33 protein-coding genes, 1 tRNA gene, 1 rRNA gene and 1 pseudogene (1 of these 36 only partly in view) are annotated in these 42,582 nt (G+C 72.4%); 22 read left to right on the top strand and 14 right to left on the bottom strand.

The genetic code is table 11. The features are described 5' to 3' along the window. Positions 1–93: ribosomal RNA gene (gene rrf / locus AB0G79_RS24335) — 5S ribosomal RNA — on the top strand; the annotation flags it as partial. Positions 94–98: 5 nt separating this feature from the next. Then, a tRNA-Thr gene (locus tag AB0G79_RS24330) sits at positions 99–174 on the top strand. Positions 175–257: 83 nt separating this feature from the next. Here AB0G79_RS24330 and AB0G79_RS24325 read toward each other — a convergent pair. Then, on the bottom strand, positions 258–2,891 hold the full coding sequence (locus AB0G79_RS24325; RefSeq protein WP_360809790.1) for a SpoIIE family protein phosphatase: 2,634 nt from the start codon (positions 2,889–2,891) through the stop codon (positions 258–260). A 266-nt stretch (positions 2,892–3,157) separates the two neighbouring features. Here AB0G79_RS24325 and AB0G79_RS24320 point away from each other — a divergent pair, with 266 nt between their 5' ends. The 10 genes and pseudogenes from AB0G79_RS24320 to AB0G79_RS24275 all read left to right on the top strand — a co-directional run. Further along, complete coding sequence (locus tag AB0G79_RS24320; RefSeq protein ID WP_360809788.1) at positions 3,158–8,671, top strand: HAMP domain-containing protein; 5,514 nt, start codon at positions 3,158–3,160, stop codon at positions 8,669–8,671. 249 nt (positions 8,672–8,920) lie between these two features. Continuing rightward, positions 8,921–9,595, top strand: a complete 675-nt coding sequence (locus tag AB0G79_RS24315; RefSeq protein WP_093873786.1) for a response regulator — start codon at positions 8,921–8,923, stop codon at positions 9,593–9,595. 120 nt (positions 9,596–9,715) lie between these two features. Next, the gene (locus tag AB0G79_RS24310; protein ID WP_360809786.1) at positions 9,716–12,568 is read left to right on the top strand and encodes a DNA translocase FtsK; all 2,853 of its coding nucleotides are present in this window, start codon (positions 9,716–9,718) and stop codon (positions 12,566–12,568) included. Between the two features lie 247 nt (positions 12,569–12,815). After that, positions 12,816–13,643 carry a RodZ domain-containing protein gene (locus tag AB0G79_RS24305; protein WP_360809784.1) on the top strand — a complete coding sequence of 276 codons (828 nt, stop codon included), beginning with the start codon at positions 12,816–12,818 and terminating at the stop codon, positions 13,641–13,643. Positions 13,644–13,736: 93 nt separating this feature from the next. Further along, the gene (rimO, locus tag AB0G79_RS24300) at positions 13,737–15,239 is read left to right on the top strand and encodes a 30S ribosomal protein S12 methylthiotransferase RimO (protein ID WP_360809782.1); all 1,503 of its coding nucleotides are present in this window, start codon (positions 13,737–13,739) and stop codon (positions 15,237–15,239) included. Beyond that, a complete protein-coding gene (pgsA, locus tag AB0G79_RS24295) occupies positions 15,236–15,910 on the top strand; it encodes a CDP-diacylglycerol--glycerol-3-phosphate 3-phosphatidyltransferase (RefSeq protein WP_360809780.1) in 675 nt (224 codons plus the stop codon). Before rimO ends, pgsA begins: the two co-directional genes overlap by 4 nt. After that, a complete protein-coding gene (locus AB0G79_RS24290) occupies positions 15,907–16,428 on the top strand; it encodes a CinA family protein (RefSeq protein WP_360809778.1) in 522 nt (173 codons plus the stop codon). The genes pgsA and AB0G79_RS24290 overlap by 4 nt, the downstream gene beginning before the upstream one ends. A 109-nt stretch (positions 16,429–16,537) precedes the next feature. Next, positions 16,538–16,921, top strand: a complete 384-nt coding sequence (locus AB0G79_RS24285) for a helix-turn-helix transcriptional regulator (protein ID WP_360809776.1) — start codon at positions 16,538–16,540, stop codon at positions 16,919–16,921. 174 nt (positions 16,922–17,095) lie between these two features. Continuing rightward, a complete protein-coding gene (locus AB0G79_RS24280) occupies positions 17,096–17,566 on the top strand; it encodes a DNA starvation/stationary phase protection protein (RefSeq protein ID WP_360809774.1) in 471 nt (156 codons plus the stop codon). A 104-nt stretch (positions 17,567–17,670) separates the two neighbouring features. Then, positions 17,671–17,856 (top strand): annotated as a pseudogene (locus AB0G79_RS24275) (hypothetical protein); the annotation flags it as partial. Positions 17,857–18,055: 199 nt separating this feature from the next. Here AB0G79_RS24275 and AB0G79_RS24270 read toward each other — a convergent pair. The 5 genes from AB0G79_RS24270 to AB0G79_RS24250 all read right to left on the bottom strand — a co-directional run bounded on the left by AB0G79_RS24270 (position 18,056) and on the right by AB0G79_RS24250 (position 26,466). Then, a complete protein-coding gene (locus tag AB0G79_RS24270) occupies positions 18,056–18,823 on the bottom strand; it encodes an SDR family NAD(P)-dependent oxidoreductase (RefSeq protein ID WP_360809772.1) in 768 nt (255 codons plus the stop codon). Positions 18,824–18,855: 32 nt separating this feature from the next. Next, a complete protein-coding gene (locus AB0G79_RS24265) occupies positions 18,856–19,674 on the bottom strand; it encodes a DNA-formamidopyrimidine glycosylase family protein (RefSeq protein WP_360809770.1) in 819 nt (272 codons plus the stop codon). A 620-nt stretch (positions 19,675–20,294) separates the two neighbouring features. Further along, positions 20,295–24,944, bottom strand: coding sequence for a DEAD/DEAH box helicase (locus AB0G79_RS24260; protein WP_360809768.1), 4,650 nt, complete (start codon positions 24,942–24,944; stop codon positions 20,295–20,297). Between the two features lie 67 nt (positions 24,945–25,011). Next, complete coding sequence (locus AB0G79_RS24255) at positions 25,012–25,341, bottom strand: hypothetical protein (protein ID WP_360809767.1); 330 nt, start codon at positions 25,339–25,341, stop codon at positions 25,012–25,014. Positions 25,342–25,548: 207 nt separating this feature from the next. Beyond that, on the bottom strand, positions 25,549–26,466 hold the full coding sequence (locus AB0G79_RS24250; RefSeq protein ID WP_360809766.1) for a hypothetical protein: 918 nt from the start codon (positions 26,464–26,466) through the stop codon (positions 25,549–25,551). Positions 26,467–26,545: 79 nt separating this feature from the next. Here AB0G79_RS24250 and AB0G79_RS24245 point away from each other — a divergent pair, with 79 nt between their 5' ends. The 8 genes from AB0G79_RS24245 (at position 26,546) to recX (ending at position 33,612) form a co-directional block, all read left to right on the top strand. Continuing rightward, positions 26,546–26,740 (top strand): DUF3046 domain-containing protein, encoded by a 195-nt coding sequence (locus tag AB0G79_RS24245; protein WP_360809765.1) that lies wholly within the window; start codon positions 26,546–26,548, stop codon positions 26,738–26,740. A gap of 370 nt (positions 26,741–27,110) precedes the next feature. Then, entirely contained in the window at positions 27,111–28,253 is a 1,143-nt protein-coding gene (locus tag AB0G79_RS24240; protein ID WP_360809804.1) for an AI-2E family transporter, read from the top strand. 72 nt (positions 28,254–28,325) lie between these two features. Continuing rightward, on the top strand, positions 28,326–29,006 hold the full coding sequence (locus tag AB0G79_RS24235; RefSeq protein WP_360809763.1) for a VanZ family protein: 681 nt from the start codon (positions 28,326–28,328) through the stop codon (positions 29,004–29,006). A 9-nt stretch (positions 29,007–29,015) separates the two neighbouring features. Next, positions 29,016–29,765: a response regulator transcription factor gene (locus AB0G79_RS24230; RefSeq protein ID WP_360809761.1), complete on the top strand. Its 750-nt coding sequence runs from the start codon at positions 29,016–29,018 to the stop codon at positions 29,763–29,765. Further along, positions 29,758–30,849, top strand: a complete 1,092-nt coding sequence (locus AB0G79_RS24225) for a HAMP domain-containing sensor histidine kinase (protein ID WP_360809759.1) — start codon at positions 29,758–29,760, stop codon at positions 30,847–30,849. The genes AB0G79_RS24230 and AB0G79_RS24225 overlap by 8 nt, the downstream gene beginning before the upstream one ends. 34 nt (positions 30,850–30,883) lie before the next feature. Beyond that, positions 30,884–31,696 carry an SGNH/GDSL hydrolase family protein gene (locus tag AB0G79_RS24220; RefSeq protein WP_360809758.1) on the top strand — a complete coding sequence of 271 codons (813 nt, stop codon included), beginning with the start codon at positions 30,884–30,886 and terminating at the stop codon, positions 31,694–31,696. Between the two features lie 208 nt (positions 31,697–31,904). Then, a complete protein-coding gene (recA, locus tag AB0G79_RS24215) occupies positions 31,905–33,041 on the top strand; it encodes a recombinase RecA (protein ID WP_360809756.1) in 1,137 nt (378 codons plus the stop codon). Positions 33,042–33,045: 4 nt separating this feature from the next. Next, positions 33,046–33,612: a recombination regulator RecX gene (recX, locus tag AB0G79_RS24210; RefSeq protein ID WP_360809754.1), complete on the top strand. Its 567-nt coding sequence runs from the start codon at positions 33,046–33,048 to the stop codon at positions 33,610–33,612. Positions 33,613–33,680: 68 nt separating this feature from the next. Here the strand turns inward: recX and AB0G79_RS24205 are convergent, their stop codons facing one another. From AB0G79_RS24205 to AB0G79_RS24170, 8 genes are all read right to left on the bottom strand, one after another. Continuing rightward, entirely contained in the window at positions 33,681–34,109 is a 429-nt protein-coding gene (locus AB0G79_RS24205) for a rhodanese-like domain-containing protein (RefSeq protein ID WP_360809802.1), read from the bottom strand. After that, positions 34,100–34,678: a cysteine dioxygenase gene (locus AB0G79_RS24200; protein ID WP_360809753.1), complete on the bottom strand. Its 579-nt coding sequence runs from the start codon at positions 34,676–34,678 to the stop codon at positions 34,100–34,102. Before AB0G79_RS24200 ends, AB0G79_RS24205 begins: the two co-directional genes overlap by 10 nt. A gap of 99 nt (positions 34,679–34,777) precedes the next feature. Further along, a complete protein-coding gene (locus AB0G79_RS24195; protein ID WP_317453359.1) occupies positions 34,778–34,849 on the bottom strand; it encodes a putative leader peptide in 72 nt (23 codons plus the stop codon). A 48-nt stretch (positions 34,850–34,897) separates the two neighbouring features. After that, complete coding sequence (locus AB0G79_RS24190) at positions 34,898–36,691, bottom strand: FAD-dependent monooxygenase (RefSeq protein WP_360809752.1); 1,794 nt, start codon at positions 36,689–36,691, stop codon at positions 34,898–34,900. A gap of 201 nt (positions 36,692–36,892) precedes the next feature. Continuing rightward, the gene (locus AB0G79_RS24185) at positions 36,893–37,804 is read right to left on the bottom strand and encodes an amino acid ABC transporter permease (protein ID WP_360809750.1); all 912 of its coding nucleotides are present in this window, start codon (positions 37,802–37,804) and stop codon (positions 36,893–36,895) included. Beyond that, entirely contained in the window at positions 37,801–38,475 is a 675-nt protein-coding gene (locus AB0G79_RS24180; RefSeq protein ID WP_360809748.1) for an ABC transporter permease subunit, read from the bottom strand. The genes AB0G79_RS24185 and AB0G79_RS24180 overlap by 4 nt, the downstream gene beginning before the upstream one ends. 153 nt (positions 38,476–38,628) lie before the next feature. Then, the gene (locus AB0G79_RS24175) at positions 38,629–39,450 is read right to left on the bottom strand and encodes a glutamate ABC transporter substrate-binding protein (protein ID WP_360809746.1); all 822 of its coding nucleotides are present in this window, start codon (positions 39,448–39,450) and stop codon (positions 38,629–38,631) included. Positions 39,451–39,525: 75 nt separating this feature from the next. After that, positions 39,526–40,311 (bottom strand): amino acid ABC transporter ATP-binding protein, encoded by a 786-nt coding sequence (locus AB0G79_RS24170; protein WP_360809744.1) that lies wholly within the window; start codon positions 40,309–40,311, stop codon positions 39,526–39,528. 291 nt (positions 40,312–40,602) lie between these two features. On the opposite strand from AB0G79_RS24170, the gene AB0G79_RS24165 reads away from it, so the two are divergent. Then, positions 40,603–41,316 carry a response regulator transcription factor gene (locus tag AB0G79_RS24165; protein ID WP_360809742.1) on the top strand — a complete coding sequence of 238 codons (714 nt, stop codon included), beginning with the start codon at positions 40,603–40,605 and terminating at the stop codon, positions 41,314–41,316. Positions 41,317–41,334: 18 nt separating this feature from the next. Further along, a protein-coding gene (locus tag AB0G79_RS24160; protein ID WP_360809740.1) for a HAMP domain-containing sensor histidine kinase crosses the window boundary here: on the top strand, positions 41,335–42,582 show its 5' portion. The gene runs 174 nt beyond the window's last position; only the first 1,248 of its 1,422 coding nucleotides appear in the window; the start codon lies at positions 41,335–41,337; the stop codon falls past the right edge of the window.

The following is a 42,582-nucleotide window of genomic DNA, read 5'->3' as shown; positions in this document are numbered from 1 at the left end:
ACGCCCGGTTACATTCCGAACCCGGAAGCTAAGCCTTTCAGCGCCGATGGTACTGCAGGGGGGACCCTGTGGGAGAGTAGGACACCGCCGAACAACTCGCCCTTTTAGCTCAGTCGGTAGAGCGTCTCCATGGTAAGGAGAAGGTCAACGGTTCGATTCCGTTAAAGGGCTCCATCAAAAAGCCCCCGCCATCTGGCGGGGGCTTTTTTGCGTTGGCTTGTGTGGGGCCGTCCCCTGTCGGGGGCGGCCCCTTTCGCTTACCTGAGGCGCATCGCCAGGATGGCCATGTCGTCGGAGGCGGGGGCCTGGGCGAAGCGTTCCACCGCGCGGAGTACGCGGGAGGTGATCGCGCCGGCCGTGAGGCCCGTACACGTCCTGAGGACGTCGGCGAGGCCGTCGTCGCCCAGCATGCGGGTGCCCTCGCGGCGCTCGGTCACGCCGTCCGTGACGCACAGGAGGACGTCACCCGGGTCGAGGGTGATCGTCTGCTCGTAGAGTTCGAGGTCCTCCATGACGCCGAGGAGCGGCTGCGGCTCGGCGGCCGGCTCGACCGTGCCGTCCTGGCGGAGGCGCAGCGGCAGGGGGTGGCCGGCGCAGACGACCTTGAGGATCGCGGAGCCGTCCTCCTGCGGGCGCATCTCGCCGTAGAGGAGGGTCAGGAAGCGGCTGCGGGCGCCCTCGTCGAGGATCGCCGCGTTCAGGCGTTCCAGGACCGCCGGGCCGCCGAAGCCCTCGCGGGCCAGGAGGCGGAGGGCGTGACGGGCCAGGCCGGTGACGGCCGCGGCCTCCGGGCCCGTACCGCAGACGTCGCCGATGGCGAAGCCGTACGCGTTGTCCCGGATGGGGAAGAGGTCGTAGAAGTCGCCGCCCACCTCGTTGCCCTCGCCGGCCGCCCGGTAGATGACGTCGACCTCGACGCCGGGGATCGTGGGGAGGCCGGGCGGGAGCAGGCTGCGCTGGAGGGACTGGCTGATGGCCACGCGCTCGGAGTAGAGGCGGGCGTTGTCGAGGGCCAGGGCGGCCCGGCGCGAGAGGTCCTCGGCGAGCTCCAGGATCTCCTGGCGGAAGTGGTCCTCCGAAGGGCGGCCGAGGGTCAGCATGCCGATGACCCGGTTGCGGGCGACCAGCGGGAGGACGACCGTCTCCCCGGCGACCGCGGCGGCCGTGGCCAGCGTCGTGTCGATGCCGGAGGAGAGCGGGCTCGTCGGACGGTCGAGGGTGCGGACCGAGGCGTCGAGGGCGGCCCGGTGGCCGGCGGCGCCGGGGGCCGTCCAGACCCGGGCGCCGGGGGTGGGCACCGGGTCGGGCGGGGCGATCGACGAGAGGAGTTCCTTGAGTCCGTCGATGAGGTCCTCGTCCTCGTGGAGCACGTAGGAGAGGTACGGGTCGGAGGACTGGTCGGCGATCGTGTAGACCGCGCACCAGGTGGCGAGGGTCGGGACCGTCATCTGGGCCATGAGGGCCAGGGTCTGGTCGCGGTCCAGGGTGCCCGCGAGGAGGTCGGAGGCCTCGACGAGGAAGCTGAGGGAGCCGCGGCGGAGGCGCTCCAGTTCGCCGAGGCGGGCGGATTCCACGGCCAGGGCGATGCGGTCGGCGGCGAACTGGAGGCGCAGGGCCTCCTCGTTCGAGTAGCGGTGGGCGGCCTCGGCGGCGACGCCGAGGGAGCCGGTCAGGCGGCCCTCCACCTTGAGGGGGACGGTGACGACCGAGCGCATGCCGGTGCCGTCGAGGAGGGGGACGGCGCCGGGGACGGCGGCCAGGTCCTCGTGGACGGCGGGCATGCGGGCGGAGCCGTAACGGCTGGCGCCGGTCTCGACGGGGACGCGGGCGAAGCGCTGGCGGGCGGCCGGGAGGCCGGTGGTCGCGCGGACCTCGAGCTCGGTCTCGTCGTCGGTGGCGAGGAGGAGGAAGGCGGCGTCGCCGTCGAGCATGTCGCGGGCGCGTTCGACCGTGCGCTGGAGGAGGCCGTCGAGGTCGTCGGGGGCCGGGGAGCCGATGAAGACCTCGAAGGGGTCGGTGGCGGTGCGGCTCTCGGTGCCGGACTCGGCGACGGGGCGCTGTGCCGTCTGGAGGACGGCGCGCTCGTGTTCCCGTACGAGGAGGCAGACCGTGGAGGGCTCGCCCTGGCTGTCGCGGACCCGCAGGTGGGAGGCGTAGACGGGGACGACGCGGCCGTCGGCGCATCGGATGCCGTAGCTGCCCTCCCAGCGGGAGAGGCGGAGGGCCTCGGCGAGGCCGGTGCCGATGCCGGGGGTGTGGGGCCAGGCGGCGAGGTCGCCGAGGGGTTTGCCGGTGACCTGGTCGGAGGCGTACCCGAAGAGGTCCTCGGCGTCCTCGTTCCACGAGGTGAGGGCTCCGCCGCCGTCGAGCTGGACGACGGCGACGCGGACGCGGCTCTCGGTCGTGGGGAGGAGGGCGTCCGGGAGGACGGGGCCGGCGGAGCGGGTGCCGACCGGGCGCTGGGGCAGGTCGAGGTGGAACCAGACGTGCTTGCGGGTGGGGGAGTAGTCGACGCCCCAGCGGTGGGCGAGGGCGGCGCACAGGAGGAGTCCGCGGCCGTTCTCGCGGTCGGGGTTGCCGAGGGTGCGGCCGCTCTGGACGGGGATCTCGCGCTCGGGGTAGCGGTCGGCGACCTCGACGCGGATTCCGGTGTCGGAGCGGAGGCAGAGGACCTCGGCGGCGGTGCCGGCGTGGATGACGGCGTTGGTGACGAGTTCGCTGGTGAGGACGGTGGCGTCGTCGACGAGCTCGGGATGTCCCCAGCCCTGGAGGGTGTCTCTGACGAAGGCGCGGGCGGCCGCGACGGACCGCCCGACGGGCTCGAAGGTGGCAGTCGCCCGCGCGGTGATCACGGCACTCCTCGTACGCGTCTGGACGCCCGGCTCTGCCATGCTCGGTCTGCCTCTCCCACTGCCCGGTGGTCGTGCGCGCCGCACCGCCCCGCCGGGCGGACCGGGGTGGTGGGACAGCCGGATGCCAGGTTACTTACCTTGGCTGTCCGCGCGGATGCCGGTCGTCGCAGTTTCCGTCCTCCGAGGGAGGGGACGCTGTGCGAAGCTGCCGAACTGTTATCGCCGGGTTCGATCGCGGTGAAACACTGGGCAGGCTATCGGCGAGAGCCGGAAGCGTACGGTCGACCCCTTTCGGGAGGGACACGGTGGAGTCTGGCACGGCGGCGCGGCGCGGCGGCGGCAGCGGTACGCGCGCGAGGGGCGGGCGTTCCCGTGGGGGGACGGTGCAGGTGGACGCGGCGGCGCTGGAGCGGCTGCTCGGGGCGCTGGTGTCGATGCGGGACGGGAACTTCCGCAAGCGGCTGACGCTGTCCGGCGACGGGATCATGGCGGAGATCTCCGCCGTGTTCAACGAGGTCGCGGACCGGCAGCTGCACGTGACGGGGGAGCTGTCGCGGGTCCGCCGGGTGGTGGGCCGTGAGGGCAAGCTGTCCGAGCGCCTGGAGGCGGGGGCCAGCGAGGGGGCGTGGGCCGCGGCGATCGAGGCCGCGAACGCGCTGGTGGACGAGCTGGCGCGGCCGGTGTCCGAGGTGGGGCGGGTGCTGTCGGCGGTGGCCGAGGGCGATCTCGACCAGCGGATGGACCTGCGTTCGGAGGGTGCGGACGGGACCGTCCGGCCGCTGCGCGGCGAGTTCCTGAAGGTCGCGCGTACCGCCAACAACCTCGTCGACCAGCTGTCGGTGTTCGCCTCCGAGGTGACGAGGGTCGCCGTCGAGGTGGGAACGGACGGCAAGCTGGGCGGGCAGGCGCAGGTGCGCGGGGTCTCCGGTTCGTGGAAGGACCTCACGGACTCGGTCAACACGATGGCGAACCGGCTGACGGCCCAGGTGCGGGACATCGCGCTGGTGACGACGGCGGTGGCGGACGGCGATCTGTCGCAGAAGGTCACGGCGAACGTGGCCGGCGAGATGCTGGAGCTGAAGAACACGGTCAACCGGATGGTGGACCAGCTGTCGTCGTTCTCCTCCGAGGTGACCCGTGTCGCGCGCGAGGTGGGTACGGAGGGCGAGCTCGGCGGCCAGGCGGAGGTGGCCGGGGTCGCGGGCGTGTGGAAGGACCTTACCGACTCCGTCAACACGATGGCGGGCAATCTCACCAATCAGGTGAGAGGGATCGCCGAGGTGACGACGGCGGTCGCGAACGGCGACCTGTCACAGAAGGTGCGGGTCTCCGCGCGCGGCGAGATCGCGCAGCTCGCGGACACGATCAACCAGATGACGGAGACGCTGCGGACGTTCGCCGACGAGGTGACCCGGGTGTCGGGCGAGGTCGGCGCGCAGGGTCTACTCGGCGGTCAGGCGCAGGTGCCGGGTGCGGCGGGGACGTGGAAGGACCTGACCGACTCGGTCAACACCGTCTTCCGGAACATCACCACGCAGGTGCGGGACATCGCGCAGGTGACGACGGCGGTGGCCAACGGCGACCTGTCGCAGAAGGTCACGGTCGACGTGGCCGGCGAGATGCTGGAGCTGAAGAACACCGTCAACACGATGGTCGACCAGCTGTCGGCCTTCGGTTCCGAGGTGACCCGGGTGGCCCGGGAGGTCGGTGTGGAGGGTCTGCTCGGCGGGCAGGCCGAGGTGCCGGGCGCGGCGGGGACGTGGAAGGACCTCACCGACTCGGTGAACACGGCCTTCCGCAACCTGACGGGTCAGGTGCGGGACATCGCGCAGGTGACGACGGCGGTGGCCAACGGCGACCTGTCGCAGAAGGTCACGGTCGACGTGGCCGGCGAGATGCTGGAGCTGAAGAACACCGTCAACACGATGGTGTCCCAGCTGTCGTCCTTCGCGGACCAGGTGACGCGGATGGCGCGGGACGTGGGCACCGAGGGACGGCTGGGCGGTCAGGCGCGGGTGGACGGCGTCTCGGGCCGCTGGCGGGAGCTCACGGACTCGGTGAACTTCATGGCCGGGAACCTGACCTCGCAGGTGCGGCAGATCGCGCAGGTGACGACGGCCGTGGCCCGCGGTGACCTGTCGCAGAAGATCGACGTGGACGCCCGGGGCGAGATCCTGGAGCTGAAGAACACCATCAACACGATGGTCGACCAGCTGTCCGCCTTCGCGGACCAGGTGACGCGGGTGGCCCGTGAGGTGGGCACGGACGGGCGGCTCGGCGGTCAGGCGCAGGTGCCCGGCGTGGCCGGCGTGTGGCGTGATCTGACGGACTCCGTGAACGGCATGGCCGGGAACCTGACGACCCAGGTGCGCAACATCGCGCAGGTCGCCACGGCGGTGGCGCGCGGTGACCTGTCGCAGAAGATCGACGTGGACGCGCGGGGCGAGATCCTGGAGCTGAAGAACACCCTCAACACGATGGTGGACCAGCTCTCGAACTTCGCCGAGCAGGTGACGAGGGTGGCCCGCGAGGTGGGTACCGAGGGCATCCTCGGCGGTCAGGCCGAGGTGCAGGGTGTCTCCGGCACCTGGAAGGACCTCACCCAGTCGGTGAACTTCATGGCCAACAACCTCACCATCCAGGTGCGGAACATCGCCGAGGTCACCACCGCGGTCGCCATGGGCGACCTGTCGAAGAAGATCACGGTCGACGCCCGGGGCGAGATCCTGGAGCTGGTGACGACCGTGAACACGATGGTCGACCAGCTGTCGAACTTCGCGGACGAGGTCACGCGCGTGGCGCGCGAGGTGGGTACCGAGGGCATCCTCGGCGGCCAGGCACGCGTGCGCGGGGTCACCGGTACGTGGAAGGACCTCAGCGACAACGTCAACCTGATGGCCAACAACCTGACCAACCAGGTGCGGAACATCTCCCGGGTCTCGGCGGCCGTCGCCAACGGCGACCTGACGAAGAAGGTGACGGTCGAGGCGCGCGGCGAGGTCGCCGAGCTCGCCGAGACCGTCAACACGATGGTGACGACGCTGTCGTCCTTCGCCGACGAGGTCACGCGCGTGGCGCGCGAGGTGGGCACGGACGGCGAACTGGGCGGTCAGGCCCGGGTCCCCGGGGTCTCCGGGACCTGGAAGGACCTCACCGAGTCGGTGAACTCGATGGCCGACAACCTCACCGGTCAGGTGCGGCAGATCGCGGCCGTCACCACCGCCATCGCCAAGGGCGACCTGACGAAGAAGATCGACATCGACGCCCGCGGCGAGATCCAGGAGCTGAAGAACACCATCAACACGATGGTCGACCAGCTGTCGAACTTCGCCGAGGAGGTCACGCGCGTGGCCCGCGAGGTGGGTACCGACGGGCAGCTCGGCGGCCAGGCGCGGGTCCGGGACGTCGAGGGCACGTGGAGCGACCTCACCGAGTCCGTGAACGAGATGGCCGGGAACCTCACCCGGCAGGTGCGCGCCATCGCGGCCGTCGCCACGGCGGTGACCCGCGGCGACCTCAACGTCAAGATCGACGGCGTCGACGCGGCCGGTGAGATCCAGGCGCTGCAGGACAACATCAACACGATGATCGCGAACCTGCGCGACACCACGCTCGCCAACGACGAGCAGGACTGGCTCAAGAGCAACCTGGCCCGCATCTCCGGCCTCATGCAGGGCCGCCGGGACCTCGACGACGTGGCCTCGCTCATCATGAGCGAGCTGACGCCGGTGGTCTCGGCCCAGCACGGCGCGTTCTTCGTGGCCATGCCGACGGGCTCCGCGCACGGGGAAGCCGAGCTCGTGGGCGAGGGCGACGGGTCGTACGAGCTGCGGATGCGCGGGAGTTACGGGTACGCGCCCGGGTCCATGCCGACCTCGTTCCGCCCCGGGGAGACCCTCATCGGGACGGCCGCCGAGGAGAAGCGGACGATCCCGATGAGCGTGCCGCCGGGCTACCTGAAGATCTCCTCCGGGCTCGGCGAGGCCTCGCCGGCGCACGTGATCGTGCTGCCGGTGCTCTTCGAGGGCAAGGTCCTCGGCGTGATCGAGCTCGCCTCCTTCCAGCCGTTCACGCAGATCCAGCGGGACTTCCTGAACCAGATCGCCGAGCTGATCGCCACCACGGTCAACACGATCAGCGTGAACACCAAGACCGAGGTGCTGCTCCAGCAGTCGCAGGAGCTCACCAAGCAGCTGAAGGAGCGCTCCGCCGAGCTGGAGAACCGGCAGAAGGAGCTCCAGGGCTCCAACCTGGAGCTGGAGGAGAAGGCCGAGCTGCTCGCCCGGCAGAACCGCGACATCGAGGTGAAGAACACCGAGATCGAGGAGGCGCGGCAGGTCCTGGAGGAGCGCGCCGAGCAGCTCGCGGTGTCGATGCGGTACAAGTCCGAGTTCCTGGCCAACATGTCGCACGAGCTGCGGACCCCGCTCAACTCGCTGCTGATCCTGGCCAAGTTGCTCGCGGACAACGCCGAGACGAACCTGACGCCGAAGCAGGTCGAGTTCGCGGAGACGATCCACGGCGCGGGCTCCGACCTGCTCCAGCTGATCAACGACATCCTCGACCTGTCCAAGGTCGAGGCGGGCAAGATGGACGTCTCGCCGACGCGGATCGCGCTCGTCCAGCTCGTCGACTACGTGGAGGCGACCTTCCGGCCGCTCACGGCGGAGAAGGGGCTCGACTTCTCGGTGCGGGTCTCGCCCGAGCTGCCGGCCACGCTCCACACCGACGAGCAGCGGCTGCTCCAGGTGCTGCGCAACCTGCTGTCCAACGCGGTGAAGTTCACCGATTCCGGTGCGGTGGAGCTGGTGATCCGGCCGGCCGGCGGGGACGTACCGCAGTCGATCCGGGAGCAGCTGTTGGAGGCCGGTTCGCTGCGGGACCCGGACGCCGACCTGATCGCGTTCTCGGTGACGGACACCGGGATCGGGATCGCGGAGAGCAAGATGCTCGTCATCTTCGAGGCGTTCAAGCAGGCCGACGGGACGACCAGCCGGAAGTACGGCGGTACGGGTCTGGGCCTGTCGATCAGCCGGGAGATCGCGCGGCTGCTCGGCGGCGAGATCTTCGCGGCGAGCGAGCCGGGGCGCGGGTCGACCTTCACGCTGTACCTGCCGCTGAGCCCCAACGGGCTGCCGCCGCACCTGTACGGGCAGGGGACGGCCGACGGGGACGATCCGCAGCGGAGCGCGGAGGAGGGTTCGGCCGGTGCCGGCCACGCCTTCTCCGCCTTCCCGCACTTCCCGCCGCCGCCCGTGCGGACGGAGGCGCGGTCGGGCGCCGGGGCGCTGTTCCGGCACCGGCGGAAGGCCGCGGCCGAGGCGTCCGGGGCGCGGACCGCGCTGCCGGGTCAGGCCGGGCTGTCCGGGCAGCCGGGCCAGGAGGGCGCGGAGGAGCGGGTGGCGCCGGAGCCGGAGGTCGAGCCGAGGCGTACGTACGGCTTCTCGGGCGAGCGGGTCCTCATCGTCGACGACGACATCCGCAACGTCTTCGCGCTGACCAGCGTCCTGGAGCAGCACGGGCTCGCGGTGCTGTACGCGGAGAACGGCCGTGAGGGGATCGAGGTCCTGGAGCAGAACGACGACGTCAAGGTCGTGCTGATGGACATCATGATGCCGGAGATGGACGGGTACGCGACGACGGAGGCGATCCGGCGGATGCCGCAGTTCGCCGGGCTGCCGATCATCGCGCTGACGGCGAAGGCGATGCAGGGCGACCGGGAGAAGGCGATCGAGTCGGGGGCGTCGGACTACGTGACGAAGCCGGTCGACCCCGATCACCTGCTGACCGTCATGGAGCAGTGGATGCGGGGGGAGTGAGCCGCTGACGGGCTGTCGCCGCACGGGTGTGAGCGGACCGGTTACGGGGAACCTTCTGGTCTCCCGCCGCGTTTCCGGTCTGTGCACAGTGACATCGCGGTGACAGGGTGTGGCGATGGGTGGGGTGCGGCTACGATGACCGGCACAAGGACGGACGGCGCCAAGGAGCCGTCCTCTGGGGCGGCGCCCGGTGCTTCCCTCGGTTCGGGGAGCCGGGTCGAGCCGTTGCCGGGGCGAGGAGGACGGGGCATGGTGCAGAAGGCCAAGATCCTCCTGGTCGATGACCGGCCGGAGAATCTGCTGGCGTTGGAGGCCATTCTCTCCGCGCTCGATCAGACGCTGGTGCGGGCATCGTCCGGGGAGGAAGCGCTCAAGGCGCTGCTGACGGACGACTTCGCGGTCATCCTGCTGGACGTCCAGATGCCCGGCATGGACGGTTTCGAGACCGCGGCGCACATCAAGCGGCGCGAGCGGACCCGGGACATCCCGATCATCTTCCTCACGGCCATCAATCACGGCCCCCACCACACCTTCCGGGGGTACGCGGCCGGCGCGGTCGACTACATCTCGAAGCCGTTCGACCCGTGGGTGCTCCGCGCCAAGGTCTCCGTCTTCGTCGAGCTGTACATGAAGAACTGCAAGCTGCGCGAGCAGGCGGCCCTGCTGCGGCTCCAGTTGGAGGGCGGCGGCGAGGGCGGCCACGGCAAGGAGTCCGCGGGGCTGCTCGCCGAGCTGTCCGCGCGGCTCGCGGCCGTCGAGGAGCAGGCCGAGGCGCTGTCGAAGCAGCTCGACGACGACTCGGCCGACGCGGCCGCGGTCGCCACGGCCGCCCATCTGGAGCGGAAGCTGACCGGACTGCGGCGGGCCCTCGACGCCCTGGAGCCGGGGACGGGCGCCGCGCCCACGCTGCCCGCCCAGAGCTGACGTACCGTCACGCGCCAGGGCGCGGAGTGAGCCGACGTCAGCTCGGCGCCTCGGCAAGGGTGACCGGATCGGGTGAGTTGGAGGCGGACAGCCCGTCTCCTCACCGGTAACCTCGACCCCATGGCTTCACGTACGTCCGGCAAGGGTTCACAGAGCACGGCGGGCGCCGCAAAGCCGCGCGCCGGCCGGACGACGGCCGCCGCGAAGAAAGCGGCGCCCGCGAAGGCGCCCGCCAAACCGGCGGCCAAGGCGGCCGCGAAGGCTCCCGCGAAGAAGGCGGCGGCCAGGAAGGCCGCGCCCGCCAAGCGCGCGCCCGCGCGCAAGACCGCCGCGAAGAAGGCCGCGCCGCGTCCGGCGCCCTCTCCCACCGGGGGCGTCTACCGGCTCGCGCGCGGTGCCTGGCTCGGCGTCGCCCACGGCGTGGGCGCCATGTTCCGGGGGATAGGGCGGGGCGCCAAGGGCCTCGACCCCGCCCACCGCAAGGACGGGCTCGCGCTGCTCCTCCTCGGGCTCGCCCTGATCGTCGCCGCCGGGACCTGGTCCCATCTGCGCGGCCCGGTCGGCGACCTCGTCCAGATGCTCGTGACCGGCTCCTTCGGCCGGCTCGACCTGCTCGTGCCGCTGCTCCTCGGCGCGATCGGCGTGCGGCTGATCCTCTATCCGGAGCGGCCCGAGGCCAACGGCCGGATCAGCATCGGCCTCTCCGCGCTCGTCATCGGCATCCTCGGCCAGGTCCACATCGCGTGCGGCTCGCCGGGGCGCGACGACGGCAGCGCGGCGATGCAGGACGCCGGCGGACTCATCGGCTGGGCCGCGTCCCAGCCGCTCGTCTTCATGATGGGCGAGGTCCTCGCCGTCCCCATGCTCGTGCTGCTCACGCTCTTCGGCCTGCTCGTCGTCACCGCCACCCCGGTCAACGCGATCCCGCAGCGGCTGCGCGCGCTCGGCGCCAGGCTCGGCCTCGTCGAGCCCGCCGAGGACCCGGCGGACGCCGAGGGGTACGGGCGGTACGAGGAGGAGTACGAGGGCCACGACGCGTACGACGAGGAGTGGCGCGAGGCCGCGCCCCGGCCCGCGCGACCCGCCCGGCGCCGGGCCTCCGGGCCCTCGGAGCCGTACGACGTGGACCGCGCCGAGGCCGAGCTCCTGTCGCGACGCTCCGGCAGGGGGCCGCGCAGCACCGCGCCGGACGCCTTCGACCACGGTCTCGACCCGGTCGACGTGGCCGCCGCGGCGGCCGCCGCGCTCGACGGGGCCGTGCTCAACGGGATGCCGCCGTCCCCGCTCGTCGCCGACCTGACCAAGGACGTCACCGCCGAGCGGGACGCCGCGCTGGCCGCGGGAGAGGCCGTCGCGCCGCCCGTGCCCGCCGCCCCGCCGGTGCCGTCGGCGCGGCCCGGCGAGCGGCGCCCCGGCGGAGGCGTACCGGATCTGACCAAGCCGGCGCCCGAGCCGACCGACCTGCCGGCCAGGGCCGAGCAGCTCCAGCTCTCCGGCGACATCACCTACTCGCTGCCGTCGATGGACCTCCTGGAGCGCGGCGGTCCCGGCAAGACGCGCAGCGCCGCCAACGACGCGGTCGTCGAGTCGCTCACCAACGTCTTCGTCGAGTTCAAGGTCGACGCCGCCGTCACCGGCTTCACGCGCGGCCCGACGGTCACGCGGTACGAGGTCGAGCTCGGACCGGCCGTGAAGGTCGAGAAGATCACGGCCCTCACCAAGAACATCGCGTACGCCGTCGCCTCCCCGGACGTCCGGATCATCTCGCCGATCCCCGGCAAGTCGGCCGTCGGCATCGAGATCCCGAACAGCGACCGCGAGATGGTCAACCTCGGGGACGTGCTGCGGCTCGCGGACGCGGCGGGCGACGACCACCCGATGCTCGTCGCGCTCGGCAAGGACGTCGAGGGCGGCTACGTCATGGCCAACCTCGCGAAGATGCCGCACGTGCTCGTCGCGGGCGCCACCGGCTCCGGCAAGTCCTCCTGCATCAACTGCCTCATCACCTCCGTGATGATCCGGGCGACGCCCGAGGACGTCCGGATGGTCCTCGTCGACCCCAAGCGGGTCGAGCTCACCGCGTACGAGGGCATCCCGCACCTCATCACGCCGATCATCACCAACCCGAAGAAGGCCGCCGAGGCCCTCCAGTGGGTGGTGAAGGAGATGGACCTCCGCTACGACGACCTGGCGGCCTTCGGGTTCCGGCACATCGACGACTTCAACCAGGCGATCAGGGACGGCAAGATCCAGCTGCCCGAGGGCAGCCAGCGCGAGCTGAGCCCGTACCCGTACCTCCTGGTGATCGTCGACGAGCTCGCCGACCTGATGATGGTCGCGCCGAGGGACGTCGAGGACTCGATCGTCCGCATCACCCAGTTGGCCCGCGCCGCCGGCATCCACCTGGTGCTCGCGACCCAGCGTCCGTCCGTCGACGTCGTCACCGGTCTGATCAAGGCGAACGTGCCCTCGCGGCTCGCCTTCGCCACCTCCTCGCTCGCCGACAGCCGGGTCATCCTCGACCAGCCCGGCGCCGAGAAGCTGATCGGCAAGGGCGACGGGCTCTTCCTGCCGATGGGCGCCAACAAGCCCGTCCGCATGCAGGGCGCCTTCGTCACCGAGCACGAGGTCGCGGCCGTCGTGCAGCACTGCAAGGACCAGATGACGCCGGTCTTCCGGGACGACGTCACCGTCGGCACCAAGCAGAAGAAGGAGATCGACGAGGACATCGGCGACGACCTCGACCTGCTGTGCCAGGCCGCCGAGCTGGTCGTCTCCACGCAGTTCGGCTCGACGTCGATGCTCCAGCGCAAGCTGCGCGTCGGCTTCGCCAAGGCCGGCCGGCTGATGGACCTGATGGAGTCGCGGGGCATCGTCGGGCCGAGCGAGGGCTCGAAGGCGCGGGACGTGCTCGTGAAGCCCGACGAGATCGACGGGGTCATCGCCGTGATCCGGGGGGAGTCGGGCGAGTAGCGCATGGCCCCGGGGTGCTGGGGTACGCGTTCGAGACCGGGCCGAGACTCACTCGTAAGGGAAAGGGGGGCAACCGTTTCCCCTGCCCGTACGTCAAGTTGGACGGTGGGACAGACACACGTCCCATCCTCATGCCGTACAACCAGCCTCATGGCGTACAAACGGCACCCGCCCGGTTGCCCCACCCTTTCGTACCACCCATAGACTGAACGTCCAGCAGGTGGCTACACGCTCGAAAGGCGCTCACGTGTCCATCGGCAACTCCCCCGAAGACGACCGGACGTTCCCGGCAGACGACCGGGACTCGATCGGTCGCGCTCTCCAGCAGGCCCGTATCGCCGCCGGTCTCACCGTCGAAGAGGTCAGCGCCTCCACGCGTGTCCGGATTCCGATCGTTCACGCGATCGAGGAGGACGACTTCTCGCGCTGCGGCGGCGACGTCTACGCCCGCGGCCACATCCGTACGCTCGCCCGCGCCGTCGGTCTCGATCCGGCCGGCCTGATCGAGACGTACGACGCCGAGCACGGTGGCCGTCCCGCGCCCACCCCCGCCGCCCCGCTCTTCGAGGCGGAACGTATCCGCCCCGAACCGCGGCGGCCCAACTGGACCGCCGCGATGGTCGCGGCCATCGTCGCCGTCGTCGGCTTCGTCGGCTTCACGATGTTCGACGGGAACGAGACACCGAAGGGCACCACCACGGCCGACGCCGGACCGGCGCCCGCCCCGGAGAAGGCAACCTCGGCGACCAAGCCGAAGCCGGTCAAGCCCGCCGCCCCGAAGCCGGCCGAGAGCGCGATCGCGGCCGTCCCGCAGGACAAGGTCACGGTCAAGCTCACCGCCGTCGACGGCAAGAGCTGGATCTCGGCCAAGGCCCACGACGGCAAGCTGCTCTTCGACGGCCTCCTCCTGGACGGCGAGTCGAAGACCTTCCAGGACGACGAGAAGGTCGACCTGGTCCTCGGCAACGCCGGTGCCATCGAGCTCTACGTGAACGGCAAGAAGGTCGAGGACGAGTTCGAATCCGGCCAGGTCGAGCGGCTCACCTACACCAAGGGCGACCCGCAGGCCGGATGAGACCCGGGCCGTCGGACCCCGTGATGTGACGTCCGTCGCGCAGGTGAACCCTGCGCGACGGGGGAACGGCCGGGACGAAGTAGTCTTGAGTCCATGCCCGAACGCCGTACCGTCGCCCTTGTCACTCTTGGCTGCGCCCGTAACGAGGTGGACTCGGAGGAGCTCGCAGGCCGCTTGGCAGCGGACGGCTGGGAGCTCGTCGAGAACGCCGAGGACGCGGATGTCGCCGTCGTCAACACCTGTGGATTCGTCGAAGCCGCCAAGAAGGACTCCGTCGACGCCCTCCTCGAAGCCAATGATCTGAAGGACCACGGCAAGACCCAGGCCGTGGTCGCCGTCGGCTGCATGGCCGAGCGGTACGGCAAGGAGCTCGCCGAGGCCCTCCCGGAGGCCGACGGCGTCCTGGGCTTCGACGACTACGCCGACATCTCCAACCGCCTCCAGACCATCCTCAGCGGTGGCAGTGTCGAGGCGCACACCCCGCGTGACCGGCGCAAGCTGCTGCCGCTGTCCCCGGTGGAGCGCCAGGAGGCCGCCGCGGCCGTGGCCCTGCCCGGCCACGGGGACGCCGTGGCGGCTCCCGAGGCGCCCGAGAACGTGCCGGCCGACCTCCCCGAGGGCGTCGCCCCGGTCTCCGGCCCCCGCGCGCCGCTCCGCCGACGCCTCGACGCCAGCCCCGTCGCCTCCGTGAAGCTCGCCTCCGGCTGCGACCGCCGCTGCTCCTTCTGCGCCATCCCCTCCTTCCGCGGCTCCTTCGTCTCGCGCCGCCCCTCGGACGTGCTGAACGAGACGCGCTGGCTCGCCGAGCAGGGTGTGAAGGAGGTCATGCTGGTCTCCGAGAACAACACCTCGTACGGCAAGGACCTCGGCGACATCCGGCTGCTGGAGAGCCTGCTGCCCGAGCTCGCCGCCGTCGACGGCATCGAGCGCGTCCGCGTCAGCTACCTCCAGCCCGCCGAGATGCGCCCCGGCCTGATCGACGTGCTGACCTCGACCGAGAAGGTCGTGCCCTACTTCGACCTGTCGTTCCAGCACAGCGCCCCGGACGTGCTGCGGGCCATGCGCCGCTTCGGCGACACCGACCGCTTCCTGGAGCTCCTGGAGACCATCCGGTCCAAGGCCCCGACGGCCGGTGCCCGCTCGAACTTCATCGTCGGCTTCCCCGGCGAGACCGAGGCGGACTTCGCCGAGCTGGAACGCTTCATCACCCACGCACGCCTCGACGCCATCGGCGTCTTCGGCTACTCCGACGAGGACGGCACCGAGGCCGCCACGTACGAGCACAAGCTCGACCAGGACGTCGTCGACGCCCGTCTGGCCCACCTCTCGCGCCTCGCCGAGGAGCTCACCGCGCAGCGCGCGGAGGAGCGGCTCGGGGAGACCCTGGACGTCCTCGTCGAGACCCTGGACGAGGAGGACGGCTGGATCGGCCGCGCCGCCCACCAGGCGCCCGAGACGGACGGACAGGTGTACCTCACCACGGCCGACGGTACGAGCCCCGACCTGGCCCCGGGCCGTATGGTCAAGGCGAAGGTCGTCGGCACGGAAGGCGTCGACCTGGTGGCCGAGTGTCTTTTCGAGGAGGCGGGCAGATGACCGGAGTCCCGGCATCCGCGGCGGGCGGGACCGACAGGCCGTCGCCCCGCGGCAAGCTGGGCACGGCGGCCGTCAACCAGGCCAGCCTCTGGAACATCGCGAACATCCTCACGATGATCAGGCTCGTGCTCGTGCCGGGCTTCGTGGTGCTGCTCCTCCAGGACGGCGGGCACGACCCCGTCTGGCGTGCCTGGGCGTGGGCGGCGTTCGCGGTCGCCATGATCACGGACGTCTTCGACGGACACCTGGCGCGGACGTACAACCTGGTCACGGACTTCGGGAAGATCGCCGACCCGATCGCCGACAAGGCGATCATGGCGGCCGGCCTGATCTGCCTCTCCTCGCTCGGCGACCTGCCCTGGTGGGTCACCGGCGTCATCCTGGCGCGCGAGCTGGGGATCACCCTGATGCGGTTCTGGGTGATCCGGCACGGGGTGATTCCGGCCAGCCGGGGCGGCAAGATGAAGACGCTCGCGCAGGGCACCGCGGTCGGCATGTACGTGCTGATGCTGACCGGACCGCTGGCCACGCTGCGCTTCTGGGTGATGGCGGTGGCCGTCGTGCTGACCGTCGTCACCGGTCTGGACTATGTGCGACAGGCCGTCGTGCTGCGGCGGCGGGGACTCGCGGCCGAACGCGAGGCCGCCCGCGCGGAGGCGGCGGCGCGATGACCCAGGCCGCCCGTGTCCTCGCGATGCTCGCGGAGCGTGGCCACACGGTGGCCGCCGCGGAGTCGCTCACGGGTGGTCTGGTGGCCGCCGAGATCACCGGGACGCCGGGAGCCTCGAAATCCTTCCTCGGCTCGGTCACGGCCTACGCCACCGTCCTCAAGCACGAGCTCCTCGGCGTCGACAGGGCCCTCCTCGCGGAGCGCGGCGCGGTCGACCCGGAGGTCGCGCTGCAGATGGCGAGGGGTGTACGGACCCGGCTCGGGGCCGACTGGGGCATCTCCACGACCGGCGTCGCGGGCCCCGATCCGCAGGACGGGCAGCCCGTCGGAACCGTCTACGTGGCGGTCGCGGGGCCGGCCGGAGGAGGCGCCGGAGCCGGGAAAGTGGTCTCGTTGAGGTTGAACGGCGACCGCGCGGAAATCCGTAGAGAGAGTGTACGGAGCGTGTTGGCACTGCTCCTCGAGGAACTCTCGGGAAATGCGCGGGCACAGGATACGGAACACAACGGGGGGAATTGATGTTTGCAGCCCTGAGTGAACACGACATCGCTCCCCGCACGGCCGCAGCGCGAGGCGGTACGGTGGGGCGTGAAGGATGCGGCTACGCGGTCCGAGGAGGGAGCCACCGATGATTCTGCTCCGTCGCCTGTTGGGTGACGTGCTGCGTCGGCAGCGCCAGCGCCAGGGCCGTACTCTGCGCGAAGTCTCCTCGTCCGCCCGAGTCTCGCTCGGCTATCTCTCCGAGGTGGAGCGGGGGCAGAAGGAGGCTTCCTCCGAACTGCTCTCCGCGATCTGCGACGCGTTGGACGTACGGATGTCCGAGCTCATGCGCGAAGTCAGCGACGAGCTGTCACTGGCCGAACTGGCCGAGTCGGCAGCGGCGAGCGAACCGGTACCGACGCCGGTCCGCCCGATGCTCAATTCGGTGTCGGTGACGTCGGTCACCGGCGTACCGACCGAGCGGGTGACCATCAAGGCGCCCGCGGAAGCGGTGGACGTCGTCGCCGCTTGACCGACGCTCGGTCGGTGAACGGCCGAAGTGAAGTGGGGCGAAGCCCCGGTCGGTGCCCTCAGGGGTGCCGGGCGGGGTTTTTCTCTTGCCCGGCGGTTTTCGATTGGTCCGAGATGCCGGGTTCTGGTGGGGCGTGCCATGGTGGGGGGACGTCCGACTGGTAGGAGATTCCGTATGTCCCCCGTGAAGAGCCCGCTGTCCGACGCCGACCTCACGACGGTCGGTGGCGCCCTCCAGGGCGCGCTGGTCGACCTGGTCGACCTTTCCCTCGTCGCCAAGCAGGTGCACTGGAACGTGGTCGGACCGCGCTTCCGCTCCGTCCACCTCCAGCTCGACGAGGTCGTGGACACCGCGCGACTGCACTCCGACACCGTCGCCGAGCGCGCGGCCGCGCTCGGCGTGAACCCGGACGGGCGGGCGGCGACCGTGGCAGCGACCAGCGCCATCGGCACGGTCCCGGAGGGCTGGATCAAGGACACGGAGGCGGTCTCGATCCTGGTCGCCGCGCTGGGGGCCGTCGTCACCCGGATGCGGGAACGGATCGACGCGACCGGGGACCCGGACCCGATCAGCCAGGACATCCTGATCGGGCTGACGGGAGACCTTGAAAAGCACGCGTGGATGTTCCAGGCGGAGAGCGCGTAGGCGGCCGCCGCGTGGTGATACGCGAGGAGTGCGCCGGGTTTGCCTCCGGTGCGCCCTCCCGCTGGGTGATCCTGCCGGTCTAGCGTCGACCGCAGGAGGCGGCCATGGTACGGCGACGTGTTCCGCCGGTGACGCTCGCGCTGGTCGCGGTCGGGCTGGCGGCCGGGGGGCTGTGGTGGTGGGCGGTGGTGCGGCTGCTGCTCGTGCCGGGGGAGACCGGGCTCGTCGAGGGCGCGGTGGTCGCGGGCGGCTGGGGACTGAGTCTGCTGCCGGTGCATGTGGCGGCGTCCGCGCGGCGGTCGGTGCGGTCGGTGCGGTCAGTGCGGTCGGGAGGCCCCGGAGCGGCCCGGCCGGTGGGTCCCGGAGGCCCTGGAACGGCCCCGCCGGTGGGTCCCGGAGGCCCTGGAACGGCCCCGCCGGTGGGTCCCGGAGGCCCTGGAACGGCCCCGCCGGTGGGTCCCGGAGGCCCTGGAACGGGGCCGGGGTTCGTCACCAGGGCATGGCGACGCCGCCGTTGGGGCGGAGGATCTGGCCCGTCGTGAACGAGGAGGCGTCGGAGGCGAGGTGGAGGACCGCGTGCGCGACGTCCTCGGCCTCGCCCACCCGCCGCAGCGGTGAGTGACGGATCATGGCGGCCTCCGCCTGCTCCTGCGCCGCCGGTTCGTGACGGTCCGTCATGGGCGTGCGGATCCAGCCCGGTGCGACGGCGTTGACGCGGATGCCGTACGGGCCGGCCTCCGTCGCGAGGGTCTTCGTCAGCTGGACCACGGCTGCCTTGGTGACGCCGTAGCAGAGCAGGCCCGGGCTCGCGGTGTCCATCGCGCCCGAGGCCATCGTGACGATCGAGCCGGGGACTCCGGCGTCGATCATCGAACGGGCGGCCTCCTGGCACGCGTACAGCACGCCCTTGAAGTTGACCGCGAGGACGCGGTCGAGGTCCTCGTCCCGGGTCTCCAGGACGGTGCTGGTGTGCATGATGCCGGCGACGGCCGCCATGACGTGGAGGCGGCCGGCCGAGCGGACGGCGGCGGAGAGCGCAGCCCGGTCCGTGACGTCCAGCGGGTGGAGGTGCGCGGTGCCGCCCTCGGCGCCGACGAGGGCCGCCGTCTCCTTGAGGCCGTTCTCGTCTCGGTCCGCGCAGTGGACGGTCGCGCCCGCCAGGGCCAGGAGGCGGGCGGTGGCGCGTCCGATGCCGCTCGCCGCGCCGGTGACGAACGCGGTGCGGCCGGTGAGGTCGTACGCCGGGAGAGTCGTCATGCCGGGACCGTACGACTGGATCTGACGGTTCGTCAATTGTGTTGCCGGGGGCTTCTGGTGGGTTCACCGGCCGGGCCTTGCTGACAGCCGGGGCACCAGTACGTGACGCGGTCGCCGAGCTCCGCCTTGCGGATCCGGGCGCCGCAGCGCAGGCACGGCCGGCCCTCGCGGCCGTAGACGTGAAGAGGCGTGCCCGGGCGGCGCGCGGTGGTGGTGCGGCGGTCGGGACGGTCCTTGTTCGCCTCCAGGAGACGGTGGGCGGTCGCGACCAGGCGGGCGGGGACGTCGGGGGAGAGGTCGCCGACGGGGAGCCAGGGGGTGACGGCGGCGAGGAAGGCCAGCTCCGACTTGTACACGTTGCCGATGCCGGCCAGGTTGCGCTGGTCGAGCATGGCCTCGCCGAGCGTGCGGTCCGGGTCGGCGAGCAGGCGGCGCACGGCCTCGTCGGGGTCCCAGTCGGGACCGAGCAGGTCGGGACCGAGATGGCCGACCACGCGCGGCTCGTCCGCCGTGCGGAGCAGCTCCAGGACCGGGAGGCGGTAGCCGTACGCGGTGAACTCGGCGTTGCCGAGGACGGCCCGGATCTGGTGGTCGGGGCCGCCGTGCGGGCGCTCACCGGTGGCGTACACCCGCCAGGCGCCGTCCATGCGGAGGTGGGAGTGGAGGGTGAGGCCGCCCTCGACGCGGGCGAGGAGGTGCTTGCCGCGCGGGGTGACGTCGAGGAGCGTCCGGCCGGTGAGGTCGGAGGTCGCGAACCGGGGCACGCGGAGGTCGGAGCGGGTCAGGACCCGGCCCGCGAGGGCGGTGTGCAGGCGGCGGGCGGCCTGCCAGACGGTGTCTCCTTCGGGCACGGGTCCATTGTGCGGGGGTTCTTTGTGCGGCGGGGTGCGGCGGGTGTCGGTGTGGGGTGAGTGGGGGCGGGGCCGGGGCCGGGGGCGGGGGCCAGGGGCGGGGGGCCGGGGGCCGGGGGCCGCTGCGCGGGGCCTCTTCCCCACCCCGCCCCTTCCCGAACTGGGGCTCCGCCCCAGACCCCGCGCCTCAAACGCCGGCCGGGCTGGGTGTCGGGGCTCCGCCCGCGGATCGCGTGGCTTGAGCGCGGGTGGGGGGAGAGCTTCGGGGCTCCGCCTCAGAGCCCGTGCCTCGCACGTCGGCGGGGCTGGGTGTTGGGGATTCGGCCGCGGATCGCGTGGCTTGAGTGTGGGTGGGGAGAGCCTCGGGGCTTCGCCCCGGACTCGGGGCCTTGGACGTGGGCGGGGCTGGGTGTCGGGGTTTCGCCCCAGGGTCCGCGGCTTGATCACCAAGAGTGGTTCGCGCTTCGGCCCCGGCTCCGCGCCTCGAACGCCGGCGGGCCGGAGCGTCGGGGTTTTGCCCCGGAGGCCGTGGCTTGGGCGTCGGTGGGGAAAGCCTCGGGGTGGGGCGGAGGGGCGCGGTTGGCAGGGGGATGTCTGGGGGGATGGGGATTCGGTTGGTGTCAGGGGCGGAGGCGTAGGCCTCGGGGGGTGGCGATGAAGCCGGCGGCTTCCAGGGGGCGGGACAGGGGGGAGGTCAGGGCCGGGGTGCCGTTGACCTTCTCCACCGTGACCGTGCCCAGGGAGCCGGCTCGGGCGGCTGCCGCGAGGGCCTCGGCCGCGGCCGTGAGGGCGGGGGCGTCCGGTTCGCTCGGCCAGCAGAGCAGGGTCTTGCCGCCGCGCTCCATGTAGAGCGTGAGCTCGCCGTCGACGAGGACCACCATCGCGCCCGCCTTGCGGCCCGGCTTGTGACCCGCGCCGGTCGGCGGCTCGGGCCAGGACAGCGCCGCCCCGTACGCGTTCGCCGGATCCGCCGCGGCGAGCACCAGCGCGCGCGGCCCGGAGGCCGCCTCGACGCCCCGGTCGCGGGCCGTCGCCGCGGCCCGCAGCCGGTCCACGGCGCCGTCCATCGCGAACTGGGCCGCGCCGAGCCCCTCCACGACGTAACCCCGACGGGCCTGACCGCTGTCCTCGAACGCCGACAGGATGCGGTACGTGGCCGAGAAGCCGCCCTCCACGCCCTCGGCGGCCACCGCGCCCCTGGTGACCACGCCGTGGCGGTCCAGGAGCGTACGGGCCAGGGCGTGCGCCCGGTGGGTCGGTTCCGGTTCGGCGGGCGGCAGCAGCGACCAGCGGCCGGAGACCGTCGGAGGGCCGGTCCGCGAGGCCGGGCGGGCGGTGGCGCCCAGCGTCCCGTACCGCCCCCTCGGGACCGTGCGGCGGGCGCGGTGCGCGGTCGCGCCGGCCGTGCGGCCCGAGCCGAGGAGCGACCGCAGCGGGGCGAGGGTGTCGTTGGTGAGCCGGCCCGACCAGGCCAGGTCCCACAGGGCGTCGGCGAGTTGGGGGTCGGTCGCGTCCGGGTGGGTGGTGGCACGGACCTGGTCGGCGATCTGGCGGAAGAACAGGCCGTACCCCCCGGAGAGGGCGGTGAGGGCCGATTCGTGGAGGGCCGACAGCTCCAGGGGGTGCGGGGGCGGCAGGAGCAGCGGTGCCGCGTCCGCCAGGTAGAGCGAGACCCAGCCGTCCTTGCCGGGGAGCGACCCGGCCCCGGCCCAGACGACCTCGCCGGTCGTGGTCAGCTCGTCGAGCAGCGCGGGGGAGTAGTCCCGCACGCGCGACGGCAGGATCAGCTTCTCCAGCGCCGACGCGGGCACGGGCGCGCCCTGGAGCTGCTCGATCGCGCGGGCCAGGCCGTCGATCCCGCGCAGGCTGTTTCCCCCCAGGTGCTGCCACTGCGGCAGGAAGGTGGCCAGCGCCGCAGGCGGCACCGGCTCCAGCTCCTGGCGCAGGGCCGCGAGGGAGCGGCGGCGCAGCCGCCGCAGGACGGCCGCGTCGCACCACTCCTGGCCGATGCCGGACGGGTGGAACTCGCCCTGCACGACCCGGCCCGCACCGGCGAGGCGCTGGAGGGCGCCGTCCGTCACGGCGGCGCCGAGCCCGAGGCGGGCGGCGGCCTGCGAGGAGGTGAACGGGCCGTGGGTACGCGCGAAGCGGGCGAGGAGGTCCCCCAGGGGGTCCTTGACCGGCTCCGTGAAGGCCTCGGGGACGCCGACCGGCAGAGCCGTGCCCAGGGCGTCACGGAGCCGGCCCGCGTCCTCGATCGCCGCCCAGTGGTCCCGGCCCGCGATCCGCACGCGGATCGCCCGGCGGGCCCGGGAGAGGTCCTCGGCCCATCCCGCCCCGGCGCCGCGCTCGGCGAGCTCCGCCTCGGTGAGGGGGCCGAGAACGCGCAGGAGGTCGGCGACCCCCTCCACGTCCTTGATCCGGCGGTCCTCCGTCAGCCACTGGAGCTCCCGCTCCAGGTCGGCGAGGACCTCCGGGTCGAGGAGCTCGCGGAGCTCCGCCTGGCCGAGCAGCTCCGCGAGGAGCCGGGAGTCCAGGGACAGCGCGGCCGCCCGCCGCTCGGCGAGCGGCGAGTCCCCCTCGTACAGGAACTGCGCCACGTAACCGAAGAGGAGGGAGCGGGCGAAGGGCGACGGCTCGGGGGTGGTGACCTCGACGAGCCGCACCCGGCGGGCCTCGATGTCGCCCATCAGCTCGGTGAGTCCGGGGACGTCGAAGACGTCCTGGAGGCACTCGCGGACGGCTTCGAGGACGATCGGGAAGGAGCCGAACTCACTCGCCACCTGGAGCAGTTGCGAGGCGCGCTGGCGCTGCTGCCAGAGCGGGGTCCGCTTGCCGGGGTTCCGCTTGGGCAGCAGCAGGGCGCGCGCCGCGCACTCGCGGAAGCGGGAGGCGAACAGCGCGGAGCCGCCCACCTGGTCGGTGACGACCTGCGCGATCTCGCCCTTGTCGAAGAGGGCGTCCGCCGCGCCGACGGGTGCCTGCTCGGGGTCGTACGTCGTGTCGAGGTGGCGCCCCGGATCGACCGGTTCGTGGTCGAGGAGGTCGAGGCCCATGTCCAGGCCCATCAGGTCGGCGTCCGGCAGCCGGAGCACGATGCCGTCGTCCGCGTGCATCACCTGCGCGTCCATGCCGTAGCGCTCGGCGAGCCGCGCGCCGAGGGCGAGCGCCCAGGGCGCGTGGACCTGCGCGCCGAACGGGGAGTGGATGACGACCCGCCAGTCACCCAGCTCGTCCCGGAACCGCTCGACGAGGATCGTCCGGTCGTCCGGCACGTGCCCGCAGGCCTCGCGCTGCTCGGCGAGGTACGCGAGCACGTTGTCCGCGGCCCAGGCGTCCAGGCCGGCGGCGAGCAGCCGCAGCCGCCCGTCCTCCGGGCCGAGGCCCCCGAGCTCCCGCAGGAACGCGCCGACCGCGCGCCCCAGTTCGAGCGGGCGTCCCAGCTGGTCGCCCTTCCAGAACGGCAGCCGTCCCGGCACACCGGGCGCGGGCGTCACGAGCACCCGGTCGCGGGTGATGTCCTCGATCCGCCAGGAGGTGGTGCCGAGGGTGAAGACGTCACCGACCCGGGACTCGTACACCATCTCCTCGTCCAGCTCGCCGACCCGGCCCCCGCCCTTCTTGGGGTCCGAGCCCGCGAGGAAGACGCCGAACAGGCCGCGGTCCGGGATCGTGCCGCCCGAGGTGACGGCGAGCCGCTGGGCTCCGGGCCGGCCCGTGACGGTCCCGGCCACCCGGTCCCACACCACGCGCGGGCGCAGCTCGGCGAAGGCGTCCGAGGGATAGCGGCCGGCGAGCATGTCGAGCACGCCCGTGAACGCCGAGTCGGGCAGTGAGGAGAAGGGTGCGGCGCGGCGCACGACGGCGAGGAGGTCGTCCACCTGCCAGGTGTCGAGCGCGACCATGGCGACGAGCTGCTGGGCCAGGACGTCCAGGGGGTTGGCCGGGATGCGCATCGACTCGATGGAGCCCGTCCGCATCCGCTCGGTGACCACGGCGGCCTGGACCAGGTCGCCGCGGTACTTGGGGAAGACCACGCCCGTCGAGACCGCGCCGACCTGGTGTCCCGCGCGGCCCACGCGCTGGAGGCCGGAGGCCACCGAGGGCGGCGACTCGACCTGCACGACCAGGTCGACCGCGCCCATGTCGATGCCCAGCTCCAGGCTGGAGGTCGCGACCACGGCGGGCAGGCGGCCCGCCTTGAGGTCCTCCTCCACCTGGGCTCGCTGCTCCTTCGAGACCGAGCCGTGGTGGGCCCGTGCGAGCAGCGGCGGGGCGCCCTGCGCGGCCCCGGACTGCGCCATGACCTCGGCGGGCGGAGCCCCCTCGGGGAGCGGCTCGCCGGTGGCCCGCTCGTACGCGATCTCGTTCAGCCGGTTGCACAGGCGCTCGGCGAGCCGGCGGGAGTTGGCGAAGACGATCGTCGAGCGGTGGGCCTGGACGAGGTCGGCGATCCGCTCCTCGACGTGCGGCCAGATCGACGGCCTGTCGCCGCCCTCCTTGCCCTCGGAGGCCGGGGAGCCGCCGAGCTCGCCCATGTCCTCGACCGGCACGACGACGGAGAGGTCGAACTCCTTGCCCGAGGGCGGCTGGACGATCTCCACCGCCCGGCCCGGCGAGAGGTAGCGCGCGACCTCGTCCACCGGGCGCACCGTGGCGGAGAGGCCGATCCGGCGCGCGGGGCGGGGGAGCAGCCGGTCGAGGCGCTCCAGGGAGAGCGCCAGGTGCGCGCCGCGCTTGGTGCCCGCGACCGCGTGGACCTCGTCGAGGATGACCGTCTCCACGCCCTCCAGGGCCTCGCGGGCGGCCGAGGTCAGCATGAGGAACAGGGACTCGGGGGTGGTGATCAGGATGTCCGGCGGGCGGGTGGCGATGCTCCGGCGCTCGGCCGCGGGGGTGTCGCCGGAGCGGATGCCGACCCGGACGTCCGGCTCGGGCAGCCCCAGCCGGACCGATTCCTGCCGGATGCCGGTGAGCGGAGAGCGGAGGTTCCGCTCCACGTCCACGGCGAGCGCCTTCAGCGGGGACACGTACAGCACGCGACAGCGCTTCTTCGCCTCGGCCGGCGGGGGCGTCGAGGCGAGGCTGTCGAGGGAGGCGAGGAACGCGGCCAGCGTCTTGCCCGAGCCGGTCGGCGCGACGACGAGCACGTCGGAGCCCTCGCCGATGGCCTTCCAGGCGCCTTCCTGAGCGGCCGTGGGCGCGGTGAAGGCCCCGGTGAACCAACCACGGGTCGCGGGGGAGAACGAGTCGAGCGCGGACCTGACCATGTCCACCATCGTGCACCCGACCACTGACAACGGGCCGGACCTGGGGAGATCCCGCGGGGCGTGCGTCCTACTTCGTGCTGGAACAGCGCGGGAGGAGGCCGTCGAGGAGGGTGGAGCACGCGGTCTTCTGGTCGGCCTCCAGGTCGGCCTCCCCGTCGGGGGCCTGGGTCCAGCGGTAGAGGGTGCCGAGGTACACGTCGCGCAGCAGGTTGCCGGCGAGGGCGGCGTCCACGTCGGGGGAGATGTCGCCGAGCCGCTGGCCCGCCTCGATGAACCCGCTGAACATGTGGGCCAGGTACGGCTCCTCGTGGAGCGGGAAGCCGGCGCGCACCCAGGCGGGCAGGACGGCCTTGGTCTGCGCGGTGTCCTCCAGGCTGACGGCGGCCAGGATGCTCACGCACTGGGAGAGGGCGACGCGGACGTCCTCGACCGGGGTGCCGGTGACGCCTTCCGACTCCAGCCCGTGGCGCAGCCGGACGCGCCGGTGCTCACCCCATTCGGCGACGAGGTCCTCCTTGCGCTGGAAGTGGTTGAAGAAGGTGCCGCGCGCGACGTCGGCGCCGGGCGCGGACCCGCGAGCGCGAGGCCGGGGGCGGCCGCGGCGTCAGTCGACCGCGCGGCCGTGGGCCCGGAGCGTGCGCAGGGCCTCGATCGTGACGATCGGGCGCCATTCGAGGGCCGACCCCGGAGCCCAGGCCCGCCACCGGATCGGCCAGCCGCCGTCGTCCTCCTGCTCGGCCGCGAGCGCGTCGAGCGAGCGGGCCATCTCCTCCTCCGTGAACCACCGGGCCGCCAGGGAGTGCGGCACGCGCGCGTAGTCGTGCGGAAAGTGGTGCTCGCCGGGCGCGTACCCGTCCGCGACCGGAAACTCCTCCGGCCGGTCCGGGTCCAGGAGCGCGAGTCGCTGCTCGCGCACGAGTCGCCCCAGCCGGTCCGCTGCCGCCTCCGCGCGCGGGCGGTCGGGTACCCCGTCCAGGAAGGCGACGGCGGCCTGGACCTCGTACGGATGGGACTTCTCGAGCGACTCGACCGCGGCCCAGCAGAACTCGGTGGCCCGGAAGAGCCAGGCGTGCCAGACCTGGTTGCGGTGGAGCAGACCGACCACCGGACCGGTCGCGAGGAGCTCGCCAGGCGGGGAGTCGACGACCGGCACGAACGGTGCCGAGGGGTAGTCCCGCTGGGACGGGTCGATCGCCGGCAGCGCCCCCTCGTGGGTCGAGGCGGCGGTGAGGTAGCGGCAGACCCGCTCCACGCGCATCCCGCCGCACCGGCCGATCGAGTCCAGGACGCGCAGCGCGTGCGCGGTGTGGAGGGGCTGGCTGACGGGACCCCGCAGATCGGGTTCCAGGGCGTGCCCGTACCCCCCGTCCTCGTTCCCGTACGCGGTGAGGGCGGTCTCGACCTGGTCCGCGCCACCGCGCAGGAAGTGGTAGGCGAACCGGCGCTGTTCGAGGACCCGGGCCGTGAGCCAGACGAAGCGCTCGGCGCGGGCGAGGGGCGAAGGGAGAGGTTTTTCGGCCATGCTCCGACCGTAGGGCGGAAAACCGCGGTGACAAGGTCTGGGGACCGGGCTGCACTCTTGGGAGCGCGATACTGGTGTCATGCGGTTGACGATTTTCTGGGAGCGGATGGAGGACCACTTCGGCGGGTCCTACGCAGAGTCCTTCGCGCGTGACCATGTGATGACGGAGCTCGGCGGGCGGACCGTGCGCGAGGCGCTGGACGCCGGCTGGGAGGCGAAGGACGTGTGGCGGGCCGTGTGCGCGGCCGTCGACGTACCCGCCGACAAGCGGTGAACGGCCGGTAGGCGGTGGGGTGACAAGCGGGGATGTGCCGGGTCCCGGGGGGAATGTCCGTGCGGTGCGCGAGACTGGCCGGGTGGACCCGACTGACGACAGCGACGACACCGACAAGACCGACAAGACCGACTACATCGACTACATCGACGACATCGAGAAGACGGCTCAGGCCGGCACGACGGCCTCGACCGGCACGGCGGACCCGGGGGGCCGCGGGGGCCCGGCGGTTCCGGCCGCCGGTGTGACTGCCCCGGCCCCGGCCACTGCCCCGGCCACCGCCGCGGCCCCGGCCTCCGCGGCTGCCCCGGTTGCCCTGGCCGGTCCGGACCGCCCGGGCGGTCCGGACGAGCCCTCGGACCCGACCGGTGTGACGGGCCCGCCGCCGCGCATGCCGCGCTGGCTGCCGCGCGCGTTCGTCCTGGCCCTCGCGCTCTACGCCTGTTTCCAGCTGGGCAGCTGGGCCTTCCACCAGCTCGTCGGACTCCTCGTCAACATCCTGCTCGCGTTCTTCCTCGCCCTCGCCATCGAGCCGGCCGTCGGCCGCATGGCGGCGCGCGGGATGCGCCGCGGTCTCGCCACCTTCCTCGTCTTCTTCGGCGCCCTCGTCATCAGCGTCGGCTTCGTCGTCCTCCTCGGGTCGATGCTCGCCGGGCAGATCGTGGACATGGTCGAGAACTTCCCCAAGTACCTCGACTCACTGATCAAGTGGATCAACGAGAGCTTCCACACCGACCTGTCCAGAGTCGAGGTCCAGGACAGCGTCCTCAGTTCCGACTGGCTCCAGAAGTACGTGCAGAACAGCGCGGCGGGCGTGCTCGACGTCTCCGCCACCGTCCTGGGCGGCCTCTTCAGGCTCCTCACGATCTTCCTGTTCTCGTTCTACTTCGCCGCCGACGGGCCCCGGTTGAGGCGGGCGCTCTGCTCCGTCCTCCCGCCCGCCCGGCAGGCCGAGGTGCTGCGCGCCTGGGAGATCGCGGTCGACAAGACCGGCGGCTACCTCTACTCGCGCGGCCTGATGGCCCTGATCTCGGGCATCGCGCACTTCATCCTCTTCGAGATCCTCGGCGTGCCGTACGCGCCGGCGCTCGCCGTCTGGGTCGGCCTCGTCTCGCAGTTCATCCCGACCATCGGCACCTACCTCGCCGGTGCCCTGCCGATGCTGATCGCCTTCACCGTCAACCCCTGGTACGCGCTGTGGGTCCTCGGTTTCGTCGTGGTCTACCAGCAGTTCGAGAACTACGTGCTCCAGCCGAAGCTGACGTCCAAGACCGTGGACATCCACCCGGCGGTGGCCTTCGGCTCGGTGATCGCGGGGACGGCGCTGCTCGGGGCCGTCGGCGCGCTGATCGCGATCCCGGCCGTCGCGACCCTGCAGGCCTTCCTCGGGGCGTACGTGAAGCGGTACACGGTGACGGACGACCCGCGCGTCCACGGTCACCGGCGGTACGGCGAGGCGGTCGTGGCGCGGCTGCAGAAGGCCCTGCACCACAAGAAGGACACGACGACCTGACGGGGGCGGGTATCGCGGACGTATCGAAAACCGCATACGCCCCGGCAACGGCCCGTCGGGTGGGATGAGCGCATGAACCGCGCCGCCCGCACCTCGCCCCCGTCGCCACCGCTCCGCCTCACGCGCGCGCGTGCGCTCGCCGGTCTCCTGGTCCTCGGCCTGGCGGGCGCGCTGTACGCCGTACGGCGTCCGCTCATGATGTCCGCGCCGAGGTGCGCGGCCGGACAGTGGCACGGGTGTCTCGACACGTTCAACGGCGTCGTCCTGATGACCCTGGTGGGACTGCCCCTGGCCCTCGGCGCGGCGTGGCTCCTGGCCCGGCGCCGGCGGGCATCGCCCCGGCGGATGTCGCTGGCCGAGGTGGGCATGGTCTACGGGACGGTGCCGTTCCTCTGGCTGACGACGATGCCGGGCGCGGGGGCGGGCGTCGTCCCCGGCCGGGTGAGCCTGGTGCCGCTGCGGGACCTGGTCACCATGGGGCCGCTCGGCATCGCCGGCAACCTGCTCGTCTTCGCGTCGCTGGGGTTCTTCGCCCCGATCCGCCTCGCCGCCCTGGCGTCCGTACCGCGCCTGCTGGCGCTCGGGGCGGGCTGCTCGCTCCTCGTCGAGGCCGTGCAGTACGCGCTGCGCCTCGACCGGGTGTCCTCCGTGGACGACGTCCTGGTCAACGCCGTCGGAGCCGTACTGGCCGGACTCGCCTCGCGCCGCTGGTGGCGCACGGCTCCGTCGGCCGTCCCCGCGGCTCATGCTTAGGCTGCGGACATGCGCGTACTCATCGTGGAGGACGAGCCGTACCTCGCGGAGGCCGTCCGGGACGGGCTGCGGCTTGAGGCCATCGCCGCCGACATCGCGGGCGACGGCCACTCCGCCCTGGAACTGCTCGGCGTCCACACCTACGACATCGCGGTCCTGGACCGCGACATCCCCGGGCCCTCGGGCGACGAGGTCGCGCGGCGCATCGTCGCCTCCGGCAGCGGCATCCCGATCCTCATGCTCACCGCCGCCGACCGGATCGACGACAAGGCCTCCGGTTTCGCCCTCGGCGCCGACGACTACCTCACCAAACCGTTCGAGCTGCGCGAACTCGTCCTGCGGCTGCGGGCGCTCGACCGCAGACGCGCGTACGCCCGTCCACCGGTGCGCGAGATCGCGGGGCTGCGGCTCGACCCCTTCCGCCGGGAGGTCTTCCGCGACGGCCGGTACGTCGCCCTGACCCGTAAGCAGTTCGCCGTCCTCGAGGTCCTCGTCGCCGCCGAGGGCGGGGTCGTCAGCGCCGAGGAACTGCTCGCCCGCGCCTGGGACGAGAACGCGGACCCCTTCACCAACGCCGTACGGATCACGGTCTCGGCGCTGCGCAAGCGGCTGGGCGAGCCGTGGGTCATCGCCACGGTCCCCGGCGTCGGCTACCGGATCGACGGCGGTCCGGCCGGGCCCGCGGTCCCCGCGGCCCCGAGGGACCCCGCAGCGCCCACGGACCCCGTGCCGCCCGAATCGGGCGGCACGCGTGCGTAGACGCCCGGGACCCAGCGTCCGGCTGAAACTCACCCTCAGCTACGCCGGGTTCCTCGCCCTCGCCGGAGCCCTTCTCCTCGCCGTCGTGTGGGGATTCCTGCTGCGGTACGTCCCCGACACCTCGCAGGGCCTCCTCGGCGTCTCGCCCAACCGCTACCTCCTGGTGCGGACCTTCGCCCCCGCGGCGGCGCTGGCGATGGCCTTCCTGCTCGTCTTCGGCCTCGTCGGCGGATGGTTCCTCGCCGGGCGGATGCTCGCACCGCTCACCCGGATCACCGCGGCGGCCCGGACGGCCGGCGAGGGGTCGCTGTCGCACCGGATCGCCATGGGCGGGCGGCAGGACGAGTTCCGCGAACTCTCCGACGCCTTCGACTCGATGCTCGGACGGCTCGAGTCGCACGTCGCCGAGCAGCGGAGGTTCGCCGCGAACGCCTCGCACGAACTGCGGACGCCGCTGGCCGTCTCGCAGGCCCTGATCGACGTCGCCCGCAGGGACCCCGCCGCGGACAGGGACGAGCTGCTCGGGCGGCTCCAGACGGTCAACACGCGGGCGATCGGCCTCACCGAGGCCCTGTTGCTGCTCAGCCGCAGCGAGCGGGGAGCCTTCACCCGCGAGGACGTCGACCTCTCCCTCGTCGCGGAGGAGGCCGCCGAGGACCTCCTGCCGCTCGCCGAGCAGCGCGGGATCACGCTCGACGTCACCGGCGGCGCCGCGCGGACCGGCGGCTCGGAGGAGCTGCTGCTGCGGATGGTGACGAACCTCGTCCAGAACGCCGTGGTGCACAACCTCCCGGTCGGCGGCGCCGTGACGGTCCACACCGAGGAGCGCGGCGGCGTGAGCGTCGTCCGGGTCGAGAACACCGGCCCTCGCGTCCCGCCCGAGCTGCTTCCGACCCTCACCGAGCCCTTCCGGCGGGGAACGGAACGCGTGCGCACCGACGAGCACGCCGGGGTGGGCCTCGGCCTGGCGATCGCGCACAGCGTCGTCCACGCGCACCAGGGGGCACTCGATCTCGCCGCCCGGGACGCCGGCGGTCTGGTCGTCACCGTCCGGCTCCCCGGGTTGTATAGTCAAAAAAGTTAATAGGTCGAAGAGGTCGTCGATAGGGGTGGGGTTCGTGTCGGACGGCAGGGGTGACGGCGGCGGCGCGTATCTGCGGTACGTGGCCCTCGGGGACAGTCAGACCGAAGGGGTCGGGGACGGGGACGACGTCGTCGGGCTGCGCGGCTGGGCGGACCGGCTCGCGGAGCGGCTCGCCGGGGTGAACCCGGGGGTGACGTACGCCAACCTCGCCGTACGGGGGCGGCTCGCCGGCCAGGTGCGGGAGGAGCAGCTCGCACCGGCCCTCGCGCTGCGTCCCGACCTGGCCACGGTCGTCGCCGGAGTCAACGACCTGATGCGGCCCGGCTTCGACGCGGACGTCACGGCGGGGCACCTGGAGGCGATGTTCGCGGAGCTCGTCGGCCGGGGCGCGCACGTCGCCACGCTCACGTTCCCGGACATCAGCCGGCTGATCCCGCTGGCCAGGCCGCTCGGATCACGTGTCGAGGATCTCAACCGGCGCATCCGCGAGGCGGCGCGTCCGCACGGGGTGACCGTCGTGGAGACCTCGGGGCATCCGGTCGTCACCGACCCCCGGCTGTGGAGCGCCGACCGGCTGCACGCCGGTCCGCTGGGACACGCGCGGATCGCCGCCGCGGTCGCCCAGGCGCTGGGGCTGCCCGGCAGCGACGACGCCTGGACCCGCCCGCTGCCCCCGCCGCTCCGCCCGGCCCCGACGGGGCTGCGCGCGGCCGGCGCCGAGCTGCGCTGGGCCGGGGCCTTCCTCGGCCCCTGGGTGGGGCGGCGCCTGCGGGGGCGTTCCTCGGGGGACGGGCGGCGGGCCAAGCGCCCGGAGCTGCTGCCGGTGCTGCCGGTGGCGGTGGTCTGACCCGGTTTGCCGGGGTCCGCGTGGCGCGCTTGACACTGAAATCGAACATCCATTCTCATGAAGGTCCGGCCCTGGGAAAACACGGGTTCGCCGGCGGTCCGCCGACGAGTTGTCCACAGGTCGGAGGGGACGTCGGGGCCCATTGTCAGTGGCAGGGGTTAGCGTCTTTCACATGAAGCGATCGACTCAAGCAAACCGGGTGGAACCCATGGCAGGAACCGACCGCGAGAAGGCGCTCGACGCCGCGCTCGCACAGATTGAACGCCAATTCGGCAAGGGCGCCGTGATGCGCATGGGCGACCGTACCCAGGAGCCGATCGAGGTGATCTCCACCGGATCGACCGCGCTCGACATCGCGCTCGGCGTCGGCGGTCTGCCGCGCGGCCGTGTCGTGGAGATCTACGGCCCGGAGTCCTCCGGCAAGACGACCCTGACCCTGCACGCCGTGGCCAACGCGCAGAAGGCCGGCGGCCAGGTCGCCTTCGTGGACGCCGAGCACGCCCTCGACCCCGAGTACGCCAAGAAGCTCGGCGTCGACATCGACAACCTCATCCTGTCCCAGCCGGACAACGGCGAGCAGGCCCTCGAGATCGTCGACATGCTGGTCCGCTCCGGCGCCCTCGACCTCATCGTCATCGACTCCGTCGCCGCGCTCGTCCCGCGTGCGGAGATCGAGGGCGAGATGGGCGACTCGCACGTCGGCCTCCAGGCCCGACTGATGAGCCAGGCGCTCCGGAAGATCACCAGCGCGCTCAACCAGTCCAAGACCACCGCGATCTTCATCAACCAGCTCCGCGAGAAGATCGGCGTGATGTTCGGCTCGCCGGAGACCACGACCGGTGGCCGCGCCCTCAAGTTCTACGCGTCGGTGCGTCTCGACATCCGCCGCATCGAGACCCTGAAGGACGGCACGGAGGCGGTCGGCAACCGCACCCGCGTCAAGGTCGTCAAGAACAAGGTCGCGCCCCCGTTCAAGCAGGCCGAGTTCGACATCCTCTACGGCCAGGGCATCAGCCGCGAGGGCGGCCTGATCGACATGGGCGTGGAGCACGGCTTCGTGCGCAAGGCCGGCGCCTGGTACACGTACGAGGGCGACCAGCTCGGCCAGGGCAAGGAGAACGCCCGCAACTTCCTGAAGGACAACCCCGACCTCGCCGACGAGATCGAGAAGAAGATCAAGGAGAAGCTCGGCGTGGGCGTCCGGCCGCAGGCCGGAGCGGCCGAGGCCGCCGCGGACGCGACGGCCGGTGCCGACGCGGCCGGCGCGGACGACGCCGCCAAGACCGTCCCGGCACCCGCGACCAAGACCGCGAAGGCGACCAAGGCCACCGCGGCCAAGAGCTGAACCGGTGACCGGTCGCACCGAATGGCCGGGTGACGGCCCCGACTCGTCGAGGGCCGAGAAGGAGCCGTCACCCCAGGATCCGGCCGAGCGGGCGCGCGCGATCTGCCTGCGCCTGCTCACCGGAAGCCCCCGCACGCGCAAGCAGCTGGCCGATGCCCTGCGCAAGCGGGAGATCCCCGACGAGGTGGCCGAAGAGGTCCTCTCCCGCTTCGAGGACGTCGGTCTCATCGACGACGCCGCGTTCGCGGGGGCCTGGGTGGAGTCCCGCCACCACGGGCGTGGCCTCGCCCGCAGGGCCCTCGCCAGGGAGCTGCGCACCAAGGGAGTCGAGCCCGCCCTCGTGCAGGAGGCGGTGGACCAGCTCGACTCCGAGCAGGAGGAGGCCACGGCCCGCGACCTCGTCGCCCGCAAGCTGCGCTCCACGCGCGGTCTCGAGCGGGACAAGCGGCTCCGGCGGCTCGCCGGGATGCTCGCCCGCAAGGGCTATCCCGAGGGCATGGCCCTCCGCGTCGTCCGCCAGGCGCTGGAGGCCGAGGGCGAGGACACGGACGGCCTGGACGAGCCCTTCTGAAGTCCTTCTGACATCCCGGGGGGGGGAGTGGGAGAAGGACCCGTCCAGAGGGGGAGCGGTCGCGTCCGTCAGTCCCGGGTGGCGGCCGGGAGCAGGACCGGCAGACCCGCGGCCTTCCAGGCCTGGAAGCCGCCGATGAGGTCGGTCGCCCGGTGCAGGCCCAGGCGGCGCAGGGAGTCGACCGCCAGGGACGAGGCGTAGCCCTCGTTGCAGAGGACCACCACCCGCAGGTCGTGGCTGTCCGCCTCCGGCGCGCGGTGGCTGCCCAGCGGGTCGAGCCGCCACTCCAGCTCGTTCCGCTCCACGACCAGCGCGCCCGGGATCAGCCCGTCCCGGTCCCGCAGGGCCGCGTAGCGGGTGTCCACCAGGAGCGCGTCACCCGCCTCGTAGGCCGCGTGCGCGGCGGTCGGGGAGATCCGGTCGATCTCCGACCTGACCCGTTCGAGCAGCTCGTCGATGCCCACGTGTTCCCCGCTGCGTTCCTCGCTCACTGCCAGTCCTCCGGACGCTCGACGTGCTCAAGACGGAGTACCGCGCCCGCCCGGCTGAAGCGCCGGATCAGCGGGAGCGGCGGGTAGTACGCGTGCACCGACACCGCGTGGGCGTCCGGGGACTCGTTGAACACCTCGTGCACGTGGTGCCGGCCGAAGGCCCGGCCGTCGCCCTCCGCCAGGCGACGGGAGCGGTCGACGCCGTCGGCCAGTTCCAGGGTCTTCCAGCCGCCGGCCGGCAGCCGCACCGCCAGCGAGCGCTCGGTCAGCGTGCCGCGCGCGGTGGCGAAGGCGCCCAGGGACTCGGCGTGGTCGTGCCAGCCGGTGCCCGTACCGGGCGGCCAGCCGATGAGCCAGGCCTCGCTGCCGCCGGGCCCGTCGAGCCGTACCCAGGTACGCCCCTCGGGATCGAGCGGCAGGGAGTCGACCAGTTCGCGGTCGGCGGCCGTACGGCGGGCGAAGTCGAGCAGCTCGGCGGCTGTGGGGGCCGCGGGGCGGTAGCCCGGGAGGGCGGCAGGGGAGAGGGAGGGAGCGGGGGAGGGGGAAACGGGGGAGGGGGAGACGCGCTGGGGCACGGGTGGACCGTCCTGTGGGTTCGCGAAGAACGCGCGCGGCGGCATCGGGCACGCGGACGGCATGCGTCGGCGGCGGGGCGCGCGGGGAAGGGGGCGAAGTCAGCAGGAGGGGCGACACGTGCAGCCCGCGTAGCGGACCAGGTCCATATGGACCCTCCGCCACAGGCGCACATCGGTGTCGATCACGCTTCGGAGTACATCACGCGCCTCCGCGCGGAATCAATGCATGTCCGCCGTACGGTCCCGATCCGCGGACGCGTCGACCGGCTCGTCGCCCGACGCGTCGGCCGTGTCGCCCGAGGAGGCGGCGGTCTCCTGCACCGGGAGGACGACCTCGGCCGCGGCGTCAGGCACCTCGGCCGCCACAGCCACCTCAGCAGCCTCGGGAGCCTCGCCGGTCTCGCCGCTGGAGGAGCCGCCGCGGGCCGCGTCCGCCGCCGCGTACAGCTCCTCCGGCCGTACGCCCGAGAACGCGGCGACGAGGTGCCCGTCGGGCCGTACGAGCAGGACGGCGTGGGCCTGGGCACCCGGATAGGCCTCGGTCACCAGGGTCTCGGCCTTCATCGGCAGCCCCTGGACCGCCTCTTCGAGCCGGGGCATCATGCCGGCGCTCCGCCAGTGCCGCCGGTCCCACACCCCGGTGCCCGGCGCCACGAGGAGGACCAGGAGGCGGCCCTGCCCGAGCCGGTCCCTGAGCCGTACGGTCGAGCCGTCCGGCGCGGTCACCCGGACGTCCTCGACCGGGGCGCCCTCCGGCGTGCCCACCGGGATCCGCCCCTCGGTGACCTCGGGCGCGAGCGGGGAGTGCGGGTACGCGGCGGGCGCGCCGAGCGGCCCGCGCCCCACGTGCCCGTCGGTCAGCAGGGCGTCGTGCCCGCGCGAGGCCCCGGGGAGGTAGGCCCGCAGGCCACCGCCGCCGCGCAGCACGGGCAGCGACTGGTCCGCCGCGCGCAGCCGGGTGGCGACGGCCGTCCGGCGCTCGCTCTGGTAGCTGTCGAGCAGCCGCTCCGAGCCGCCGTGGTGCCAGGTGTGGGCGAGCTTCCAGGCGAGGTTGTCGACGTCCCTGAGCCCCTCGTCGAGGCCCTGGGTGCCGACCGCGCCGAGCAGGTGCGCCGCGTCGCCCGCGAGCAGCACCCGGTCGACGCGCCAGCGCCGGGCGAGCCGGTGGTGCAGGGTGTGGACGCCGGTGTCGATGAGTTCGTACGGCGGGGTCGCCCCGTCGCACCAGCCGGCCAGGGTCTCCCGGATACGGGTCACCAGGGCGTCCGGGGTGACGAGGTCGCCGCGCGGCGGGAGCAGCCAGTCGATCCGCCACACGCCGTCGGGCAGCGGGCGGGCGGTGATCTCCTCGCCGCTGCCCCGCCACGGGGGCTGACGGTGCAGCAGGGCCTCGCCGGGCCACGGCAGTTCGGTGCGGAGCGCGGCGACCGCGTGCCGCTCCACCGCCGTACGGCCGGGGAAGCGGATGCCGAGGAGCTTGCGGACGGTCGAGCGGGCCCCGTCGCAGCCGACCAGGTGGCTGCCGCGCCACCAGGTGCCCTCCGGGCCCCGGGTGTGCGCGGTGACCCCGTCGCGGTCCTGCTCGATCGTGTCGAGCCGGGCCTCGGTGACGACCGTGACGAGCTTCTGGTGGGCGATGGCGTCGCGCAGCCCGCGCGCGAGGGCGTGCTGGGGGATGTGGAGCGGCGCGGCCGGGGACGCGGGCGAGTCGGGGTCCTCCGCCCACTCCTCCGTACCGCCGAGGCCCAGGTCGAGCGCGGTGTGGCGCATCACCTGGCGGCGGCGGAGGCTGCGCCAGCCGACCCAGCGGAGGCCTTCGTCACGGAGGGTGGTGCAGCCGAGGCGCTCCACCATGGCCGCCGTGTCGGCGCGCAGGACGACCGTCCGCGCGGGGCGGGGGTCCTCCTTGCCGGAGCCCTCGTCGAGGACGAGGCTGGGCACGCCCTGGGCGGCGAGGGCGAGGGAGAGCGCGAGGCCGACCGGCCCCGCACCCACGACGATCACCGGGTCCACGGCGCGGCTCCTGACGGCCGGACGGTCATGGGGGCAGCACAGCTGAGTGTGGCACGAGCCCGGTGGTTGATCACAGAACGTATGCAACCCACTGAGGGTGCTTGCGTCAAGTGACGGGGTGGGCGCGGTGCGGCTGACCTGTGGTCAGTACCGCTCCGGCCCACCCGTGTCGTCCAACGAGGCGGTTCCGTCCGGCCTCGGTCAGGCGCCGGTGGCGGCCTCGGCCGCGGCGCTCCCGGCGTCCGCCGGAACCCCGCCGCCCTGCGCCGGGACGATCGCGGTCGCACCGGGGCCCTTCTTGCCCGTGCGGATCCGCTTCTCCAGCCGGCTCGCCAGCGTGGTGAGGGCGAAGTTGATGGCGATGAAGATCAGCGCGATCACCGTGAGGGTGGCGATCGTGTTGGCGCCGTAGTTGGCCGTGATCTGCCGGTTCTGGCTGAGCAGGTCGGCGAAGCCGAGCATGGCGCCGCCCAGCGCGGTGTCCTTCACGATCACGACGAGCTGGCTGACCAGGGCCGGGAGCATGACGGTCACGGCCTGCGGCAGCAGGACGTACAGCATGGTCTGCCCCTTGCGCATGCCGAGCGCGACGGCCGCGTCGCCCTGGCCCCGGGGGAGCGAGAGAACGCCGGCCCGGACGACCTCGGCGATGACCGAGGCGTTGTAGAGCACCAGGCCGGTGACGACGGCGTACAGCGGGACGTAGTCCGAGCTGACGGCCGTGAACTCCCGGTAGGCCTGGGCGGCGAACATCATCAGGAGCAGGACGGGGATGGCGCGGAAGAACTCCACGACCGCGCCGACGGGCACCCGCACCCAGCGGTGGTCGGAGAGCCGGCCGAGGCCGAGGGCGGCGCCGAGCGGCAGCGCGATGAGGATGGAGAGGGCCGCGGCCTTGAGGGTCTCCACCAGGCCGGGCAGCAGGTACGTCGTCCAGACCTGGGAGTCGGTGACGAACGGCGTCCACTTGGCGGCGTCCAGCTGGTTCTTCTCGGCCAGGGCGGCGAGAACCCACCAGGCGAGCGCGGCCATCGCCGCGAGGAACACGATCGTGTAGATCACGTTCCGCTGTTTGGCGCGCGGGCCGGGGGTGTCGTACAGGACGGAGCTCATCGCTTCACCGCCAGACGCTTGGCGGCCCAGCCGAGCAGCAGGCCGGTGGGGAGGGTGAGGACCATGAAGCCGAAGGCGAAGAGGGCGAAGACGGCGAAGAGCGAGTCGGCCTCGTTCTCGACCATCTCCTTCATCAGGAGCGCCGCTTCGGCCGCGCTGATCGCCGAGGCCACGGTGGTGTTCTTCGTGAGCGCGATCAGCACGTTGGCGAGCGGGGTGATCGCGGCGCGGAAGGCCTGCGGGAACACGATCAGGGAGAGGACCTGGGTGAAGCTCAGGCCGAGCGCGCGGGCCGCCTCCGCCTGCCCGGGAGGGACGGTGTTGATGCCGGAGCGCAGCGCCTCGCAGACGAAGGTGCCGGTGTACGCGACGAGCCCGAGGACCGCGAGCCGGAAGCCGATGTCGTCGGAGCGGTCGCCGCCCAGCGTGACGCCGAGCGTCTGGTTGAGGCCCAGGGAGCAGGCCACGATGACGACCGTCAGCGGGGTGTTGCGGACGATGTTGACGTACGCGGTGCCGAAGGACCGCATCAGCGGGACCGGGCTGACCCGCATGGCGACCAGCGCCGTCCCCCAGGCGAGGGAGCCGATGGCCGAGTAGAGGGCGAGTTTCGCCGTCACCCAGAAGGCGCCGAGCAGGTCGTACTGCCCGGAATCAAGAAAGTCGAACACGATGCTCCGCGCTCTCCCCTGGTGGTCGGTCGGTGTGGAGGCCGTCTGAAGAGCCGGCCGGTGCCGCGGTGACGGCCGCTCCCGGGGGAGGGCCGTCACCGCCGAGGCGGGGGTCGGATCAGCTCCGACCGCGGCTGCCTCTGGAGACCGCGACTACTTCTGGACGGCGGGCGCGGGCTCGTACTTGTAGCCCGAGGGGCCGAAGTGCTCCTTGACGAGCTTCTCCCACGTGCCGTCGGAGACCATCTTCTCGAGGGCGGTGTTGATCTTGCCGCGGAGCTCGTCGTCGCCCTTCTTGAGGCCGATGCCGTAGTTCTCGTCGCTCATCTTCAGGCCGGCGAGCTTGAACTTGCCCTGGTGCTCCTTCTGCGAGGCGTAGCCCGCGAGGATGGAGGCGTCCGTGGTCAGGGCGTCGACGGCCTTGTTCTCCAGGCCGGTGAGGCACTCGGAGTAGCCGCCGAGCTGCTGGAGGTCGGCCTTCGGGGCGAGCTTCTCCTTGACGTTCTGCGCGGAGGTCGAGCCGGTGACCGAGCAGAGCTTCTTGGAGTTGAGGTCCTCGACCTTGGTGATCGAGTTGTCGTCGGCGCGGACGAGGAGGTCCTGGTGGGTCAGGAAGTACGGACCCGCGAAGTCGACCTCCTTCTTGCGCTTGTCGTTGATCGAGTAGCTGGCGACGACGAACTTGACGTCACCGTTCTTGATCAGGTTCTCGCGCTCGGCGCTCGGCGCCTGCTTCCAGTTGATCTTGTCCTCGGAGTAACCGAGCTCCTTGGCCACGTACTTGGCGACGTCGACGTCGAAGCCGGCGTACGTGCCGTCCGGCGTCTTCAGGCCGAGGCCGGGCTGGTCGAACTTGATGCCGACGGTGATCTTGTCGCCGTTGCTGCCCGAGTCGGAGCCGCCGCCACAGGCGGTGGCGGTCAGCGCGAGGACGACGGCGGCCGCGGAGGCGGTGACGGTGGTGCGCAGCTTCATGGAGGAAAAGTCCTTCGGGTAGAAGTGAGTCGAGGCGAGGGAATCCCCAACTCGCCCATTAAGACAGGATCTTGCTCAGTGGTGCAGGATCTTCGAGAGGAAGTCCTTCGCCCGGTCGCTGCGCGGGCTGCTGAAGAACTCCTCGGGCTCCGCCTGCTCGACGATGCGGCCGTCGGCCATGAACACCACGCGGTTGGCGGCGGAGCGGGCGAAGCCCATCTCGTGCGTCACGACCACCATCGTCATGCCGTCCCGGGCGAGTTGCTGCATGACCTCGAGGACTTCGTTGATCATCTCGGGGTCGAGGGCCGAGGTCGGCTCGTCGAAGAGCATGACCTTCGGGTCCATCGCGAGCGCGCGGGCGATCGCCACGCGCTGCTGCTGACCGCCGGAGAGCTGCGCGGGGTACTTGTCCGCCTGCGAGCCGACGCCGACCCGGTCCAGCAGTTCGCGGGCCTTGGCCGCGGCGGCGGTCTTCTCCGTCTTGCGGACCTTGACCTGACCCAGCATCACGTTCTCGAGCACCGTCTTGTGCGCGAACAGGTTGAAGGACTGGAAGACCATGCCGACGTCGGAGCGCAGCCGGGCGAGCTCCCTGCCCTCCTGGGGCAGCGCCTTGCCGTCGATGGTGATGGTGCCGGAGTCGATGGTCTCCAGGCGGTTGATCGTGCGGCACAGCGTCGACTTGCCGGACCCGGAGGGTCCGATGACGACCACGACTTCGCCGCGGGTGATCGTCAGGTCGATGTCCTGGAGGACGTGCAGCGCGCCGAAGTGCTTGTTCACCTCGGAGAGGACGACCAGGTCGTCCGCGCCGCGCGGGGCGTCCTCGGGACCCTTGGACACTGACACTCCGCTCATGGGCCTCTTGCTCCGTCCTGCTCGGTTGGGGAGGACACTAGAGACCCGACGAGACGACCGTCATCACATCTGAGCGGAAATTGAGGATAACGATCCGGTCGCAACCGGGCACACTGCGTGAAGGACGTGTGCGGGTCGTACCGGGTGGATAACGAAAAACGCCGGGGTCGCAGGGGGAGACTTGACTGCGACGGTGATGATCGGCGTTCATGCCCTGGTACCACCGCGTACACACGGACCGCCCTCGTGCACACGGCACGGACCGCTCGACCCCCTCAGGAGGAGGTAGCCATGCGACTGCTGCTCGTCGAGGACGACGACCACGTCGCCGCCGCCCTCTCCGCGATCCTGGCCCGCCACGGCTTCACCGTCACCCACGCCCGCAACGGCGAGGAGGCGCTCCAGGCCGTCCTGCCCACCGCGCAGGGCGAGCGGCCCTCGTACGGCGTGATCCTGCTCGACCTCGGCCTCCCCGACCAGGACGGCTACCAGGTCTGCGGCCGCATCCGGAAGCTCACCACCACCCCGGTGATCATGGTGACGGCCCGTGCCGACGTACGGTCCCGGATCCACGGCCTCAACCTCGGCGCCGACGACTACGTCGTCAAGCCCTACGACACCGGCGAGCTCCTCGCCCGCATCCACGCCGTCAGCCGGCGCCACGGCGGGGCGGAGGAGGCGGCGGGCGCCGCCGGGACGGCCGAGGGACACCTGCTGCGGCTCGGTTCGGTGACCATCGAGCTGCCCACCCGGCGGGTCAGCGTCGACGGCGAGGCCGTCGCCCTCACCCGCAAGGAGTTCGACCTCCTCGCGCTCCTCGCCCAGCGCCCCGGGGTCGTCTTCCGCCGCGAGCAGATCATCAGCGAGGTCTGGCGCACCAGCTGGGAGGGGACCGGCCGCACCCTGGAGGTGCACGTCGCCTCCCTGCGCTCCAAGCTGCGGATGCCCGCCCTGATCGAGACCGTGCGGGGCGTCGGCTACCGCCTCGTCGCCCCCGCCGCGTAACCCCCGGCAGGCCCGCCCGTGCGCACCCGACTCCTCCCCCTCCTCATCATCCTGATGGCGGGGGTCCTGCTCGCCCTCGGCTTCCCGCTGGCGGCCAGCCTCGCCGCCTCCGAGCAGCAGCGGGTCGTCGTCGACCGGCTCGACGACGGCGCTCGGTTCGCCGCGCTCGCCCAGTTCGTCGGCGACGGCAACCCGGGACTCGACGAGCGGCGCGCCACCCTCGGCGGTGAACTCGCCAGCTACCACGACGTCTACGACATCCGTGTCGGCATCTTCTACCGCGACAACCGTGCGATGGCCGCCGCCCCCGAGGACTGGGTCGTACCGTACGAGGGGGAGGGCCGTCGCGCGTTCCGGGAGGCGCTGCTCGGGCGCCGCAGCCACGACCCCCCGCAGGTGTGGCCCTGGCAGCGCGACGCGCGGCTGATCGTCGCCTCGCCGGTGGTCCGCGACGGCGACGTCGTCGCCGTCGTCGTCACCGACTCGCCCACCGGGCAGCTCCGCTCGCGCATCCTGCGCGGCTGGCTCGTCATCTTCGTCGGCGAGGCCGTCGCGATGCTGGTCGCCGTCGGCGCGGCCGTGCGGCTCACCGGCTGGGTCCTGCGGCCGGTCCGCGTCCTCGACTCCGTCACCCACGACATCGCCACCGGCCGCATGAACTCCCGGGTCGCCGCCGCCGGCGGGCCGCCCGAACTGCGGCGCCTGGCCCGTTCGTTCAACGAGATGGCCGACAACGTCGAGGACGTGCTCGAACAGCAGCGGGCCTTCGTCGCCGACGCCTCCCACCAGTTGCGCAACCCGCTGGCCGCGCTGCTCCTCCGCATCGAGCTCCTCGCGCTCGAACTCCCCGAGGGGAACGAGGAGATCGCCTCCGTACGGACCGAGGGCAAGCGCCTCGCCCAGGTGCTCGACGACCTCCTCGACCTGGCCCTCGCCGAGCACCAGGCGGCCGAGCTGCGGCTCACCGACGTCGGCGCGCTCGCGGCGGAGCGGGTCGCGTCCTGGCGGCCGGTCGCCGACGACAAGGGCGTGCGGCTGACCGGCGCGGGCGGGGCGGTCACGGGCTGGGCGGACCCGGTGGCCCTGTCCAGCGCGCTCGACGCGGTGATCGACAACGCGCTGAAGTTCACCCCGGCCGGGGAGGAGGTCACCGTCACCGTCTCGGCCGCCCCGGGCGGGCGGACCGTCGACGTCGTCGTGGCCGACCGGGGGCCCGGTCTCACCGAGGACGAGCTCACGCGCGTGGGCGACCGCTTCTGGCGCTCG

The organism is Streptomyces sp. NPDC020807, from assembly GCF_040641575.1.
Taxonomy (GTDB): Bacteria; Actinomycetota; Actinomycetes; order Streptomycetales; family Streptomycetaceae; genus Streptomyces.
This window is presented reverse-complemented; position numbering and strand designations above follow the sequence as displayed.

Bases quoted from the DNA above. Each gene is read 5' to 3' on its own strand.
- AB0G79_RS24325 (WP_360809790.1), bottom strand. From the start codon at position 2,891: ATGGCAGAGCCGGGCGTCCAGACGCGTACGAGGAGTGCCGTGATCACC.
- AB0G79_RS24315 (WP_093873786.1), top strand. From the start codon at position 8,921: ATGGTGCAGAAGGCCAAGATCCTCCTGGTCGATGACCGGCCGGAGAAT.
- AB0G79_RS24310 (WP_360809786.1), top strand. From the start codon at position 9,716: ATGGCTTCACGTACGTCCGGCAAGGGTTCACAGAGCACGGCGGGCGCC.
- rimO (WP_360809782.1), top strand. From the start codon at position 13,737: ATGCCCGAACGCCGTACCGTCGCCCTTGTCACTCTTGGCTGCGCCCGT.
- pgsA (WP_360809780.1), top strand. From the start codon at position 15,236: ATGACCGGAGTCCCGGCATCCGCGGCGGGCGGGACCGACAGGCCGTCG.
- AB0G79_RS24290 (WP_360809778.1), top strand. From the start codon at position 15,907: ATGACCCAGGCCGCCCGTGTCCTCGCGATGCTCGCGGAGCGTGGCCAC.
- AB0G79_RS24285 (WP_360809776.1), top strand. From the start codon at position 16,538: ATGATTCTGCTCCGTCGCCTGTTGGGTGACGTGCTGCGTCGGCAGCGC.
- AB0G79_RS24280 (WP_360809774.1), top strand. From the start codon at position 17,096: ATGTCCCCCGTGAAGAGCCCGCTGTCCGACGCCGACCTCACGACGGTC.
- AB0G79_RS24270 (WP_360809772.1), bottom strand. From the start codon at position 18,823: ATGACGACTCTCCCGGCGTACGACCTCACCGGCCGCACCGCGTTCGTC.
- AB0G79_RS24260 (WP_360809768.1), bottom strand. From the start codon at position 24,944: ATGGTCAGGTCCGCGCTCGACTCGTTCTCCCCCGCGACCCGTGGTTGG.
- AB0G79_RS24250 (WP_360809766.1), bottom strand. From the start codon at position 26,466: ATGGCCGAAAAACCTCTCCCTTCGCCCCTCGCCCGCGCCGAGCGCTTC.
- AB0G79_RS24245 (WP_360809765.1), top strand. From the start codon at position 26,546: ATGCGGTTGACGATTTTCTGGGAGCGGATGGAGGACCACTTCGGCGGG.
- AB0G79_RS24235 (WP_360809763.1), top strand. From the start codon at position 28,326: ATGAACCGCGCCGCCCGCACCTCGCCCCCGTCGCCACCGCTCCGCCTC.
- AB0G79_RS24230 (WP_360809761.1), top strand. From the start codon at position 29,016: ATGCGCGTACTCATCGTGGAGGACGAGCCGTACCTCGCGGAGGCCGTC.
- recA (WP_360809756.1), top strand. From the start codon at position 31,905: ATGGCAGGAACCGACCGCGAGAAGGCGCTCGACGCCGCGCTCGCACAG.
- AB0G79_RS24185 (WP_360809750.1), bottom strand. From the start codon at position 37,804: ATGAGCTCCGTCCTGTACGACACCCCCGGCCCGCGCGCCAAACAGCGG.
- AB0G79_RS24175 (WP_360809746.1), bottom strand. From the start codon at position 39,450: ATGAAGCTGCGCACCACCGTCACCGCCTCCGCGGCCGCCGTCGTCCTC.
- AB0G79_RS24170 (WP_360809744.1), bottom strand. From the start codon at position 40,311: ATGAGCGGAGTGTCAGTGTCCAAGGGTCCCGAGGACGCCCCGCGCGGC.
- AB0G79_RS24165 (WP_360809742.1), top strand. From the start codon at position 40,603: ATGCGACTGCTGCTCGTCGAGGACGACGACCACGTCGCCGCCGCCCTC.